The organism is Natronoglycomyces albus (genome assembly GCF_016925535.1).
Lineage (GTDB): Bacteria > Actinomycetota > Actinomycetes > Mycobacteriales > Micromonosporaceae > Natronoglycomyces > Natronoglycomyces albus.
The window spans coordinates 1,900,559-1,958,229 of record NZ_CP070496.1; the positions used below are offsets into that span (position 1 = coordinate 1,900,559).

50 protein-coding genes and 1 riboswitch (2 of these 51 running past the window's edge) are annotated in these 57,671 nt (G+C 61.5%); of the genes, 22 read left to right on the top strand and 28 right to left on the bottom strand.

All coding sequences use genetic code 11. The annotated features are described in order from the left end of the window. From JQS30_RS08085 to JQS30_RS08120, 8 genes are all read right to left on the bottom strand, one after another. Positions 1-1,021, bottom strand: the 5' portion of a protein-coding gene (locus JQS30_RS08085) for a substrate-binding and VWA domain-containing protein (protein WP_213172839.1). 767 nt of this gene lie to the left of the window's left edge; 1,021 of the gene's 1,788 nt are visible here — the first part of the coding sequence; the start codon lies at positions 1,019-1,021; its stop codon lies beyond the left edge, outside the window. Positions 1,022-1,098: 77 nt separating this feature from the next. After that, positions 1,099-3,936 (bottom strand): aminomethyl-transferring glycine dehydrogenase, encoded by a 2,838-nt coding sequence (gene gcvP, locus JQS30_RS08090; RefSeq protein ID WP_213172840.1) that lies wholly within the window; start codon positions 3,934-3,936, stop codon positions 1,099-1,101. Between the two features lie 78 nt (positions 3,937-4,014). Next, positions 4,015-4,105, bottom strand: a riboswitch (glycine riboswitch). Positions 4,106-4,205: 100 nt separating this feature from the next. Beyond that, positions 4,206-4,802, bottom strand: a complete 597-nt coding sequence (locus JQS30_RS17530; RefSeq protein WP_213173014.1) for a MerR family transcriptional regulator — start codon at positions 4,800-4,802, stop codon at positions 4,206-4,208. A 197-nt stretch (positions 4,803-4,999) separates the two neighbouring features. Then, positions 5,000-5,461: a bifunctional nuclease family protein gene (locus tag JQS30_RS08100; protein ID WP_213172841.1), complete on the bottom strand. Its 462-nt coding sequence runs from the start codon at positions 5,459-5,461 to the stop codon at positions 5,000-5,002. A 382-nt stretch (positions 5,462-5,843) separates the two neighbouring features. Next, entirely contained in the window at positions 5,844-6,284 is a 441-nt protein-coding gene (locus JQS30_RS08105) for an FHA domain-containing protein (protein ID WP_213172842.1), read from the bottom strand. 33 nt (positions 6,285-6,317) lie between these two features. After that, a complete protein-coding gene (gene gcvH, locus JQS30_RS08110; protein ID WP_343076155.1) occupies positions 6,318-6,695 on the bottom strand; it encodes a glycine cleavage system protein GcvH in 378 nt (125 codons plus the stop codon). 370 nt (positions 6,696-7,065) lie between these two features. After that, positions 7,066-7,689, bottom strand: a complete 624-nt coding sequence (locus tag JQS30_RS08115; protein ID WP_213172843.1) for a CDP-alcohol phosphatidyltransferase family protein — start codon at positions 7,687-7,689, stop codon at positions 7,066-7,068. A 591-nt stretch (positions 7,690-8,280) separates the two neighbouring features. After that, positions 8,281-8,916 carry a hypothetical protein gene (locus tag JQS30_RS08120; protein ID WP_213172844.1) on the bottom strand — a complete coding sequence of 212 codons (636 nt, stop codon included), beginning with the start codon at positions 8,914-8,916 and terminating at the stop codon, positions 8,281-8,283. Between the two features lie 321 nt (positions 8,917-9,237). Between JQS30_RS08120 and JQS30_RS08125 the strand changes: the two genes are divergently transcribed. Continuing rightward, positions 9,238-10,263 (top strand): pirin family protein, encoded by a 1,026-nt coding sequence (locus JQS30_RS08125; protein ID WP_213172845.1) that lies wholly within the window; start codon positions 9,238-9,240, stop codon positions 10,261-10,263. Positions 10,264-10,320: 57 nt separating this feature from the next. Here JQS30_RS08125 and JQS30_RS08130 read toward each other — a convergent pair whose 3' ends face one another. Next, a complete protein-coding gene (locus tag JQS30_RS08130; protein WP_213172846.1) occupies positions 10,321-11,334 on the bottom strand; it encodes a lactonase family protein in 1,014 nt (337 codons plus the stop codon). Positions 11,335-11,488: 154 nt separating this feature from the next. Here JQS30_RS08130 and msrB point away from each other — a divergent pair, with 154 nt between their 5' ends. From msrB to hrpB, 4 genes are all read left to right on the top strand, one after another. Continuing rightward, complete coding sequence (msrB, locus tag JQS30_RS08135; protein WP_213172847.1) at positions 11,489-11,878, top strand: peptide-methionine (R)-S-oxide reductase MsrB; 390 nt, start codon at positions 11,489-11,491, stop codon at positions 11,876-11,878. Positions 11,879-12,543: 665 nt separating this feature from the next. Continuing rightward, complete coding sequence (locus JQS30_RS08140; RefSeq protein WP_213172848.1) at positions 12,544-13,905, top strand: M14 family zinc carboxypeptidase; 1,362 nt, start codon at positions 12,544-12,546, stop codon at positions 13,903-13,905. Positions 13,906-14,179: 274 nt separating this feature from the next. After that, complete coding sequence (locus JQS30_RS08145) at positions 14,180-15,565, top strand: M14 family zinc carboxypeptidase (protein WP_213172849.1); 1,386 nt, start codon at positions 14,180-14,182, stop codon at positions 15,563-15,565. 101 nt (positions 15,566-15,666) lie between these two features. Continuing rightward, positions 15,667-18,132, top strand: a complete 2,466-nt coding sequence (gene hrpB / locus JQS30_RS08150; RefSeq protein WP_213172850.1) for an ATP-dependent helicase HrpB — start codon at positions 15,667-15,669, stop codon at positions 18,130-18,132. Here the strand turns inward: hrpB and JQS30_RS08155 are convergent. The 3 genes from JQS30_RS08155 to JQS30_RS08165 all read right to left on the bottom strand — a co-directional run bounded on the left by JQS30_RS08155 (position 18,107) and on the right by JQS30_RS08165 (position 21,520). Next, complete coding sequence (locus tag JQS30_RS08155) at positions 18,107-18,853, bottom strand: M50 family metallopeptidase (protein ID WP_213172851.1); 747 nt, start codon at positions 18,851-18,853, stop codon at positions 18,107-18,109. The two genes, hrpB and JQS30_RS08155, sit on opposite strands and share 26 nt — an antisense overlap. 133 nt (positions 18,854-18,986) lie before the next feature. Next, a complete protein-coding gene (locus JQS30_RS08160) occupies positions 18,987-19,574 on the bottom strand; it encodes an SWIM zinc finger family protein (protein ID WP_213172852.1) in 588 nt (195 codons plus the stop codon). Beyond that, complete coding sequence (locus JQS30_RS08165; protein WP_213172853.1) at positions 19,571-21,520, bottom strand: DEAD/DEAH box helicase; 1,950 nt, start codon at positions 21,518-21,520, stop codon at positions 19,571-19,573. Before JQS30_RS08165 ends, JQS30_RS08160 begins: the two co-directional genes overlap by 4 nt. Positions 21,521-21,776: 256 nt before the next feature. Between JQS30_RS08165 and JQS30_RS08170 the strand changes: the two genes are divergently transcribed. Continuing rightward, positions 21,777-23,525 carry a bifunctional metallophosphatase/5'-nucleotidase gene (locus JQS30_RS08170; RefSeq protein ID WP_213172854.1) on the top strand — a complete coding sequence of 583 codons (1,749 nt, stop codon included), beginning with the start codon at positions 21,777-21,779 and terminating at the stop codon, positions 23,523-23,525. Positions 23,526-23,630: 105 nt separating this feature from the next. Here JQS30_RS08170 and JQS30_RS08175 read toward each other — a convergent pair whose 3' ends face one another. The 4 genes from JQS30_RS08175 to JQS30_RS08190 form a co-directional block, all read right to left on the bottom strand. Beyond that, positions 23,631-24,365, bottom strand: coding sequence for an O-methyltransferase (locus JQS30_RS08175; protein ID WP_213172855.1), 735 nt, complete (start codon positions 24,363-24,365; stop codon positions 23,631-23,633). Positions 24,366-24,539: 174 nt separating this feature from the next. Further along, positions 24,540-26,171 carry an ABC-F family ATP-binding cassette domain-containing protein gene (locus JQS30_RS08180; RefSeq protein ID WP_213173016.1) on the bottom strand — a complete coding sequence of 544 codons (1,632 nt, stop codon included), beginning with the start codon at positions 26,169-26,171 and terminating at the stop codon, positions 24,540-24,542. Between the two features lie 336 nt (positions 26,172-26,507). Continuing rightward, positions 26,508-27,209, bottom strand: coding sequence for a response regulator (locus JQS30_RS08185; RefSeq protein ID WP_246498121.1), 702 nt, complete (start codon positions 27,207-27,209; stop codon positions 26,508-26,510). Next, positions 27,202-28,455, bottom strand: coding sequence for a histidine kinase (locus JQS30_RS08190; protein WP_213172856.1), 1,254 nt, complete (start codon positions 28,453-28,455; stop codon positions 27,202-27,204). The genes JQS30_RS08185 and JQS30_RS08190 overlap by 8 nt, the downstream gene beginning before the upstream one ends. A 129-nt stretch (positions 28,456-28,584) precedes the next feature. Here JQS30_RS08190 and JQS30_RS08195 point away from each other — a divergent pair, with 129 nt between their 5' ends. The 5 genes from JQS30_RS08195 to JQS30_RS08215 all read left to right on the top strand — a co-directional run bounded on the left by JQS30_RS08195 (position 28,585) and on the right by JQS30_RS08215 (position 34,427). Then, on the top strand, positions 28,585-29,373 hold the full coding sequence (locus JQS30_RS08195) for an ABC transporter ATP-binding protein (RefSeq protein WP_213172857.1): 789 nt from the start codon (positions 28,585-28,587) through the stop codon (positions 29,371-29,373). Beyond that, a complete protein-coding gene (locus tag JQS30_RS08200) occupies positions 29,364-31,001 on the top strand; it encodes a hypothetical protein (protein WP_213172858.1) in 1,638 nt (545 codons plus the stop codon). The genes JQS30_RS08195 and JQS30_RS08200 overlap by 10 nt, the downstream gene beginning before the upstream one ends. A gap of 513 nt (positions 31,002-31,514) precedes the next feature. After that, entirely contained in the window at positions 31,515-32,144 is a 630-nt protein-coding gene (locus tag JQS30_RS08205) for a GOLPH3/VPS74 family protein (protein ID WP_213172859.1), read from the top strand. 229 nt (positions 32,145-32,373) lie between these two features. Further along, the gene (locus JQS30_RS08210; protein WP_425498860.1) at positions 32,374-33,840 is read left to right on the top strand and encodes an APC family permease; all 1,467 of its coding nucleotides are present in this window, start codon (positions 32,374-32,376) and stop codon (positions 33,838-33,840) included. Next, entirely contained in the window at positions 33,840-34,427 is a 588-nt protein-coding gene (locus JQS30_RS08215) for a GNAT family N-acetyltransferase (protein ID WP_213172861.1), read from the top strand. Before JQS30_RS08210 ends, JQS30_RS08215 begins: the two co-directional genes overlap by 1 nt. Before the next feature lie 109 nt (positions 34,428-34,536). Here the strand turns inward: JQS30_RS08215 and JQS30_RS08220 are convergent, their stop codons facing one another. Beyond that, the gene (locus tag JQS30_RS08220) at positions 34,537-34,872 is read right to left on the bottom strand and encodes a hypothetical protein (protein WP_213172862.1); all 336 of its coding nucleotides are present in this window, start codon (positions 34,870-34,872) and stop codon (positions 34,537-34,539) included. A 257-nt stretch (positions 34,873-35,129) separates the two neighbouring features. On the opposite strand from JQS30_RS08220, the gene JQS30_RS08225 reads away from it, so the two are divergent. Beyond that, positions 35,130-36,143 carry a M23 family metallopeptidase gene (locus tag JQS30_RS08225; RefSeq protein ID WP_213172863.1) on the top strand — a complete coding sequence of 338 codons (1,014 nt, stop codon included), beginning with the start codon at positions 35,130-35,132 and terminating at the stop codon, positions 36,141-36,143. Positions 36,144-36,198: 55 nt separating this feature from the next. On the opposite strand, the gene JQS30_RS08230 is transcribed toward JQS30_RS08225, so the two are convergent. The 3 genes from JQS30_RS08230 to JQS30_RS08240 form a co-directional block, all read right to left on the bottom strand. Beyond that, positions 36,199-37,215 carry an aldo/keto reductase gene (locus JQS30_RS08230; protein ID WP_213172864.1) on the bottom strand — a complete coding sequence of 339 codons (1,017 nt, stop codon included), beginning with the start codon at positions 37,213-37,215 and terminating at the stop codon, positions 36,199-36,201. Next, positions 37,212-37,664 (bottom strand): MerR family transcriptional regulator, encoded by a 453-nt coding sequence (locus JQS30_RS08235; protein WP_213172865.1) that lies wholly within the window; start codon positions 37,662-37,664, stop codon positions 37,212-37,214. The genes JQS30_RS08230 and JQS30_RS08235 overlap by 4 nt, the downstream gene beginning before the upstream one ends. Before the next feature lie 142 nt (positions 37,665-37,806). Further along, positions 37,807-38,004 (bottom strand): hypothetical protein, encoded by a 198-nt coding sequence (locus JQS30_RS08240; RefSeq protein WP_213172866.1) that lies wholly within the window; start codon positions 38,002-38,004, stop codon positions 37,807-37,809. 59 nt (positions 38,005-38,063) lie between these two features. Between JQS30_RS08240 and JQS30_RS08245 the strand changes: the two genes are divergently transcribed. Next, complete coding sequence (locus tag JQS30_RS08245; RefSeq protein ID WP_213172867.1) at positions 38,064-38,951, top strand: GNAT family N-acetyltransferase; 888 nt, start codon at positions 38,064-38,066, stop codon at positions 38,949-38,951. A 196-nt stretch (positions 38,952-39,147) separates the two neighbouring features. Here JQS30_RS08245 and JQS30_RS08250 read toward each other — a convergent pair whose 3' ends face one another. Next, positions 39,148-39,897 (bottom strand): HAD family hydrolase, encoded by a 750-nt coding sequence (locus JQS30_RS08250; protein WP_213172868.1) that lies wholly within the window; start codon positions 39,895-39,897, stop codon positions 39,148-39,150. 290 nt (positions 39,898-40,187) lie between these two features. On the opposite strand from JQS30_RS08250, the gene JQS30_RS17535 reads away from it, so the two are divergent. The 9 genes from JQS30_RS17535 to JQS30_RS08290 all read left to right on the top strand — a co-directional run bounded on the left by JQS30_RS17535 (position 40,188) and on the right by JQS30_RS08290 (position 47,820). Next, positions 40,188-40,313 (top strand): hypothetical protein, encoded by a 126-nt coding sequence (locus JQS30_RS17535; protein ID WP_281398797.1) that lies wholly within the window; start codon positions 40,188-40,190, stop codon positions 40,311-40,313. A 307-nt stretch (positions 40,314-40,620) separates the two neighbouring features. Then, complete coding sequence (locus JQS30_RS08255; protein WP_213172869.1) at positions 40,621-41,562, top strand: SagB family peptide dehydrogenase; 942 nt, start codon at positions 40,621-40,623, stop codon at positions 41,560-41,562. A gap of 4 nt (positions 41,563-41,566) precedes the next feature. After that, on the top strand, positions 41,567-42,658 hold the full coding sequence (locus tag JQS30_RS08260) for a TOMM precursor leader peptide-binding protein (RefSeq protein WP_213172870.1): 1,092 nt from the start codon (positions 41,567-41,569) through the stop codon (positions 42,656-42,658). Positions 42,659-42,697: 39 nt separating this feature from the next. After that, positions 42,698-44,047: a YcaO-like family protein gene (locus JQS30_RS08265; protein WP_213172871.1), complete on the top strand. Its 1,350-nt coding sequence runs from the start codon at positions 42,698-42,700 to the stop codon at positions 44,045-44,047. Further along, positions 44,022-44,705: a CPBP family intramembrane glutamic endopeptidase gene (locus JQS30_RS08270; protein WP_213172872.1), complete on the top strand. Its 684-nt coding sequence runs from the start codon at positions 44,022-44,024 to the stop codon at positions 44,703-44,705. Before JQS30_RS08265 ends, JQS30_RS08270 begins: the two co-directional genes overlap by 26 nt. Beyond that, positions 44,705-45,469 (top strand): CPBP family intramembrane glutamic endopeptidase, encoded by a 765-nt coding sequence (locus JQS30_RS08275; RefSeq protein WP_213172873.1) that lies wholly within the window; start codon positions 44,705-44,707, stop codon positions 45,467-45,469. Before JQS30_RS08270 ends, JQS30_RS08275 begins: the two co-directional genes overlap by 1 nt. Positions 45,470-45,506: 37 nt before the next feature. Further along, the gene (locus JQS30_RS08280) at positions 45,507-46,295 is read left to right on the top strand and encodes an ABC transporter ATP-binding protein (protein ID WP_213172874.1); all 789 of its coding nucleotides are present in this window, start codon (positions 45,507-45,509) and stop codon (positions 46,293-46,295) included. Continuing rightward, a complete protein-coding gene (locus JQS30_RS08285; RefSeq protein ID WP_213172875.1) occupies positions 46,295-47,032 on the top strand; it encodes an ABC transporter permease in 738 nt (245 codons plus the stop codon). Before JQS30_RS08280 ends, JQS30_RS08285 begins: the two co-directional genes overlap by 1 nt. Beyond that, the gene (locus tag JQS30_RS08290) at positions 47,023-47,820 is read left to right on the top strand and encodes a class I SAM-dependent methyltransferase (RefSeq protein WP_213172876.1); all 798 of its coding nucleotides are present in this window, start codon (positions 47,023-47,025) and stop codon (positions 47,818-47,820) included. Before JQS30_RS08285 ends, JQS30_RS08290 begins: the two co-directional genes overlap by 10 nt. A gap of 356 nt (positions 47,821-48,176) precedes the next feature. Here JQS30_RS08290 and JQS30_RS08295 read toward each other — a convergent pair whose 3' ends face one another. From JQS30_RS08295 to JQS30_RS08325, 7 genes are all read right to left on the bottom strand, one after another. Next, positions 48,177-49,124 (bottom strand): DMT family transporter, encoded by a 948-nt coding sequence (locus JQS30_RS08295; protein ID WP_213172877.1) that lies wholly within the window; start codon positions 49,122-49,124, stop codon positions 48,177-48,179. Positions 49,125-49,252: 128 nt separating this feature from the next. Continuing rightward, positions 49,253-50,287 (bottom strand): C45 family autoproteolytic acyltransferase/hydrolase, encoded by a 1,035-nt coding sequence (locus JQS30_RS08300; protein WP_213172878.1) that lies wholly within the window; start codon positions 50,285-50,287, stop codon positions 49,253-49,255. After that, on the bottom strand, positions 50,260-50,838 hold the full coding sequence (locus JQS30_RS08305) for a GNAT family N-acetyltransferase (protein WP_213172879.1): 579 nt from the start codon (positions 50,836-50,838) through the stop codon (positions 50,260-50,262). Before JQS30_RS08305 ends, JQS30_RS08300 begins: the two co-directional genes overlap by 28 nt. Continuing rightward, the gene (locus tag JQS30_RS08310) at positions 50,835-51,116 is read right to left on the bottom strand and encodes a hypothetical protein (RefSeq protein ID WP_213172880.1); all 282 of its coding nucleotides are present in this window, start codon (positions 51,114-51,116) and stop codon (positions 50,835-50,837) included. Before JQS30_RS08310 ends, JQS30_RS08305 begins: the two co-directional genes overlap by 4 nt. Further along, a complete protein-coding gene (locus JQS30_RS08315; protein WP_425498861.1) occupies positions 51,106-52,653 on the bottom strand; it encodes an AMP-binding protein in 1,548 nt (515 codons plus the stop codon). The genes JQS30_RS08310 and JQS30_RS08315 overlap by 11 nt, the downstream gene beginning before the upstream one ends. Continuing rightward, on the bottom strand, positions 52,650-55,934 hold the full coding sequence (locus tag JQS30_RS08320; protein WP_213172882.1) for a non-ribosomal peptide synthetase: 3,285 nt from the start codon (positions 55,932-55,934) through the stop codon (positions 52,650-52,652). The genes JQS30_RS08315 and JQS30_RS08320 overlap by 4 nt, the downstream gene beginning before the upstream one ends. Then, on the bottom strand, positions 55,931-57,671 hold the 3' portion of the coding sequence (locus JQS30_RS08325; RefSeq protein WP_213172883.1) for a class I tRNA ligase family protein. The gene runs 512 nt beyond the window's last position; only the last 1,741 of its 2,253 coding nucleotides appear in the window; its start codon lies off the right edge, out of view; its stop codon occupies positions 55,931-55,933. The genes JQS30_RS08320 and JQS30_RS08325 overlap by 4 nt, the downstream gene beginning before the upstream one ends.

Below are 57,671 nucleotides of genomic sequence, written 5' to 3' on the forward strand. Positions count from 1 at the left end.
AGGAAGCAAGATACTCACCAAACATCTCCGCGATCGCAATATCCTGATCAGAGGTCCAACCAGCACCAGCGAGCAGCAAATACGGGAACTGAGCGTGCGCCCTTGTGCCCTCCAAAGGCACCGACTCCATCGTAAAATCGGCCGAATTCATGCGATTGAACGCCACAACCTCATGTTCCAAAGCCGTATAAACCGAAGCGTAGTCACGCGCTTGCTCCAACGACTCCAAGCTCCCCACTTCCCGCCACAGCGAATCCACATTCGCCTCCAGCCGGCCTTCTTGGGCCAACGCGTTGAAATTCTCCACCGCCTCGGGCTGGACCTCACCGTCGTCATCAACCGCCATGGTCAACAAGGCGTGCAGCCCGGCAGTCGAAGAACGTGGATTGGCAACTCCGACCCGAAAGTCGCCCCAGTCGTCCTGACCCAGTCCTGACCAGCCGTCCTCAGCCGCGGCAAACACCGCCTCCCACGACGGTTCGATCAACGGGTCATCAGCATTCCAACCGAGCGCGTCGACAACCACATCTGGAGCGGCGATAACGGCCGGTGAACCGGCCAACACCTGCGGATCATCAGAGACCATGTCAGTGACCGCCTGTGAACCGCCCGCCCACTGCAGCCACGCGACCGAATCGGGCACCCACACCACAGGGCGCTCACCCAAGGAGGTCTCATCCCACTCAGAACTCAACGCCTCAGCGGCCGTGGGAGCCGAAACCTGCTCCACATCCACACCGACACACCGGCCCTCATAATCCGGTTGCGAACTCTCCCATTGGCGCCCCAACTGCGTCAAAACCGTCGAAACGTTTCCCGACGCCGCGATACGCACATCATAGGTCGAACCCGAACAACCCGACCGCAGCAAAGTCGCATACACCGTGGTCAGCGTAGACAGGACCAACACCACCACGATCGTGATGATAATCCACGGGGCGACCGGAAGCTTCCACTCGGAACCTTTCCGCCGCCGCCCCAAACGGTGCGACTTTACTCCACGGCCGTGACCGAAAACCATGCAAACTCCTGGGCGAGAGACGACGTGGCCCAAGTTTAGGGCGCATGTCATCCCGCCTGTTAAGTGCCTACGTCAAGCTACTGCGAATACGCGTCCAAGCTCGGGCAGCTGCACGCCAGGTTACGATCGCCCCACGCATTGTCCACCCGCGACACCGGCGGCCAATACTTCGCCGGGGAAACCCCAGCCGGGTACGCACCCTTTTGCCGTGAATAGGACCGGTCCCACTGTGGATCTGTCACCACGGCCGCCGTGTGCGGAGCATGACGCAACGCTGAATCCTCGACCGCGACCTTCCCCTGGGTAACCTCGTCAATCTCGGCCCGAATCGCGATCATCGCCTCGCAGAAGCGATCCAGCTCATCCAAGTCCTCCGACTCAGTAGGCTCCATCATCAACGTTCCCGCCACCGGGAAAGACATCGTCGGCGCGTGGAAGCCAAAATCGATCAGTCGCTTCGCGACATCATCGACCGTCACACCCGAGTGTTTGGTCAATTCCCGCAAATCCAGAATGCACTCATGGGCTACCAAGCCTCCGCGACCCTTGTACAGGATCGGGAAGTGATCACGCAGGCGTGCCGCGACATAGTTCGCCGCCAACACCGCCGAGGCAGTCGCCTCCACCAAGCCCTCAGGGCCCATCATTCGCAAGTACATCCACGGAATCGGCAGAATCCCCGCCGAACCCCACCGGGCCTGGGAGACCGCACCCACTGGAGCGTCATTGGTCATCGGATCGCCAGGCACAAACGGGGCCAAATGCTCCCGCACCGCCACTGGCCCCACACCGGGACCTCCGCCACCGTGCGGGATGCAGAACGTCTTGTGCAAGTTCAAGTGGGACACATCGGCCCCAAAACGGCCCGGCTTCGACCACCCCAACAACGCGTTCAGATTTGCGCCATCGACATACACCTGACCGCCCGCGTCATGAATCTTCGAACACACATTCGCGATCGATTCCTCGTACACGCCGTGAGTCGACGGATAGGTCACCATGATGGCCGCCAGGTCACCACGGTGCTTCTCGATCTTCGCGTCTAGATCGACCAAGTCAATATTGCCATCGTCATCGCACTTCACGACGACGACCCGCATCCCAGCCAAAATTGCCGAAGCGGCGTTCGTCCCATGGGCGCTCGCCGGAATCAAACACACATCCCGGTGCCCCTCGCCCCGGTCCTTCTGCCAGGCCGCAATTGCCAGCAAACCCGCTAGCTCACCCTGCGAACCAGCATTGGGCTGCACACTAACTTTGGCGTAGCCGCAAACTTCCGCGAGCCACCCCTCCAGCTCCTCGATCAGGTGACGCCATCCCCGAGTCTGTTCCTCCGGAGCCAACGGGTGAATCGCGGCGAAATTGGGCCACGAGATGGGCTCCATCTCGGCGGCGGCATTCAGCTTCATCGTGCACGAACCCAGCGGAATCATGCCCCGATCCAGCGCAAAATCAAAATCAGACAGTCGGCGCAAATAGCGCATCATCGCCGTCTCGGAGTGATAGGCGTTGAACACCGGATGCGTCAAGTACTGAGAAGAGCGACGCAGCGAACTGGGCAAAGCCGGTTCCTGGAAAGCCTTGGGTGAAGCATCCAGCCCAAACGCTTCCAAGACCACACCGATTTCCTCATCGGTCGTAGCCTCATTGACCGCAATTCCCACCGTATCGACATCAACCAAACGCACATTGACGCCATTGGCAGCCGCCCGCTGCACAATGCCTTCAGCGCGACCGGGCACAGATACGGTCACCGTGTCAAAGAAAGACTCGCCAGCTAGTTCCAGACCCGCCGAGGAGAACGCCTCAGCCAACGTGCGGGCCTTCGCGTGAACATCACGCGCAATGGCCGCCAGGCCAGCCGGCCCGTGCCAGGCGGCATACGCCGAGGCGATCACGGCTAGCAAGACCTGCGCGGTACAGATATTGCTCGTCGCCTTCTCCCGGCGAATATGCTGTTCGCGAGTCTGAAGAGCCAGGCGCAAAGCAGGTGCCTGGCTCGCATCACGGCTCACACCGACCAACCGGCCGGGCAACTGGCGCTGCAGTCCTTCCTTGACCGCCATAAATCCAGCGTGCGGGCCCCCAAAGCCCAGCGGGACGCCGAATCGCTGAGCCGAACCCACAGCGATGTCCGCTCCCAATTCTCCGGGCGGGGTCAACATAGTCAAAGCAAGCGGATCAGTCGCCATGATGACCGCCGCGTTAAGTTCCTTGGCTCGAGCGATAGTCGCCGAAAAATCAGCCACCACCCCATTGGCACCGGGGTACTGCAGCAAAATGCCGAACGCGGCCTCAGGCAAATTAGCAGGATCAGAGGTATCGGTGACGTGCAACTCGATGCCCACGGGCTGGGCGCGCGTAGCCAGTACCGACAGAGTCTGCGGCAAAGCGTTCTCATCGACGATGAACACATCACTGGCCCCGCGCTTAGCGCTACGCCGCGCCAACAACATGGCCTCGGCCGCGGCCGTGGATTCATCCAGGAGGCTCGAACCAGAAATGTCCAGCCCCGTCAAATCCGAAATCACTGTCTGAAAGTTCAGCAAGGCTTCAAGGCGGCCCTGGCTGATCTCCGGTTGATACGGCGTATAGGCCGTATACCAAGCCGGATTCTCCAGGATATTGCGCCTAATCACAGCTGGCATCAACACATCGTGGTACCCCAGGCCGATGAGATTCCGCATGACCACATTCTGGGAGGCATAGCCCCAGATCATGTTCAAGGCATCGGACTCAGACAAGGCATCGGGCAACGCCAACCGCTCTGAGGAACGAATAACCTCAGGCATCGCCCCGTCCATCAACGCCTCAAGAGACGGCACTCCCACAGTCTTCAACATGACCTGCCGATCGGCAGGGCTCGTGCCAATGTGTCGATCAGCGAAACGAGAAAAGTGAACGGACTCAGTCATGGGCATCTCCAACCGGTGACGGGTTCTCTGCGTATTCCCCCTCTACTGTCACCAGAGCACAGCCCAGTTTCAGAGATGCCAGTCCGCCCGGTCCGGGTACCTGAGAGGTTCTGAGGAGGTCATTGCCCCTTCGGTGCCGCCAAACTGCGAGCTCTCCCGAGCGGAATTTCAGCCATCTATGTGATTGATGGGCCACAATCCCGAAAAGAACGGAATTGATCAGCCTCTATGCAGAATCATAGCTGGTCACAAAGGTAGGACGAATAACCTCACACCGCAGGCGAAGCACACCCCTCAGCCCCACTATCAGGCACATCAATCCCCGAACGCTCCTTGGGCACCGACACCTGCGGCACCGACAACGAACCCATGATCTCCTTCACAGTCGAGGCCACCGCGATCGCAAAAACACCCTGTCCGCCAGCCAGAAGGTCAATGATCTCGTCGGCAGACCGGCACTCATACACACCCACCCCATCGGACATCAACGTAATTTGGGCCAGATCATCGACCCCTCGCGAGCGCAAAACCGCAACCGCTTTACGAATGTTCTGCAACGAGATACCAGTATCAAGCAGGCGTTTCACTAGCTTCAGCACGACTATGTCACGAAAGGAATAGCGACGCTGGCTACCCGAACCAGACGCGGGAGTAATGCTGGGTTCGACCAGCTTGGTACGCGCCCAGTAATCCAGTTGGCGGTATGTGATGCCGACGATGCGGCAGGCACTGGTCCCGCGCCATCCCAGCTGCGCGCGTGCGGCTGAGGGGCCCAGCGGCTCAGGGTTGAACTCAGCAGGATCGGCATTTGGCAACCGCCGTTGAGAAGCGACCAACAAAGACTCCGCGGAAGGCTGCGCCCCCATCGTCCGAATGACCTCGTCCTCCGGGTAGGCACTCGTGTTCGGCTCAGCTTCCTGCGGCTGTTCCATGGAATCCCCCGCCTCATCCGCACTCCACGACGCGACAGGGCCATACACAACGGCGAAAAATCAACATCCGCCCCGCCCAACCAAGCGTCGTAGATGTGAAGGTATCTTCATGCGGCCGTCGACGGGGTCAGTTACGCAAAATCGTCCGGAGACACCTCGTCGAGGAACTCGCGGAACTTCTCCACTTCGTCCTCCTGTTTATCGGGCAGCGAAATTCCCGCTTCATCAAGAACCTCCTCGGCACACCACACTTTGGTCCCCGTCCGCAGCGCCAGCGCGATAGCGTCCGAAGGACGGGCCGACACACGCGTGTCATTGTCGAGAACCAAATCCGCATAGAAGGTCGTGTCGCGCAACTCCACCAGCTCCACGGCCGTCAACTCCACACCCAGTTCCACCAGGATGTCTCGCATCAAATCGTGGGTCAATGGCCGCGTAATCTGCACATTCTGTTGTTTGTAGTGGATTGCCGCCGCCTCCACGGTGCCAATCCAGATCGGGAGATAACGCTCTCCTTCGACTTCCTTCAACAACACCACCGGTTGATTCGTCGGAAGTTCTACTCGCACACCGACCATCTTCAGCTCACGCACGTTGCCTCCCACAAGGCCGACCGCTGGCACCAGCCCACAGAACCATAGTCAGGAACCCATCCACGACCCAAACACTGGCCCGCCTGGCCACGGTACATCCGTGAGCACGACGGCGAAAGTGCTCCTGACGACACCTCGAAGACAATGCCACAAAAGGAAAAAACCTGCCGCAGGTCTGCACACCTGCGGCAGGTCCTTCAAGGCTTAGCCTACCTGCGCGACCACCGGATTGCCTGCCTGGAGGCGATGTCCGCCCACCAAACGCCAGTAGCCTCAGCTGAATCGACCTAAAAGCCGACCGTCGATCTGTGAGGCTGCCACGCTAGGTTTCGAACCCGTGTCTCAGCACCTGGTGGCCGTACCTGCGGGTCGCCCAAAGTTATTACGCGGTCTTCGGCTTCGGACCGCCAATGAACACCAGACGGAACTTCCCGATCTGGACTTCGTCTCCGTGACCAAGGGTGGCCGTCTCCACTCGCTCCCAATTGACATAAGTGCCATTGAGACTTCCCACGTCACGCACCGTGAACCCAGAGGCATCACGGTGAAATTCGGCGTGACGACGAGACACCGTCACGTCGTCGAGGAAAATGTCGCTGTCAGGATGACGACCCGAGGTGGTCACTTCCATATCGAGCAAAAACCGGGCCCCGGCGTTAGGGCCTCGGCGCACCACCAGCAGGGCGGTGCCCGCCGGCAACGACTCGGCAAGCCGCGAGGAATTGAGATCGGCGTCGCTAGCGTCTCCCGATTCCTCCAACGCGCCGAGGTTCATCGTCGCCGTTACATCTGGCGGTGGGAACTCGTCGTTGGAACGCGTCATCTATTCCACCTTTTCAATCTCAGGACCGTGAGGTCACTCAGTGAGCTTCGCATACGCCGCAGCGTCAAGCAAAGCGTCGAGCTGGCCCTCGTCGTCGACTTCCATGTCGAACATCCAGCCCGCCGCATAGGGGTCGCTGTTGATCAGCTCGGGAGCGTCAGCCAGCTTGTCGTTGCCGGCCACGATTTTACCGGTCACCGGAGCGTAAATATCCGACACGCTCTTGGTGGATTCAACCTCGCCAATCGCGTCCCCGGCTTGCACGGTGGACCCGACTTCGGGCAGTTGCACGAACACCACATCACCCAGGGCATCCTGGGCATAGCTGGTGATTCCAATCCGCAGCACGTTGTTGTCACGAGATTCGATCCACTCGTGCTCAGCGGTGTAACGCAATTGTTCCGGTATCACGGACGTTGCTCCCTTTCCGGTCAGTAATACAGCCTGATGGGGTGCAATCCGCACGATCGTTCTCAAATGAGTCGACCTGTGGGACATCAGCACCGGATCAGTCTGGTTGACCGTACCGTCGCCGGCTTCCACAGCGTCAGGCACCCCGGAGAAATGTCAGCGCATACGCGCCCAGTGTCACTACCCCTCACCTTTTGACAATACGGCACGAGACCGCGCACTACCCACGTCTGAGCACACCAAACGCGGCGTAAAAGTGAATAAAAGCTGACATCCGTCGCAGGAGAAGCCTCCTGACTGGGAGCGGCTTTACCTTCCACATGGCGAGAGGGACTTTCCAACCCACGTGGCCAGGGCCCAGAAGAACCGACTACACGACCGTGGGGGTCGCCTGACCGTTGGTCCGCTTGAGGCGGACTGCCTTCACCAGCATGAAGGTTTGGCGGACATAGACGAACGCGGCCAACCAGTACAGCCCCAATCCCCACAGGGCCAATGCCCAGCCCAGCGGAGCCGCCCACACTTCCGCGCCGTTATCCAGCCCCGCGATCACGAGGACCGGGAATGACATGAAGACGACGAAGGTCGCGGTCTTACCCAAGAAGTGGACAGGCAGCGGGCCATAGCCGTGCCATCGCAGGATGGGCACGCACACCGCTAGCGCCGCTTCTCGAAGCAGTACAGCGATTGTGAAGACCCACGGGATGAGGTCGAGGAATGTGAGTGTCAGCAGCGCGGTGAGGATGTAGAGCCGGTCAACCATGGGGTCGAGGAGTCTTCCGAGCCGCGATTCCTGGTTGAGACGGCGGGCTAGTTGCCCGTCGACCCAGTCGGTTCCGCCGCCGACGGCCAGCACGGCTGCCGCGGTCCAGTAATGGTCGGTAAAGGCTAGGAGGTAGCAAAAGAGCGGAATACCAGCCAGGCGTATCACCGTGACCAAGTTCGGCCACGTCCATACGCCCCAACTGGAGTTGTGAGTTTCCGCTGTGTTCAAGACCGTCCTCAATTGTTGTTATCCCGCGATGGCAATCGACAAAAGTCTAGCCCTTTGGTGCCCGCTACGTTTGCCTCAAGGCGCGGTTTTGTTACGTGCACGCAGCTATGCGTACCCCCATGGCAACCGGACAAAATATGTGATTCGGATGAGTATCGGCCGAAGTGGGTGCTGGGTTGGTCCGAATTGTGGCGGTCGTGCACTGTGACGTAGATCCGCATCACGGTTCTGACACGGTTGGACGAACTGAGCTGTTAGTGGCGTGTCGGCGTTGCGGGTGGTGTAGTCCGCGGTGGGTTTTGGTTATTTCTGACTGTAGGGCCGCCTGAGCGTAGCCGTCAATCAAGTTTGGATTTGGTCGTGCCCGTTTGTGTTTTGGTGGGTGCGCAGCTGTGCTGCGCTCTTTTAGTCTTGCGAAGACTGACCAGAGTGAGTTGGAGGATCGGATTCTTTACCTTGTTCTCGATATATCTCTAATATAGATCTTTAACTGTTGTCATATAGAAAACGGGGCAGCCCCCTCATATGCGATAAGGAGACTGCCCCGCGAATATACGAGCGATTAACAGCTTCGTTGTCTCATCGACAACCTTAGAACTGCTGAGGAGCTCCGGGGATGTTCTGCTGCGGCGGCTCCTTGCGGAAGAACTGGTTCGAGGCCGGAAGCGCCAGCAAGATGATGACCAGCAGCGAACCCAGTGAAGCCAGGGTGAGGGCAATGTAGTTCAGCGGCAAGTAGATACCGGGCATCGCGTCAGTGTAGGCATTCAGGATGGCGCCACCGTCGACTCCGGTTCCCTCCACCATGGTCTCCATGACGGTTTCCATCGCCAAAGTCGCCACGAGCAGAAGCGCACCACAGATCATCACCAAAGGTTGAATGACCCAGCTGACGATACGAGCGGGGCGGGCACCACGCAGGTTCAGCAGGCCAAGAACGATCAGGCCAGCCGCCAGAATCAGCGGCACGATGAGGTCAGTCGCACCCATGTCGAACGACTGGTTGATCTCATCACGGTTGGCCTGGGTGTAGTTCGACCCCAGCTGACGCTCTAGCTCTGAGTGCAGGGCCGCCACCGCGTCCTGGGAGAACATCTGGGCGATGAGCTGGTTGATGATCAGCAGGACACCGGTCAGGATCTGAATAACCGAGGCGACCAGGACAGTTCCCGGGCGGGTCTTGGGCATGGCCATGCCCGGTTGTTGGGGTTGGGGCGGATAAGACATGTGTTCCTCCATTTGGGTGTTGTCGGATGCAAGCTTATGACATCACCACACATCAAGTCCCGCGAGTTCTTTTGCGTGATGATGGTTAACCGGTTTCTCCTCTGAAACACTGATATTAGGTCGCCTGCGTGCATGCCGTTGTACGTCGCGTAAGCCTGTTTGCCCGCGAGTTCACGCGGTGCCGTGTGTTCCCAGTCGCGCATCTTGAGCAAGAGGAAATATAATTCAAAATTGAACCGTTAGGTTTGAGTAAGAACAACCATCGCGCAGTAGGTCTCACGCAACGGGAGCACGCCGCGCATCTTCGAGGAGGACCGCTTCATGCCAGCTGTGACCACCAATGACATCTTGTCATTGCCACGAATCCCCCGGCCTGGGCTCGAGGACCGCCCACGGCAGGCCACTAAGATCGTCGATTCCCTGCGCACCTTCGAAGGCGCCGGCTTCCCAGTCCGCCGGCCCTTCCCCACTCCGGCGCTGACTGAGGACACCGACCCATTTTTGTTGCTTGACCACATGGTCGCCGCCTATGAGCCACACGAGGCCAAAGGCGCGCCCTGGCATCCGCACCGAGGGTTTGAAACTGTCACCTACCTCATGGACGGCACGTTCGTCCACACCGACTCACACGGCGGTGGCGGTGTCATCCGCGATGGAGACACCCAATGGATGACCGCGGGATCGGGCCTTTTGCACGACGAACTGCCCAGCGAGAAGCTGGTCATGAACGGCGGAGTCTTCGACGGTATCCAGCTGTGGGTAAACCTTCCCGCCAATGCCAAGATGAGTCAGCCCAACTACCAAGACATCCAAGGCCCTGGGCTTACGCTCGTCTCCTCAGACGACGGAGGCGCGCTCGTGCGCGTTATCGCCGGGACAGTCGGTGAGCACCATGGCCCCGGCCAGACTCACACGCCCATCTCCCTTGTGCACGCTTCGCTAGCTCCTGGGGCGCGGCTACAGGTGCCATGGAACCGCGACTACTCGGCCATGGCATTCCTACTACACGGCGAAGGCACCGTTGGAGACGACCGTCGAGCATTCACCGAATCGCAGCTGGCCCTCTTCGGCACCGGCGACTACCTCACCGTCGAGGCTGGCCCGGAGCAGACATTCCGATCCGGACACATGGAGGTGCTCCTCCTGGGGGGACAACCGATTCACGAGCCGGTCGCCCGGTACGGACCGTTCGTCATGAACACCCGCGCCGAGATCGTTCAAGCGGTAGAGGACTTCCAGGCTGGACGGATGGGTCAGATTCCACCCGGATACGAAGGACGGGAATACGCCCCGGACCCGGCCGACGAGCTACCACACTCCGGCCTCGAGGGCGACGAAAAGCTCTAGTCAATACGCGTCCTATGTTGTGAAGCGCGGCGTCCGCCGCGCTTCACAACACCACCATCAAAAGGGGTGAATGTCCGATACTCCCGGGCACTGCCACAACATTTGTGGTTCTCTGTGACCGGTCAGATCAACTGCGCTGACATAGCCGGAACGTTCACACGTCACAAGCAAGAGATTGTCATCCTCTCGTGACAGGCACGCCGCTCTAGGCCACGCGCCTCCGCTGGGAAGCCGTCGTCTCACCTCGTGGGTATCCACATCGATAACCCATACCTGGTCACTTCCCCGACTGGTCACATAAACCGTCCTGCCATCAGGCGCGGGCACCACCGCGCTCGGATAGTCCGTCCCGTCGATCTCCATATCGATCGACACCGTGCTCCGCAGCGCCACAGCCCCGTCTGTCGCCTCAACGTCGCAAATGAACACCTCCCGTGACAGCTCCCCCACCACGACCACCGTGTCGCTGCTGACGACGGCCAAATGCCGCGGGCCACTCCCCGCGGGGAAAGCTGCGGAACCCCGCACCTGAAGCTGGCCCGATTCCGCGTCGAGTTCCAATGTCTTAACCGAGTCGCTGCCCAGATCGCACACCCACAACCAGCGGCCACTCGGATCAACCACGACCTGGTGCGCATGGGGTGCCAGCTGCCGTTCTTGGTTCGGACCCGAACCGTCCCACCGCACTATCGAGGATGCGGGGCCAAGGCTCTCATCTGCGGCGATGGGAAGCGCCGCCACCTCCCCCGACCCATAATTAGCCACCACCAGCCAGCGGCGGCCCGAGCCTGAGGTATAGACGACCGCATGGCACGGAGCACTGCCGCCAGAAGACTGGGACTGCCCCACCGGGACCCATGAGTCGCCGGCGAACCTCCAGGCACTCACTGTGCCGTCGTCGACTTCCGACACCGTATAGACGACATCGGAACTTCCCAGGGCTACCCAGGATGGATTGACCGGGCCGGGGTCGGCCACGGTTACGGACAGAGGCTGAGTAGGGGTGTCCCCAGTGGCAAGTGCCAACCCGGGGCCACCGGCAGTGGTGTAGCTGCCGATCACATAACGCATGTGTTGACCTTATATCGCCCTCGAAAGCATTTTTGGGCTTGTTTGGGAGCTGGCACCTGGTGATACGAGGCATGGCCCTAAACCTCGATGCCGATATATATCTTATTGTTCCTGGGTTGGTAGACGTCCCCCATCGCCACGTAAGCTATGTGGCATGGCTACCGATCCTTGGCTCAACAAACTCACCGCCGCCGAATACCGCGTCCTCCGCCAAGGCGGGACCGAAGCCCCCGGCGTCGGCGAGTACGTCCACACGAAAACCGCGGGCACCTATCATTGTCGGGCCTGCGGGGCTGAGTTGTTCAGTAGCGATACGAAATTCGACTCCGGCTGCGGCTGGCCCTCCTTCTGGGACCCAGCCAATGCCGACAATGTCACCCTTATCGAAGACAACAGTCTTGGCATGGATCGAATCGAAGTGCGCTGCGCTTCTTGCGACTCCCACTTGGGCCATGTTTTCAGTGGCGAGGGATTCCCCACTCCCACCGATCAACGCTACTGCATCAATTCCATTAGCCTCCGCCTGACAGAGTCAGGCGAGTAACTCCACGGATCACTATTCCCAGTACTCCATTGTCGTTCCAAAATTGACACACTCAGTAATTTTATAGCGAGCAGACAGTTCTTCTCTGAGAGTCATTTATGCCAATTAGGACGCATGGAACGAGTGCTTTCGAAGAGATCCGCTGTGACAATCAACCCCTGATCCCAGGATTCATCCTGGCGAACTGACAAGCTCCGTCCCACGGCGAAACTTGGGCTCCCAGACGTTAAGTGGCGGCATTTGCGCAGTTAAGCGAGCACATGAGAGAAGGTCGGTGTGCCCTTCTGGTGGTTCGCGCGGCCCACCAGAAGGGTGACATAATCACGCCACGACTGTCATTGCCACCTGATCAAAGCCTCCAGCTCCATTGAGGCGCTAGGGCCATGTGCATTCACTGAATTGTCGATACCAGCGCATCAGTTGCCTGCTCTAGACAGCTTGGGTAAATTCATAGTGAATACGGACATCTGCACATGTCTATGTTCAAGGAATTCTGGACACTCAGGTGTATGCGAAAGCGCGGGCCTAAAGACACAGTAGACAAATCTAGGCTGGTAGAGGAGCCGACAAGAACACCCACAGCGCCTTTTGCATAAGCCTCGACTCTTAGCTCTCACACCCCGAACGACCTACGTATCTTCGCAGGAAGGATTCAGGTCCACCCCATGAGACGATCAAAAAAACACCTCGCCGTGGCCAGCGCCGCGGCGCTGCTCATCGTGGTCCCAGCCGGAGTATCGGCCAACGCTTGGGCTCAGTCCAACTCCAATTCTGAGGTGGCCTCTGACGGCCTCGCCCTCGCTTCGGGTGAACCTGGAATGTGGGTCATCGACGGCATCTCGGCCGACCAGGCCCAAGCACTGCTCGTGGACGGCGTCGACGTGGTCGACGTCGATACCGACACCGCCATGATCATCGCCGATGCCGACGAGGCCGAGGAGCTTCGCGCCGAAGGCTGGGACATCGGCTTCCACGACACGGTTTACAAGGACGTGCCTCCTACAGCCGCGCAAGATCAGTACTACGGTGGCTACCGCACCGCGGCAGCTCACGAAGCCAACCTGCACAATGTCGCCAACGCGAACCCTGACTTGGCGCAGGTATTCGATATCGGGGATTCATGGTTGAAGACGCAAGGTCAGGGTGGCCACGATATTTGGGCGATATGCCTGACCAACATCCAGCCGGGAGATTGCGAGCGTAATCCGGATTCGGACAAGCCTCGTATCTCGATTATCTCGCAGCTGCACGCGCGTGAGATATCCACCGGAGAGATCAGCTGGCGCTTCATCGATCATTTGGTCGCTGGCTATGGGTCCGACCCTCGGGTAACGGACTTGCTGGACTCCACTGAGATCTGGATCGTTCCGATCGCCAACCCCGATGGGGTCGATATCGTGGCCTCGGGCGGAAATCAGCCTTTGTTGCAGCGTAAGAACGCCAATACCTCGTACGGGAATTGTACGGGCACCCGCATCGGGGTCGACCTCAACCGCAACCACAATTTCAAGTGGGGCGGTGCGGGCACGAACCCCTGTGGCGAGACTTATCAGGGCCCAAGCGCGGGTTCAGAGCCGGAGACTCAGGCCCTGGAATCGCTCTTCGCGAGTATCCACCCGGCGCAGAAGGGCCCGGGCGACAACGACCCGGCTCCGGCAGACGCGCGTGATGTGATGATTTCGATACACAGCTTCGGCGAGTACATCATTCACCCGTGGGCGTGGACGACCGCCTCGGCTCCCAACCGCACCGAACTGCGGAATCTGGGTTTGCAGATGGCGCAGTCGAACGGGTATTTGGTGGGTACGGCCGCTGAGACCGTTGGCTACCTCGCTCCTGGTGGCACCGATGACTTCGCGTATGGAACGCTCGGCGTGGCCAGTTACACCTTTGAGGTCGGGCCGCGTTGGGGTCAGTGTGGTGGGTTCCTGCCTGCTTACAGTTGCATGGATTCTCAATTGTGGGAGCCCAACCGGGATGCGTTGTTGACCGCTGCCGAAGCCGCGGCGGTTCCCTATCAAAGTTAGAGGACTACCAGGGCCAGTGGATTCTTTGTCGCCAGTGGCTGGCTCTTGACTATTGAGGTTGTGGCTCCGCTTGAAGACTCGGGTGGGGCCACACCTGTGCGCGGCTGGAGCCCATCGCCATCGCGAGGCTATTGCCTGTTTTGAGGGTCTTGGGTAAATTTAGGGTGAATATGGCATCGATGTATGCCCATATTTGCGGGAGGCGTTCGAACACTCCCCCGCTCATACACCCCCGATGACCTATCTTTACAGAAAGGATTCAGGTCTACCCCTCATGATCACAACCAAAAAGCATATCGTCGCGGCCTGCGCTGCCGCATTGCTCATTGTCGTTCCGGCCGGAATCTCGGCTAATGCCTGGGCTCAACCACAGACGGACAGCTTCACCCCTGAGGCCACCACCCTCGCCGACGGCGAACCCGGTATGTGGATCGTCGACGACATAACCCCTGAAGACGCCCAGCGCCTGGCCAGTGACGGCATCGACATCGCCAAGTTCGAACATGACTGGGCGATGATTGTCGCCGACACCGCGCTAGCCGCAAAGCTCAGCGCTGAGGGCTGGGACATCGCGTTCCTCGACCATCTCCACAAGGAAGTGCCGCCGTCGGCGAAGGTGCAGCAGGGCACGTACTACGGCGGATATCTCACCGCCGCGGCTCATAGTGCCAATCTGCACAATGTCGCCGAGGCCAACCCCGACCTGGCCAAGCTCTTCGATATCGGAGACTCCTGGTTGAAGACGCAAGGTCAGGGCGGACACGACATTCTGGCCATCTGTCTGACCAAGATTCAGCCCGGCGACTGCGAGCTCAACCCGAACTCCGACAAGCCGCGCATCTCCATCGTGTCGCAGGTTCACGCCCGGGAGATTTCCACCGGCGAGATCAGCAAACGTCTCATCGATCACCTAGTCGACGGCTACGGGTCGGACTCGCGCGTGACGGCACTTTTGGACTCCACGGAGTTCTGGATCGTGCCCATTGCCAACCCGGACGGGGTCGACATCGTCGCCTCCGGTGGCAACCAACCCGTCTCGCAGCGCAAGAACGCCAATAATTCCAACGGCAGCTGCACGGGAACGGCTATCGGGGTTGATTTGAACCGTAACCATAGTTTCAAGTGGGCGGGAACCAACATCAACCCCTGTATCCAAACGTACGCGGGGCCGTCGGTGGCCTCGGAACCCGAGACGCGGGCATTGGAGGAGTTGTTCGAAAGTATCCACCCCGCGCAGAAGGGCCCGGGCGACAACGACCCGGTCCCCACCGACGCGCGTGATGTGATGATCTCGCTGCACAGCTTTGGCGAGTACATCATTCACCCATGGGCGTGGACGCGGACATACTCGCCCAACCACCAGGAGCTGCGAAATCTGGGATTGATGATGTCAGTCTCGAACAATTACCTCGTCGGTACGGCATTCGACACCATCAACTACCTGGCTCCAGGAGCGACGGACGACTTCACCTACGGCACGCTAGGCGTGGCCAGTTACACCTTCGAGGTCGGCCCCTCTAGCGGGCAGTGTGGCTTCTTCTTCCCCGCGTACAGCTGCATGGATTCTCAGCTGTGGGAGCCCAACCGAGATGCGCTGCTGACTGCCGCGGAAGCGGCGGCGGCACCGTACGACACAATGGCCTCCATCCAGTCCGATTAAACGCTCTCGTGCCACTGCGGCACCCACGATCGTGGCCCCATTTCGCTTCAGCGGATGGGGCCACTACTGTCCTGCTGGCTCGATGTCGGAGACTAAAGGGCATGCCACATACCCTCACGTTGCCTGACCTGCCGATGCGCGAAGTCCTCCCCCAGGTAGTCTCCGCCGTGGAATCCGCCGGTAGTGCGCTGTTGGTGGCCCCTCCTGGCACGGGTAAGACGACGTTGGCTCCGTTGGCGTTGGCGGGGCTGGTCGAGCCAGGATCAGTTCGGCGGAGGGTGTTGGTCGTCGAGCCGCGGCGGTTGGCGGCGCGGGCGGCCGCCCGTCGGATGGCCTCTTTGCTGGGAGAACGGGTCGGTAGGCGGGTCGGCTATCAGATTCGGGGTGATTCTCAGACTTCTTCGGAGACCGTCATCACGGTAGTCACCGGAGGTGTGCTGCTGGCGCGCCTGTTGAGCGACCAGGAGTTGGCGGATGTGGATGTGGTCATGTTGGATGAGTGCCACGAGCGGCACCTAGACACAGACACCGCGTTGGCGTTCCTGTTGGAGACGCGGTCGGTGTTGCGACCAGAACTGGCCATTGTGGCCGCCTCGGCGACGGCCGATATCAGGCTGTGGCGGCAGCGGCTGGAGAGCGCCCCAGTGATCGACTGTCAGCCACAGTCGTGGCCGGTGACGGTGCATTGGGAGCCGCCGCGAATGAGCATCGCCCCTCCGCAGGGATTGCGGGTCGATCGGAACTTGTTGGCACACGTGGCGCACCTGGTGCGGCGGGCCTTGGACGAGGATGAGGGCGACGTGTTGTGTTTTCTGCCGGGAGCCGCAGAGATTAAACAAGTGGCGCAGTTGTTGGCAGACGTGGACGCGCGGGTATGCGCCTTGCACGGGACCGCTCCGCAGTCGCAACAGGACGCCGCGCTGACCAGTGGCCAGCGGAGGGTCGTCTTGTCGACCGATATCGCGGAGTCCTCCTTGACGGTGCCAGGTATTTCGATCGTGGTGGACGCGGGTTTGGCGCGCAGGCCGGTCGTCGACCACGCGCGTGGGCTTCCCGGATTGACCACGGTGTTGGCCTCCCGGGCGGCGACGGCTCAGCGAGCTGGACGCGCGGGTCGCACCGGGCCGGGTGTGGTGTGGCGGGCGTGGAGCGAGGCGGAACACGCTCGGCGCAATGCCCAGCCACAACCAGACATCGCCACATCGGATCTGTCAGGTTTGGTGCTGCAATCGGCGGTATGGGGTACGCCGGTGCCGGAGTTGGCGTTGCCCGAGCAACCTGAGCCGGGCCCCTTGCGGGCCGCCACGCAGCAGCTACAAGCGTTGCGGATTCTCGACGGCGAAGGACGCGTCACCGAGATGGGGAGGCGTCTGGCCAAAATTGGCGTGCATCCGCGGCTGGGTCGGGCGCTCATGGAAGGCGCTTCCTTGGTTGGCTCCGATAAGGCCGCACAGGTAGTGGCGCTGCTGAGCCTTGAGCAGCGTTCACACACCGACGACCTGGTGGCACTGTGGCGTTCGAAGCGTTCGCAGCCGGATAGGGCATGGCGGCAGGAAGTGGACCGTCTGCGCCGACAACTACCCTCGCACCTGGCCCAGCCATCGTTGCCCGATGAAGAGGCGGCCGCCACGATTGTCGCTTTCGCCTATCCGGAACGTATTGCGATGAAACAGGGCCAGCAGTGGCTGACCGTCTCCGGTTCCGGGGCCGTGCTTGACTCTCATAGTTCCTTGGCGGGGTCACCATGGCTGGCGATCGCCGCCGCCGACAGGTCGGCCGGACAGTCGGCGGCGCGCATCCGACTAGCCGTGTCGCTCGATGGTTCCTTGGCTCGCCAGCTTGGACGTGAGGAGACCTACGAAGAGATTCGCTGGGATGCGAGGGCCGCTGAGGTCGTGGCTCGCTCGGTGAGGCGTATGGGTGCCATTACCGTCGCCTCCGCGCCACTGGTGAGCCCCAATGCCGCGCAGGTGGCAGCCGCGGTCGAAGAGGGGTTGCGATCACAGGGGCTGTCTCTACTGCGGTGGACCGACGGTGCCACAGCGCTACGCCAGAGACTACGTTTCTGTCACCGGTATCTGGGCCAGCCATGGCCCGAGGTGTCCGATGAGGCCTTGTTGGCCGACCTAAGTTGGCTACAACCGCACTTGGGACGGGCGCGCAAACGCGCCCACGTGGAGAAAATCGATGTGGCATCGTGTTTGCGCAATCTGGTGCCGTGGCAGGTGAGGCTCGACGAAGTCGCGCCCGAAACGCTCACGGTCCCCTCGGGCAGGGCAGTGCGGCTGGACTATTCGGCGGAACGGCCCGTACTGGCGGTGAAATTGCAGGAGATGTTCGGATGCGAGCAGACACCGAGTGTGGGCGGAGTCAAGGTGACAGTGCATCTGTTGTCCCCGGCAGGGCGGCCACTGGCCGTGACCGGGGATCTAGCCTCGTTTTGGGCGGGGCCATACCAGCAAGTGCGGTCGCAAATGCGCGGGCGCTATCCGAAACACCCGTGGCCAGCCGACCCGCTGACCGAAGAGCCGACCCGAGGCACTAATCGGCGACGACTCCAACGATAGTGTCCGTGACCGCCTCAGGCAGTAGCAGCCACGTGCCCGCCGCTCCCGCTCCAATGGTGACGAGCATGAAAAAGAAGATCCATCCAGCGGCGGGAATCGCCGTCATGGAGGCGAGCTGGTCGGCGTCGGACTGTACTCCCGCTTTGCCCCGTCGCCGATGCCGAAGTTCGAATACGGGCCGAATCGATCCGAGGATCAATATCCACGTACCGAGGTAGGCGATGGTGGTCTGGACTTCGGCGGTGGCGTACCACGAAGCGCTGAAAACGACGGCACCCACCACTACTAGGGCCACGAACCCATACAGGTTGCGTATGAAAATCACCATGGCTACCAGCAGCGCGAATGTGATCCACAGGAGGATGACGGTACGCCCTCCCGCGAGCAGGAACGCCGCGCCGAGTCCCAACAGAGCCGGGGCCGTATAGCCAGCGGCCAGGGTGAGGATCGCACCGGGTCCCGTCGGTCGTCCACGAGTGATGGTCAGACCAGAAGTGTCCGAGTGGAGACGAATACCCGACAACCGGCGACCAGTGAGAACTCCCACCAGCGCATGCCCACCTTCGTGGGCGATCGTGATGAGGTTGCGTACCTGGCGCCATAGCGTCGACTGCCCCACGGCCACCAGGGCGACCACCGCGCTACCGAGAATGGCCCACCAGGTTGGCTCGGGGTGACTCTGCACGATCCACTGCCAGACATCGGCAAGGGTGGTGTCCATAGTGATCTCTTCCGTGGGGATGGCTGAAACCTCGGGCCGCAGTCAACCTGAGCCCGTCTTGGCAGGACTTCCTGCGGATTCCTAGGATTCCACGCACGAGGCCGCCTTCACACATGGGGTGGCCTCAGTCCTCTTACGCCGCCGGGTGGAAATACGAGGTGTGGCTCATTCGGCGGGCATCACGAAGCCGCAACGGTAGGTTGTCCGTCGGGCCACCCCGCAACAGGAGCACCAAAAACGGATCGCGATCCAACCGCGCCGCGGACACCAGTTGCACCGCGATGACGTGACGGCACACCGCGTCAGGGTCCGAACAAGGGCAGCTAGTCCTCAGCTGCGGCAGGTTGCTGCCGTCCTCGCCTAGCCGGGGCTTGCGAGGCAACAAGATCATGCCCAAGTGGCCAAGCACATCATCGATGTTCTTTGGCAAAGCTCCCGCCAACAACGCACCCACGCATGAGGGGCTGTTACCCATCGCCGCCAGCGCCTCATCCCATTGATCTTTGGCGTAGGGGTCGATTTCGATGGAGACGGGGTAGTCACGTTCGTCGTTGACAATGGCGTGGACGCCACCGGGGGTGATTTCTAGGTGCTCGACGCCGTCACGTCCGGCGATGGCGCGGCCTTTGACGATGCGGTGGTCGGGGTAGGACAGGCCGATGGTTTCCAGGCCGCGGTGCCACTTGCGTCCCCACCAGGTGGTTCCGTAGTTGTCGCTCATTGAGCTACCTCGTCTTCGTCAAGTTCGATGAGTTTGCGCAATTGGGTGTCGTCGAGTTCGGTGAGCCATTCCTCGGATTCTCCGACGATGGCGTCCGCTAGGGCTCGTTTGCGCATGAGAAGCTCGTCGATGCGTTCTTCGAGGGTGCCGGCGGTGACCAGTTTGTGGACGTGGACGGTGCGGGTTTGGCCGATGCGGTGTGCTCGGTCGGTGGCTTGGTCTTCGACGGCGGGGTTCCACCAGCGGTCGTAGTGGAAGACGTGGCTGGCTGCGGTGAGGTTGAGGCCGGTACCTCCGGCTTTGAGGCTGACCAGTAGCACGCCGGGACCTTCTTCGGTTTGGAAGTGCTGGACCATCCGGTCGCGCCCCATTTGGTCGACGCCGCCGTGGAGGAAGGGGGCGTTGATGTTGAGTTGTTCGCGGATGTGGGTGGCCAGCAGTTCGCCCATGGTGCGGTATTGGGTGAAGATGAGGGCTCGGTCGCCTGAGTCGATGACTTCGGCCAGCATGGCGGCGATGCGGTCGAGTTTGCCGGAGCGGTCGGCCAGTCCCAGGTTGTCCTCGGGTTCGTGGTCGTAGTCGAAGTCGTGGGAGTTGTCTTTGGCGGGCCCGGCTTGAACTGGGTGGTTGCAGATCTGTTTGAGACGGGTGAGTAGTTTGAGGATGTTTCCGCGGCGGGCGATGCCGTCTCCCAGTCCTGAGTCGAACGCGTCGGCAACCGCCTCTTTGTAGAGTTTTCCCTGCTCGGCGGTCATGGTGCAGACGACGACCGATTCGAGCTTCTTGGGTAGGTCGGCGGCGACGTCTTCTTTGAGACGGCGCAGGACTACCGGGCCGATGAGTTCACGCAGTTCGCGTGCGGCATTGGGGTCTCGGCCGATTTCGATGGGGTCGGTGAAGCGGCGCTTGAAGTCGGCTTGGGTGCCCAGCAGGCCGGGGTTGACGAATTCCATGATTGCCCATAGTTCGGCGAGTCGGTTTTCGACGGGGGTGCCGGTGAGGGCGATGTGTTGGCGGGAGGTGAGTCCACGGACGGCTTTGGAGGTTTGGGAGCGGTGGTTCTTCACTGTTTGGGCTTCGTCGAGAATCACCGTGTCCCAGCAGACGCGGCCCAGCAGCTTTCGGTCACGTAGCGCCAGTGAGTAGGAGGTGATGATGACGTCGGCGTCGAGTAGTTCGTCGGCGCGTTTGCGTCGTTTCGGTCCGTGGTGCAGGTGGGTGGTGAGTTGGGGGGCGAAGCGGGCCAGTTCACGTTGCCAGTTGCCGACCACGGAGGTGGGGCACACCACTAGGTGGGTCTGTTCTCCGGTGGAGCGGGCGGCTAGGAGCCCTATGGATTGGAGGGTTTTTCCGAGACCCATGTCGTCGGCGAGGACGACTCCCGCGCCGTTGTCGGTGGCGGTTTGTAGCCAGGCGATGCCGTTGGCTTGGTATGGGCGCAGGGTGGCTTGGACGCGGGGGGTCTCGGGCAGGGCGTGTTGGGCGGTGGTGAGGGCGAGGCTGAGGCCGGAGTCGGGTTGCCCGAGTTCGGCGTGGGATTCCACGAAGGCGGCCACGGCGGCGCGGGCGGTCCATACGTGGCCTTCGGGGTCAGCTGCGGAGTGCCCTTCGATGGGAAGTTCCTCGGCGATTTTGTCGAGGATGTCGAAGTGGCGGTCGCGTACGGCGCTCGCGACCCGGCCCCAGGCGGCCAGGGAGGGGGCGATGTCGATGCGGTCGGCTAGGTGGATCATGCCTGCGGCGGCGGGGCGGGCGGGTAGGGCTAGGACGTCGGTTTCGACTAGTTCGTCGCCTTGGAGGATGTGGGCGGTGGCGGGGTCGCCGGGTGGAAGTCCGAGGGTGGCCGCGTCGGTGGCGGGGTCGTCTCCGCCCCACAACAGCATGCGACCGTGGCTGGGGTGGTGAGGGTCGGGTTCAAAGGTGGCATGCAGTGAGGCTGGCAGCACCAGGACTCCCTTCAGGGCAGAAACAGAACGGCCAATTTTCGCACATGTTGGGCCGAAACGCTAACCAGTCGTGTTGTTCTTCACTGTGTGTGGTCGGCGACTGGTGTGGCGGATGAGGTGGCAATGGTGGGTGTTATCCAATCGTTGTAGGTGCGCAATCGTCCCATCATTGGTCGTTGACCTGTTGGGTACGGTCATTGTCTATCGTTACTGACACGTAGATCAATTCACGACATCCCCTGAATAATGGAGTGCCATGTCTGCACAAAGACGATTCCGCACGACGGCCCTAGCCGTCGGTGCTTCGGCGACCCTCGTCGCCGCGAGTGGATGCTCGCTCTTCGGTACCGAAGATCCCGAGGGCACCACCGAGATCCAACTACTGGCTCTCAACGACTTCCACGGCAACTTGGAAGCCAATGAGGGTATGGGCGTCACCGTTCACGACGAGCACGGTGAAGAGGAGTTCATCGAGGCTGGTGGAGCCGAGTACCTTGCCACGCACCTCGACGAGGCTCGGGAAGGCTTTGACAACACTCTGACCGTGGCCGCTGGTGACCTCATCGGTGCCAGCCCGTTCTTGTCGGCGGCGTTCGACGACCAGCCCACGCTCGACTCGCTGTACGGCATGGGGCTAGACGTGTCCTCGGTCGGTAACCACGAGTTCGACCAGGGCATCGACGAGCTGCAACGCCTAATTCACGGTGGATGCCCCGATGAGGGCTGTGCCGACGGCCAAGAGTGGGAAGGCATGGGCTTTCCCTACCTGGGTGCCAATGTCGTTGACGCCGAGACTGGCGAGGCCATCCTCGATGCCACCTACGTGCATGAGTTCGACGACGGCGCCACCGTCGGTTTCATCGGCATGACGCTGGAGGGAACCGCCGACATTGTCGCCAAGTCCGGTATCGAAGGCATCGAGTTCCGCAATGAGGTCGAGACGGCCAACGAGCACGCCCAGGCTCTGCTCGATGACGGTGTCAACGCCATCGTGGTCCTCCTCCACGAGGGCGGGTACCCCGCTGCCGAGGACGCTGACAACCAAGAATGCGAAACGTTCGGTGATGAACCGTCCATCTCCGGTCCGATTGTCGATATGGCCGAAAACATGGACTCCTCCATTGACTTGATCGTCACCGGCCACACCCACCGCGCCTATGTGTGCACCTTCGAGGACCCAAACGGTGAACCTCGCATGGTGACCTCCGCCGGGCAGTACGGCACCATCTTCAGCGACATCCGGATGGAATACGACTTCGAGACCTCCGACATCATTCGGACCTCCGTCGAAGGCACGAACATCATCGTGGAGCGCAATGTCGAGGCCGACCCGGTGCAAACTGGTCTGATCGATGGTTACAACGAGGCCCTGGCCCCGATTGCCCAAGAAGTCGTCGGTCATCTCCAGGAGCCCATCATGCTGGGCGCCACTCGCGCCGAAGAGTTCGCGCTAGGTAACCTCATCGCCGACGTGCAGTTGGCTCGCACCGCTGAGGAAGAACTCGGTGGGGCCCAGATCGCGTTCATGAACCCAGGTGGGGTGCGGGCCGACCTGATTCCCAACGACGAGGGTGAAGTCACCTACGAGCAAGTCTTCACTGTGCAGCCCTTTGGCAACTATTTGGTGACCATGGACTTGACCGGGGACCAGATCGTGACGTTGTTGCAGCAGCAGTACACCGACCGCCCCAACGAGCCGTTGATCCTGTTGCCCTCTGAGGGCTTCACCTACACACTCGATGAGTCGCAGGAGGGTGAGGACAAGGTCCTCACCGATTCCTTGCAGCTCAACGGAGAAGACATCGAGGCTGACCAGACCTACCGAGTTACCGTGAACTCGTTCTTGGCCGACGGCGGAGACTCCTTCACCGTCCTCACCGAAGGGCAGAACGTCCTTTACGGTGAGGTCGACGTTGACGCGTTCAAGGAGTGGCTGCAGGAGAACACCTCGGCGGATGACCTGCTCGCGGCTCCGGCGCTGGACCGCATCACCATTGTCGATTAGTTCTCATCCTCGGCTAGCCGCCAGCGGCGAGTCTGACTAGGACACACTGCGGGGCCGGTACCTCAGTGGTACCGGCCCCGCCTCGCGTTTGGGGTGGCGGGCGCGTTACTCGGTCACCAGCGCGAAAAGCAGGCCGTCGTGGCCCTTGTGGCCCACCGTCTGCACAGCCGTGGCATCCAGGCTGGGGTGATTGGCAATCACCTCATACACCTTCCAAATGGCCCGCGAGGCCGGATCATCGGTGTCGGGCTCAGTGTCGACCAATCGCGACACCGCGTTGTCCACCACGACTAGAGCACCGGGGCGCGCCAACTTCGCGGCCCATTCCACATACTCGACGATATCGTCCTTGTTGGCGTCGATGAAGACGAAATCGAATGGGTCCCCGCCCTCCTCATCTAGCTTCGGGAGCGTCTCCAAGGCGGGCCCAACCCGGATCTCCACCCGGTCGTTAACGCCACATCGTTCCAAGTTCGCCCGCGCCACCTCGGCGTGTTTCGGGCTGAACTCCAGCGACACCAGCTCACCGTTCGACGGCAGACCTTTGGCCATCCAGCTGGTGCTGTATCCGCCCAGTGTGCCCAACTCCAGGACCCGGGTGGCCCCCATGATCTCGATGAGAAGTTGCAACAACTTTCCTTGATTTGGGGCGACTTGGATATGCGGCAATCCCGCAGCGTCGGCATCGGCGACCGCCTGTCGCTGCTGGGGGTCCTCCTGGGTGACGGTGGCATTGATGAAGTCGTCGATCTCGTCGTACTTGTCCGACGTCGGCGTGGTCGAGGCCATGGCGCTCTCTTTCCTCGGTCGACTCATCTGCCGCTGGTGGGCAGATGACATCGTGTCAAATGTTGTGGCTACCGCGATCCTAACCCGGGGCGTTTGCGAACCGACCGTCCTAACGGGTCGGCCAGCAACGCCGACGCGGCCGCAGGAGGGTGCGAAAGCTCCACCGACTAAGCCAGGCAGCCGGGGACTAAAAGCCGATGACAGCACCCCGACCGGGCAGATGCCTCACTCCCCCGCTGTCTCCAGCGGGTCTTCGCCCACTGTCACCGGTTCCCCCTTCGCCGCCTTCCACCAGCGGGTGATTCCCAGTTCGGCAAGAAATGCCGCATCGTGGCTGGCCACGATCACCGCGCCTCGGTAGGAGTCCAATGCCGCCTTCAATTGCGCCACCGACGGCAAATCCAGGTTGTTCGTCGGTTCGTCCAGCATCAGCAGCTGCGGAGCCGGGCTCGCGGACAACACCACTGCCAATGCCGCCCGCAGCCGTTCCCCTCCCGAGAGCGTCCCGGCCATAGCGAAGGCAGCGTCCTTTCGGAACTGAAAGCGGGCCAAGCGGTTGCGAATCTGTGCATCGGTCATGTGTGGCGCGGCGGCTCGGACATTGTCCAACACAGTCGCCTCCTCGTGCAAAATGTCTATTTTCTGCGGAACGTACCGCAACGGCACGTACGTGTTGACCTCTCCGGTATCAGGCATAACCAGGCCAGCGATCGCTCGCAATAGCGTGGTCTTACCGCTACCGTTGTCGCCAATGAGAGCGATACGTTCAGGCCCCTGAATTCCCAGGCTGACTCCCGCGGCTCCGAACACGTCCCCCACGGTGAGGGCACGGACGTCCAACAAGACCCGCCCGGAGGGAACTCGCGTCTCGGGTAGGTCCACCGCGATGAGGTCCTCGCCGCGCAGTTTGCGCTGCGCCGCATCGAGCTTCTCGCGCGCCTGAGCGAGTTCCTCGGTGTGTCGTTCGGTCAGCTTCGCGGCCGATACCTCGGCGCTTCGTTTCTTCGCGTTCATGACTATCAACGGCTGGCGTTTATTGGCATGGAATCGTTTTGCCTGTTGGCGACGATGGGCCAGTTTGGTCTGGTTCTCCATGGCATCACGACGTTGCCGTTCGACGTCGGCCGCGGCCTGGCGCACGTGGCGCGCGGCGGCATGCTGCTCGGTCGCTATGGCCCTCTCATAGGCGTCGAAATTTCCGGTGAAGGTTCGGATTCGCCCCGCCCGCAACTCGGCGATAGCATCGACCCGGTCGAGCAGGGCCCGATCGTGGCTAACCACGACCAAGGCCCCATCGAACTGGTCGATGGCCGTGTACAGGCGGGATCGGGCTCTCGCGTCGAGGTTGTTGGTCGGCTCATCGAGGATCAGCAAATCTGGCTGAGCCAGCAAGAGGCCGGTAAGCCCACAGAGCATGGCCTCACCGCCAGAGAGCGTCGCCACGGTGCGGCCCAACTCGATATCGGCCAAGCCCAGGGCATCCAGGTGGGCCCGAGTACGTTCGGCTATATCCCACTGCTCCCCGAGCATCTCAAAGTGGCTTTCGTCGGCACTGCCCGATTCGATAGCGTCCAAGGCTTGCAGTCGGCCACTGATGCCGAGCAAGTCCGCGACACTGCGGTGACCGGACAGCGGGAGCTCTTGAGGCAAATAGCCCAGGGTTCCATGACGTTCGATGTGTCCTTGCGCAGGCGTGGCATGCCCGGCGATCAGACGCAGCAGGGTGGACTTGCCGCAGCCGTTATGTCCGATCAAGCCGGTCTTTCCAGGGCCAAAGGCCGCGTCGAGGTTGGTAAAGACGTACTCGCCATCTGGCCAGGCGAAGCTGAGGTTCTGAATGACGATGGCATTGGACATAGACATGAGGTCTCCTCAATCGTCGGTGGGACGGGGCTGTGTCGGACTCGCATCGGTCGGACACAAAGCTGGGAGAAGACACCACGGCGCGTCGAACGAGGCGCTCATAGGCACAAAAAAGTCCCCGGTGATGGGAAGCGGCCCACACAGATCGCTGCGTCGCTGGGCTGAAAGCCGGTGGCGACGTGGTGTCAGCGATCTGACTACTTCAAGGGCTTTCCTCACCTCGGGGACAAAGACCACTCCATCATAGGTGACGCGGCCGCCAGGGGCAACGGATTTTCCCACCGGTTGCGTCGCACATGGTCGAGCCACGGTGGACCCGAGCAACTGAAATCAGACTTTGTTCGCGTCGTGGGCGAGGATGGCCAGCTGAATGCGGCTGGTGTAGTCCAGCTTGGTCAGGGCACTGGAAATGTGGGCTTTCACGGTGCCCACTGACATGTACAACTCGGCCGCGATCTCAGCGTTCGACATTCCTTGGGCAACGGCGCGGGCGACGTCTTGTTCCCTGGAACTCAATTGAGCGAACGTGTCTGCGGCCGGGTTAGGCTCGGCCGCAACCGGCCCGGTTTCGGTGACATGGCCGATCAAAGTGCGAGTGACTTCGGGCGACAGGACTGGTTCCCCAGCAGCAGCACGGCGGATGGCGTCGATGATGCGTTCGGGCGGGGTGTGTTTGAGGAGGAATCCGGCCGCTCCAGCACGCAGGGCCGCCACAACCGTGTCGTCGGCATCGAAGGTGGTCATAACGATGACCTGAGGGTGGGGCGGTTGTATCGGGTCGGTACCAGGGGCGGCGGAGGTGGCCTTACACAGCTGAGCCGTGGCGCTAATGCCATCGAGCAAGGGCATGCGAACATCCATCAAGATCACGTCGGGTTCATGTTCACCGACAGCCTCTACCGCCTGGGCTCCATCGGATACCTCGGCGACTACGGCGATATCCTCGGCTCCGCCGAGCATGATCTGCAATCCCGACCGCACCAACGGGTCATCGTCAACTAGCAGCACACGAATCGGGCGGGAATCAGTCACGGTTCAACGGTAGCGCAACGGCCAACCGGTACCGGCCATCGGAGATCCCAAAGTTAAGTTGACCGCCCTCCAGCTCGACCCGTTCGGCCAGCCCCGTTAGCCCCGTATTGGCTCCCGGTATCTCCGAGGCCGTGACGCCGGGGGTCAGCGGATTGGCCACCGTGGCCACCACGGAAGTCGAGTCGGCCGACACGCTGACAGTGACCGTGGAACCCGGAGCGTGCTTGCGGGCGTTCGTCAAGCCCTCCTGCACTGTGCGATACAAGGTGCGTTGCAGTTGCGGCCGCAAAGACTCAGCCTCGGACAGGGTCATATAGAAGCGAACGTCCTGCCCAGACTCCTTTGCTTCCTCTATCAACGCCGGTAGCTCAGCCAGTTTCGCCTGAGCGCCCGAGGCGTTGAAGCTGTCGCCGTTGTTGTCATCACGCAACACATGCAAAATGTCAGCTAGTTCCGACAGTGCCTGGCGGGCGTTGTCCCCGATCAACGTCACCGTCTCGACTAGCTCATCCTCGGTCAACGGTTTGCCGCCTTCGCTGGCCCGCTTTGATCGGTAGGCCAGACCCCCCGCATGCACCGACAGCATCGACAGACGGTGCGCTAGGACGTCGTGCATTTCCCGCGCGATCGTCTGCCGCTCATTCGTACGCACGTTCGCTAGACGTTGTTCCTGTTCAATACGATCCCGTCGGGCTTGCTCACGCATCCCCACCACCACCTGCCGGTGCGAGCGAGCCAACATGCCCGACAGCATGAACACAAGGTAGAACATGACGATGACCAGCACAGTCACCCAAGGCAATTGGCCTTCAGGCTGCGGGACGACGAAAGGAAAACTTATCCCAACCAGGATATGAACCAGCACCGCAACCGCCACCGGCTTAGCTGGGCGGTGAATCGCCGCCGAAAAGACAAGCACCGCGATGGCCACCGAGCCCGACCCGGAAAAGTACAGCAGCGGCACCGAGCCCCACAACAAGATCAACGGAAAGCGGCGACGCCACCACATGGCAACAATGAGCCCAATGCCCGCGAGCAAGTCGGCCCACAACATCCATTCCAGAACTTGCAGGTCCTCGCCCAACAGCGACATCAAGGCAAATAGCATCCACACGAGGGTCGCCAGACTCATCAAAGTGAGGTCGATGATCCAGTCTCGGGGTGTGCGGCGAAAGGGCTCGTCGGGGTGAGCCAGCTCAGCAGGCAGCATCCAGGTTGGGCGCGTACCAGAGGGCGTCATAGGCATGCGACCAGCCTACGGCCCAGCGCGCAACCGTGAGACCAACAAGTGGCGAGAAACGCATAGCCACCCGGCCAAACCCTCTGGCCACTCGACAGATGCGATGTCCACCCAGTATGGACCACCATGGAAACCATGAACGCTATCGAGAACTCCACTGACCCCGGTAAACCAGTTCTGGAGCTGGACGGGCTGTCCAAGATGTTCAAAGACAACATCGCCGTAGACAACGTGTCGCTGACAATTCCAGCCGGGTCCATGACCGGCCTCGTCGGCCCCAATGGCGCGGGAAAAACCACCTCATTGTCGATGGCTGTGGGGATGCTGCGGCCCGATGCGGGTACGGCCCGAGTATGTGGCGTTGATGTATGGGACAACCCAACCGAGGCCAAGAAACACCTCGGCGTGCTGCCTGACGGCCTCGCCCTGCCGGAACGATTGACCGGATCGGAACTACTGACCTACTGGGGCCTTTTGCGAGGAATGGATCGAGCCACCGTGGACAGCCGTGCCAAGGAACTCATGCGAGTGTTGGAACTGGAGGAAGCCGACGAGTCGGGCACCCTTGTCATCGAGTACTCCACTGGTATGCGCAAGAAGATCGGCCTTGCCACAGCTTTGCTCCATCGCCCACCGGTCTTGGTCCTCGACGAACCCTATGAGGCGGTCGACCCAGTATCGGCTCGAGTCCTGACGAAGATCCTCCGCCGATTCACCGCAGGCGGCGGCTCCGTGGTGATCTCCAGCCACGTCATGGCCCTCGTCGAGCAATTGTGCGATCGAGTGGGAATCATTTCCAACGGGGTGGTCCTGGCCGATGGCACCTTGGATGAAGTGCGAGGCGAACACGACTGCCTAGAAGACACGTTTATCTCCCTCGTCGGCGGCCGTGACATGGACGAGGAGGCCCTGGCATGGTTGTAACGCTGGCCCGCATGAAGTGGTCAATGATGCGCCACAACAGCAACACCCGTCGGGTAGTTGGCGCCCTAGCCGGTCTGGGCGGAATTCTGCTCTTCATTAGCGGCCACCTCGCCGCCGACTCCGACGCCGCCCGTTCCGACCTGATGGTCCTCGGCCTGGCTAGCCTCCTCGCTGGCTGGGTACTGGGCCCCATTCTCTCGCCAAAGGCCGGAATACTCCGCCCCCACGACTTCGCCCTACTCCCTTTGAGCCGCTGGCGGCTAGGGGCCGGCCTGATGGCCGTGTGTTTTATCGGCATCGGCCCCCTGGTCACCGCCGCCGCCATGGGCACCGTTATCTGGTGGGCCGCGGGTCTGGCGCCCCAAGCCATCCTCGTGGCCATCCCCGGAGCCATCCTGACTCTGATCTTGATCGTCGTAGTCTCCCGACTCGCCTACGCGCTCTTGGGCACTGCCATGCTCAACCGACTTGGGGTCGAAATAGCAGCGATTCAATACGGCCTCCTCTTGTCAACCATGTTCGTCGGTTGGATGATCTTCCAAATCGCCGGCAACACCATCGGCTCCCTCTTGGAATCGGGGCTTCCCGGCACCATGACCCGATCCATTCTCGAATGGGTACCTTCGACCTGGACTGTCCATTCCATCGAAGCCGCGGCAGCCGGACAGTGGACCACCGCAGTGGCGTGGCTGTGCGGCCTAGCTGCCCTGACAGCTCTCCTGGCAGCCATAACAGTCCTGCACCTAGTGCCCAAGACTCACAGCCGAAACACTTCCTTTGGAGCCCGTCGCCGTGGACGCCTGTCCACACTGTTGCCCTCTACCCCGCTCGGGGCGGTCATCGGCAAAGAGACCCGCCAGTGGGCGCGCGACCCGTGGCGAGTGCTGGAAATGCACACTGGCTGGTGGACAGGTCTCATCGCCGGGGGCCTGGCCTGGGTGGCCGGCTATGTCGTGGTCGCCCCCTTCGCCGCGCTCATCACCGCCTTCATGGCCGCTCTCGTGGCCTCAAACCTCTACGGACATGACGGAACCGCGCTATGGCAGCTGGCCAGTTGCCCCGGCAAGCAGGCCGTACGCGCCGATGTCAGAGGCCGTCAGATCGCCCTTCTTCTCTGGAACGCTCCAGCGGTAGCGGTGATTCTGATCGTTTTCACAGCTGGCACCGGGCAACACTGGGCCTGGCCCTATATGGTCGCCGGATCGACAGTTCTGCTCCTAGCTGGGCTGGGCGTATCAATTTTCCTGGCCGTCATTGCCGCCACCCCTGGAGTCGACCCACAAAAGCGCGTGGGCCCCAACGACACCGGAGACCTCCAGTTCCAAGTCTGGATGGCCATGTGGATGATGCCGGTCTCATGCCTGCCGACCGTATTCGCAGGAGTCATTTTCGGCATCGCGGGAGCCCCGTGGCTCATCACGATCGTGGCGCTGGTCAACGGGATCGCGGTGGCATGGATAGGCGGACGCCTGGCGCATCAACGCCTGCGCGCACGGCTACCCGAAACCTTCGCGCGGCTGCGCTATGGCAAGGAGATCGCCAAAGCCAGCGCCCCGAACACTTCTTTGCTCGACAAGCTCGAGTCATCCGCGATCAACAGCAATAAACAGCTGCAAGTCGGTTCATGAGACACGCGCCGCCCACAGAATGAGATATATGACCGAACTCTCCTTACCACTCAATGAGAAGAGACCCTGGGGTGTTTTTCCTTGAATTATCAAGGAAAAACACCCCAGGGTCTCCCCACGTTCACTTCAAGCAGCTCAGCACGGTCGATTAGCGCATTCCACAATCGAGTACGACCCAAATCCGGATATACCGGCATCCAAGAGAACAAATGCACAGCCAGCAGCGATCATAACGGCATTTGCGCTGACCACAGGCTCGGTGCTGATCGTTTGCAAACGAATGCCCACCATTTTGCCGCGCAACAGAATGTTTGCGCACCCTTACTAAACGGGTTACCCGACAACAGTGCCTTTTCAGACAATGGGTAAGATCTGGCGCATCAGAAGTCGAGCTGACGTCACCGTGCAACTCGCGACCTCATGTGTAACACCACGACGTCACGGAAGTACCTCCTCCGAATCACCTCTGAGAACAAATAGCACCCATCCATTCGCGGTAAGGAGACCACCCCTTTGCGACTTGCCGATGAGCTGTTTTTCGTGTCGCTCAACAGCGTCACCGGCCAGCCTGTAATCCCCGTCAGCATCGCTTCAATGGGGATGGCAGCTGGCCTGCTGGCCGAGCTGGTCATGGAACGACACATCACCGTGGACAAAAAAGGCCAACCGATCGTCCTCGACTCCTCCCCTCCCTCTGATTCCCTGGCACACAACATCCTCGACCGCCTCAAAGCCGAAAGCGCGACCCACACCCTCGACATCTGGGTCGCCTATCTAGGCATTGAGGCCTACCGACAAGTCGGATCTCGCATGGAAATCGCCGGAGTCGTCGAGCACTCCACCCAGCGCAAGCTCCTCAAACGCATCCATGTCTATACCCCCCGCGATACCAACTTCGCCTCTTGGCCCAGCGTCCGACTCCGCCGCCACCTGCAACAAGCCTCCCGAGTTCCCATCACCGACGCCTTCCTACTGGGCGTGTGCAAACACATTGGACTCGAAGGACACCTTCTACAAACGGCCCCACCCACCGCACGAACCCGTCTCGCGGCCATCGCAGGCTCCCTGCCCGACGAACTGGCCGCCATCGTCAAACACACCGAAGTCGCCGTCGGCTCAGCAGTGCTCACGCACCGCACCTAGATCCCCCACCTCCGCGAGAGGAACTACGGCGGACTCACCCGATCCCCCCAAAATCGTGAGGCTCCCCGCTGGGCCGCTAGAACCAGCGCCACAGCCTCAGTGCCCACCCCATCCCCCACCGAATTCAACACTCTCTCCTTACCTTTGTCCTGATAGGAGCATTTTCGTGCCATCCACTCCCGGAGGCGAATCGCTAGTGCAACAAGCGCTAGCCAAAAACCGCCTCGGTATCCCGTCCGTCATCTTCTTCGTCCTCACCGCAGCCACCCCCTTCACCGTCATCGCTGGTGTCGTGACCACTGGTTTCGCCATGACCGGGCTCATTGGCATTCCCACTGCGTTTCTGGTCATTGGCGCGCTATTGATCCTGTTCGCAGTGGGCTATGTGACCATGGCTCGCCATGTCAACAACGCTGGCGCCTTCTACGCCTTCATCGCGCGAGGTATCGGCCGTCCTCTGGGTGTCGGCGCATCGTGGATTGCGCTGTTGTCCTATAACGCGCTGCAGATTGGCCTATACGGGCTCCTGGGATACACCGCCCAGGGTCTCCTACTTGACTGGTTCGCCATCGACATCGCCTGGTGGGTACTCGCCCTTGGCTCGTGGGCCATCGTCGCTTTCTTGGGAATCCAGCAAGTTGACCTCAACGGCAAGGTGCTCGCCGTCCTGTTGGTACTCGAGATCGCCATCATCGCCGTGTACTCATTCTCATCGGTGGCCAACCCGGCCGGTGGCAGCATTAGCTTTGCCACCCTAGCGCCCAATGAGCTTTTCGGTCCCGGTCTCGGCGCGATGCTCATCCTGGGCATCCTCGGCTTCATCGGGTTCGAAGCCGCCACCGTGTTCAGCGAAGAGAGCAAAGACCCCGCCCGCACCGTCCCACGTGCGACCTACCTGTCCGTGTTGATTCTGGCGGTGCTCTACACATTCGCTTCTTGGGCCATGACCGTCGGAACTGGAGCTGACAACATCGTAGAGCGCTCCCGCGACGAGGAAATCACCGTGCTGTTCAACCTCGCAGGGGAGCAGTTGGGCGTGGCCATGGTCAACATCGGCTGGGCACTGCTACTGACCAGCGTGCTGGCCGCGATGATCAGCTTCCACAACACCACTGCCCGCTACATGTTCTCCTTGGGACGTGAACGGGTCTTGCCCGCCGCGCTGGGACGAACCTCGCAGCGGTCCTCCTCCCCTGTTGTCGCTTCGCTGACGCAAAGCGCGATCGGATTCATCGTCATTCTTATCTACGGTCTCGGTGGGCTCGACCCGCTGGTGGAACTGTTCTTCTTCGCCGGAACTGCCGGGGGCCTGGGCATCCTCATGCTCATCACCACCACCTCGGTCTCGGTCGTGTGGTACTTCTGGAAGGACAAGCGCGGCGAAAGCTCTCTGCGGACTCGCGTTGCCCCCATCGCGGCCTCACTGGTGCTCTTCGTCGTCATGTACCTGGCCGTGTCGCACTTTGGCGAACTCCTAGGGGCAGAAGAGGGCTCGCCGCTGCCATGGCTCATCCCGACCATCTTTGTCGCCGCCGCGCTCGGGGGCATAGTGTGGGGACTGGTTCTCCGCGCGACTAGGCCCGACGTCTACGCCACCATCGGTATGGGCGCAAAGGCCGTCCTCTCCGAAGCCACACCCGACGATGAGGGAACCGAAGACAAGGTGGCCGAACCGGCCGGGATGGGAGGACGCTGATGAAGGACTCTGTCACCCGCGCGACCATCTCGGAGTGTTCGCAGGTGGCCCAGCTTATCGCCGAGGCATTCCATGCTCTCGATGTCGCCAAGTGGCTGGTCCCCGATGCCGACGAGCGTGCCCGCGTCCTGCCGCGGAACTTCGCGATCGTCGCCGAGCACGCACTACGCCACGGCAGTGTCTACTGGAGCGCCGAACGCGATGCGGTGGCGGTGTGGTTTCCTCACGACGGGGAACCGCTGCCGGAGATTGAGGACTACGACCAGCGCCTTCTCGCCGCCTGTGGAGAGGCGACCCCACGTTTCCAGGTCCTCGATGGCCACTTTGACAAGGCACATCCTCACGAGCCACATCACTACGCGGCGATGCTGGCCGTCTCACCGTCGAGACAAGGGCGCGGACTGGGAGGCTCACTGTTGAGCCATCATCTCGACCAGCTCGATCGGACCGGGACGCCCGCGTACCTGGAGGCCGCGTGTGCACGCAGCCGTGAACTGTATTTGCGGCTGGGCTTTAAGGATTTGGAGCCGTTCACGCTCCCCGATGGCCCCACCATGTATCCCATGTGGAGGCCCGCTCAGGGTTGATGGCAATAGCCACGTTGACAATGGTCGCGGAAAGAACCCTGATCGGGACTTAGGTAAACGTTCCGATCAGGGTTCTTTCCGCATGTGGTCGGTGGAGCCGGAGTTTTCCCTACAGAATCGCGACAAAGTACCGGGTGAACTCATAGGAGATTGTCTCCTCCAATATCCAGTTGCCTCCTTCGATCTGATCGCTGGGGATCTCACTGCACCAATAACCACTGATCACGCCATCGGAGGGTGTGTCGGTTGAGGCCATGATGTGGTCTTGTGACACGGCGTCACACCCGGACACGAACGTGTCTGTGCCAGTACCTTGAGCGGCTATGTTGATGTCCAGCCAGAACGTACCCACATCCTCGCCCCGGTAAGTGGCGGCGGAGTCAGAACGAACTGGTGGCCCACTTATGACCGCCGTGCCGAGGCTATTCGTCGCATGGTTTTTCACAGTCTTGCTGCTAGTCTCCGAACGCCTCATTGGTCGCTGGCCGATGCCACACACGCTTATGCCCTGCGGCTTTTGCTAACACTGAGCTTAAGCTCTGTCTGCCAATGGACTAGGTTCCCAACGGAGAACCGGCGTCTCCGCCCTCATGTGACTCACCCGATCGGCTGCCAGTGCCGCATACCGGCTTTACGGTCGCCTTGTCGCAAAATCCGCGAAATTGCCTCTGGTTGTGAGGGGTCTGGGTATAACAAGTGGCTATGAAGACACGCACCGAGCCCATGCCCACCAAGGACCATCCGCCCAAGCGCGTTCGGATCGCCAAACCGCTGATCGCGACCGCTGTCCTAGTGTCCACCACTTTCAGCGCCCCCTATGCCAAAGCTGAGGACAACTCAGGGCCGGATTTGACCGAAGCGGTGACCGCGCAGATGCACCGGCAACATGGAAACGATGCTGCCGAAAGCTACGGATTGGGAGGCGCGGCGCAGCTGCCGGCGCCTTTGGTGGAACCGTACCGAGTGTCCGCCGATGGACAATGGACCTTCGGTGGCTCGGTGTACCTGTTGCCCGAATGGGTCCACGCCACGCCAGTGACGGCGCTGTTCGTAGCGCGTGAGGTCGCAGGTGAGTGGGAGGTCGCCTTGCAGTCCGGTGGTGAGTTCGCCCAGCTGATGGAGGAGGCTCCCGTCGATTTGTTCCCCGACGCTCGGGAGAAGAGTGCTCTCACCTCAAGCAACTTGCGTGGATTGGCCCGGCCCGGATTGGCCTTGCCGTGGGCAGAGGACCAAGGTGGATGGCGGCATTGGGGCGTTCATGGAAATGGCGGCAACACACGACCGTTCAACGCGATTGACTTCTACGGTGGAGACGGGAAGACTCGGGCCTCGGCCGATGGCTTCCTCTATCGATTTTGCGGCACGGTGAATCCCTATATAGAGATTCATCATGTGAATGGGTGGCGGACTGGTTATTACCATTTGCGCAATCAAACCGACGTACCCTCGGGGTCGTTTGTGAAGCGCTATGACTTTCTAGGGGAGATCGGTGAGGAGCTTCCGTGTGGCGGACGAGCCAACGGCGATCACGTTCACTGGACGTTGTGGCATGAAAGTGAGGGCCAGGTAGTCCAGGATCGGGTGATTGGCGGCTGGACCTGGCACGAGGAGCGGGCCTACCGAGGTTGGGCTCAGCGTGGAAATGAGCGCATCGGGCATTCGGATTGCTGTCTGGTCAACTACGGCCCCTTCGATGGCTATATTTTCAACCGGTAGGGGCGGCCCGATGGCATGGGCCCGCTGAATGCCAACAGCGGGCCCACAAAAGCGACTATTCCCGGTCTTGGGAGGAAAACCCACTGCCAGCTGGGTAGCGTAGCCCCGCGACGTGATCGGCGATTCCCTCAAGTTTGGCTAGATCGGAATCGCTCAAGGTCAGATCGGTCGCGGCGAGGTTTTGGTGGAGGCGTTCCACCGAACGGGTGCCGGGAATCGGCACGACGGGTAGTTGGTGTGCTGCGGCACGGGAGTGAACCCAGGCGAGGGCGACTTCTGCGAGGGAGACCTCGTGAGCCTGCGCGACTTCGCGAATCGGTGCGACGAGAGCCGCGTTGGCCTGGGCGTTGTCGCCGACGAAGCGGGCCATGCGGCGACGCACGTCGTTGTCGGCAAGCTCCTTTGTGGCGTCACTAAAGGCCCCGGTGAGGAATCCGCGCCCCAGCGGCGAATACGGGACCAACGCTATTCCCAGTCCAGCTGCGGTGGGGACGACATTGGTCTCGATATCCCGCGAGAAGAGCGACCATTCGGATTGCACGGCCGCGATGGGGTGGATCGCGTGGGCCTGTTCGATTTCCGCCGCCGTTACCTCCGATAGCCCAAGGTGGGAAACTTTGCCTTCCTTCACCAGCTCGGCCATGGCTTCGATGGTCTCCTCCAGTGGGGTGTTCACATCGCGCCGGTGCATGTAGTACAAGTCGATGTGATCGGTGCCCAGTCGGCGCAGGCTTTCCTCAGCGGCGTGGCGAACATAGTTTCGATCGCCCTTGATTTCACGGTCCATCACGTCGGTGCTGCGCTGCCGTATACCGAATTTAGTGGCAAGGAAGACCCTGTCGCGGTGGGCGCGAAAGAACGGTGAGAGAAACTCCTCGTTTGCCCCGTTGCCGTACATGTCCGCGGTGTCGAACATGGTCACCCCCCGTTCCAGGGCCGCCTCCAGTGTGGCCCGCGAAGCGCGATCGTCGCTGGGGCCGTAGAAGGCGCTCATGCCCATGCAGCCAAGCCCCTGCATGCCTACGGTCGGGCCGTTCGTTCCGAGTGTGGTGGTGGCGATGGTGGTGTTCATATCCGGTCCTTTGCTGCGAACTGCTGCTGACACAGCTCGATCTTGTAGGTGACAATGGCGAGAGTGGATTGAAGTCGCTCCACTGACGCGATGAGGTTTTGTCGGTGGGCTTCGAGGAGATTTTGGCGCTGCGGGATGGTCGTGTCCCCCTGGCGCAAGAGATTCGCGTACTCGACCATGTCGGTGATCGGCATGCCGGTCAGCCGCATACGGTTGATGAAGTGCAGCCACTCCACGTCACTGTTGCGAAACCGACGCTGCCCACGTTCATCGCGGGCAATGTCGCCGAGCAGCCCAATGCGCTCATACCAACGCAAGGTGTGCACCGAAAGGTTCAGATGTTTGGCGACAATTCCAATGCCGTAATAGTCTTGGCCATCCGGTTTCAGATGCGGCGGAGAAGCCATAAGCTCCCGAAGCCTTTCCGGAGTGCGCTCGTCAACCTCCATAGTTCCTCCTCTTCCTCATTGCAGCCTATGGACCTAGAGTGTGCTCTAGCCAAACGATTTCCTCAATTACTTTTGATTGGGCCACACAGCGCCGAAAAGGTGGTAGGAGCTCGGTCTTCCTTCCACCTTTTCGGCTCTTGGTTTAGCCAGACTGCCCCAAACCGCGCTCGGCAACGGCGGCGAATCCCCACTCTTCGAGGATGTATATCGCGTGCATCGTGGTGGCCCAGTTGCCGCAAACGTCGTTTCGGTCGTCGATCAGGCCCGCTGACTGCTCCACTGTGGCTTTTTTGGCACCTGGGTCTCGGTCCATCTTGGTCGGTGTTCTCGCCTCGGCCATACCGGTATCCGCCTCACAGATTCGAGCTACACTGACGGGTCATCACCGAAGGAGAAATCGTGTCTGAAGACGTCTTGACCCAACACAATTCCCGCCTGAGGGCCCTAGACGACTTGCTCGGTGCGTCCACCGAACTGCCCTTGGCGACCGACAATGACACGCTCCTGTCCACCGACGGAGGTGAGGCCCTGGCCCGGGTCAACCGCGTTGACACCGATAGTTTCCTTGCCGCCTTCTCCGCGGCCGAGAATCACCAGCTCATCGCTCGCGTCGCTGGAAGCGAGGCGATGTCTGATCTGTTGGACCAATGGGTCGCTCAATTGCCAACCCGGCTTGGGCCCGACGCCGAGGCCTCCTTGACGTGGCCTAGTCGCGATGTGGCCATGGCCCACCTGTTCAAGGTGCACGGCCTCGCCCCCAATGTCATTGTCGCGGCCCGCCGCAGTGGGACACCGATCCCGTTGGGAACCGACACGGTCACGGTACGGCCGTTGACCGAAGCCGATCTCACCGTGGCCACTCAGTTGTGGATGGAGGTCGTCGCCTGGGACAACCACTTCCTCAATCACCCCAACCGCCCCGCTACCGAGAAGAACATCCACGACATGCTCGTTGCTGATCTCGACGACGACCCGTGGACGTGGGTCGCGCAGCAAGGTAGCGACATCATTGGGCTGCTGAGCCTCTCCAAGCCCGAGCGATCCGCTTGGGTGCAGCCAATGGTCGCCATCGAACCGGTCAGCTATCTCATGTGCCTTGGGGTCTCGGCTCGGGCCCGTAGCGGCGGGGTGGGGGCTGCCCTAGTCAACCGCGCTCACTCCACTCTGGAAAAAGCTGGAATTCCGGTAACGCTCTTGCACTACAATGCCTGGAATCCACTTTCGGGTCCCTTTTGGCACCGCCTCGGGTATCGGCCGTTGTGGACTAGCTGGGTTCGACGGCGTTAAGGTTTCACGCCCCGCCGCCTGGGGTCGGATGCTTACATAGAACGTCTCGTTGTGCGCGATCAAACAAGAATGGTCCGCCATGGGGCGTGCTCTGTAGGCATCATGCACCTTCGTGGCTTCGTTGAGCGTTCAGGGTCAGGCTTGAAGGTCCGTATCGATCTGGCCTGTCCCTGAGACAAACCAGCCAGGACCGGTGTCACCCGCTAGGGAAATCTCCTCCCCTCCGGATCAGGCTAGGAACGTCTGACAATGTCCCAATGCGTGGCTTCGGCAACGGGTAGTCCCCCACTGCGATACGCGAATCCGCACGATGGAGCCACACTCCCCGCAGGCCGGCCGCTTGGGCTGCTAGCGCATCGTGGTCGGGTCGGTCACCGATGTACATCACTTGATCCGGTGGCAGATCGAGGTTCTCGCACGCCAGGCGAAAAATCGCTGGGTCGGGCTTCGCGGCACCTACTTCGCTGGAGATCGTGACGTGGCGAAATATCATGTCCAGGTCGAAACGGGCGAGCTTGCTGCGTTGCTGCGCCGAGTCCCCGTTCGTCACCGTCCCCAAGCACAGTTGCGGTCGCTCGCCGCGGAGTTGGTTGAGGGTGGGCCACACGTCCGAATAGAGCCGCCAGTGGCGCTCGTAGGTTTCCAAGTAGTGCTCGCACCAGCGATCGATCCGATCTTGGTTCCACTCCCCTAGCCCTAGTTCTTGCACGATCGCCCGTACGCGAGCACGGCGCTGTTCATGAAAGGTCATCTCCCCGTTGAAATAGCGGCGAATGTACGTCTCTTGCAATTGTTCCCAGCGCTTGATTAGGTGTGGTTCATCCAGCAGCGTGATCGAGGGCTCGGCTCGGAAGGAGGTCACGACGGCGGTGGCGGAGGCCGTGTCATGATCGAGCAGGGTGCCGTCGAGGTCGAAGAGTACAGCGGCAATATTTGACTTACTCACGTATTCAATCTATGCCGATTCGGTAACGATCGCAGCCATCTCTTCCGGTTACCCAAAGTAGCCATATGAGCGACGCCCCGTCGATGCCGAGCCCACATCGGCATTGACGCGCATCACATCAGAAACTTATGACACTTCCATCTATTGATGAGATTCCATATCTCGGTGGCGCGATTTTTGTTCGGCGAACCAACTAAAAACAGGTGTTGACCTGCATCTTGAGCGTCCGTAGTATCCAGATTTAAGACCGCAAAGGTCGGATGACCCCATTTAGCAAGATTGGATAGATCATGCTTAGTTTCTCTGGACACATTGGAGCCACCGCTACCGGTGGTCTCACCGTCACCGTCGCCCCCGGCGCTTCCACCACCTGTGGCGGCGGCAACTGCTGCTGCACCAGCTGCTGCTCCTGGTAACGCCTAAACAGCGAGTTTCGCTCCGGTGAGTACCTGGTGCCCCAACGGCCACAGGTGATCACTCGAAACAAGCTATAGCCGTAGAAGGGGCCAGCTTGGTGGCTCCTTCTACGACCGGCACTGCCTTTGCGCACCGCCCCTTTCGCCTCGGCAGGATCGACACCTTTGCGCGGCCACACCCCACCTCGGTGTCCAACGGCCGACCAGAGTCCCCTCAACACGCCTGTCGACCGCCCCTCCACTGTCCTCAATGCTCACCCTGGCCTTCCCTTGGTGGCAACACCATGGGCTGTAGTGATTGGATTCCATGCCCTACAAGAAAACTAAAGAAGAGGTCGCCTCATCGCTGGCTGAGCACGACTATCTCCAAGCCGTCGGCCGCTTCTCCATGCAGCACACCATGGTCTCGGTGTACTCCTCCTCCACTGTGCTGAGACCCCCCGACTCAGTCATCCGCGGACGATGGTTTCCCAATAGCGACGACTTCGCGGGCGAATCCGCACTCCTGAACTACCGCACCGACAACACCAACATTGGTTTCCAAGCCGGGGTCGGCCGATTCTTCGAGCCAGACGCCGTCCTGTCCTCGTGCCACGCGGATTTGGAAGAAGACCTCAGCCAAACCATCGACCTCCCCAAACCCAAAAAGCTCAAGACCGGACTCACCGCCACCATCACCTCCCGGCGCTCCAGCCGAGCATTCAACGGCGACGAGGTGACGATGGAAGAACTGGCCACGCTGCTCCACCACGCCCAAGGCAACTCAGGCGAACTGCCATATGGAGACCCCACCAACCCACACGGCACCGTCGAACTACGCAACGCCCCCTCAGGAGGGGGTCTGTACCCCATCAAGCTGTTCGTTACCGCCTTCAACGTCAAGGGCCTTCAACGCGGCACGTACGAGTACCTGCCCTATGCGCACAAACTCTCTCCGACGCCGACAACGGGCCCCGATCAAGAACTGCTGTGGAAGTCCCCCGACTTCGACATAGAAGACACTGGATTCGCGCTGACATTCGTCTACAACCTCTACGACAACTCCCGCAAATATGGCGACGGCGGGGCCGTCTTTGGCCTCATCGAAGTGGGCGCCATCCTGCAAAACCTTCACCTGACGCGCACCTCACTGGCACTGGCCGGTTGCGACCAAGGTAGCTACGACAAACAACTCCTCGAGCGCGCGCTGCGGCTCGATGGACATACCCACCACGTAGTGCACGTGACCGTTATCGGCCAGGAGGACTAACCCCGTGACTGACCTAGACCCCAACGAAGCGACAATCGCCCTAGCTAGCACCGCCCGAATCATGGAAGACAGCAACGGCCTGTTCCGCATCCGCACCGGTATCTGGAACTTCGAAGAAGCGGTCATCGACGTCAGCGGTGAATCTCCGGCCGTCGCCGCCACCGTGTCCGCCCTACTTCGCGCTCTCGCCACAGGGCCCACCCAACTGGAGGAGCACGCAGACGCCGCCCTCCTTCCCATCGAAAAGGCCAACCTCAGCAAACTGGTCCTTGACCTGGCCGAGGCCGGGGTCCTCATATCGACCGACCAGCGCGACACTCAGGACGCCATCACCGCAGCGCTCCTAGGACGGCTCACCTCCCCCTACCCGACAGAAGAGGGCATCGAACAGCGCGAAATCGTCTTCATCTCCGACTGCGAAGCCTCTCGCACACAGGCGGCGCAACAAGCCGAAACCCTGGGAATCACCCTCACCTCGCTACCGGAGGAACAACTCGAGGCGCTACACACCGCCGACCTCACTTCGCGCATCAACGGCTACGACACCGAAATCGGCATCGAACGACTACGTGAGACCGTGGCCGGTAAGGCCGCGATCGTCACATGTTTCCAACGCCCGTCCATCCCTATGCTGCGCAACCTCAACCGCGTAGTCGAAGACCAAGACCTACCCTGGGTCTCCTCATTCATCGACGGGCCATTCGTCTCCATCGTCGGCATCAAATCGCCACACACCGGCTGCTTCGAATGCTTCGAACAGCGGGCGCTGGCGCGCCTAGAGGACCACGTCACCTATCACGAATTCGCCAAGAGCCCGGTCGGCCGCACCTCCGCGCAAGACTCCGACGCCCCCATGATGGGCTTCGTAACCGTGCTGGCGCTCACCGAGGGCTACCTGTACGCCGCAGTCGGAGCCTCCCGCATCGCCGGACGGATGCTGGGCATCCACCTGCCCACCATGGAAATCCAGACCCAAGATCTGTTGCGGATGCCAAACTGTCCAGCTTGTGGCCGCGTCTCCCGCCAGCGTCTGCGCGAGATCAATTTCAACAGTCGCGCTGTGGTCGACCGGGTCGTCTCGGAGGTGCTCCAGTGACGCACGCGTTCGTTTGTCTAAGGCGAGTCGGGGGTCGGTATGAGGATTAAGCACTACCCGCCCATGTCGCGGCTCCTCAATCAATATCGACACATCGGCGGGAACCAGACCGGCATCATGCCCGGATACTTCGTATCAGTGGCCGATGTGCCCGGTGAGCCGTTGATGAGAGCGATGACGGCGACGATGCCGCACTATCACCGCAACATCATGAACGACCCGCATATGGAGGTGCAGTATCACCTCTCCGGCTACGGGATGTACCACGAAGAGGCCATGATCAAGCTCATGGGCGAGTCGGTGGAACGCTATGCGGCGATGGTGGCGATTCGCCTGTGCGACGATGAGTTCCGTTATGCCTCCTATAACGAGATCAGCCAGGAGGGTCCGGCGATGCCGCTGGAGTACTTGGGGATTCTCGATGCGCGACAACAGGCGTTCTTGGCGAGTAAATTGCACCGTTATACCGACCGTCTGCCCGATGAGGACGATGTGATCGGTTGGGTGAAGTGTCCATCGTTGGTCAATCCCGGAGAGGATTTCTGGGTTCCGGCGCAGTTGTTCTTCTTGGGGTTCACCACCAGCGCCATGCACAATGACCTGTTGTTCACTCCGTCGTTTTCGACCGGCACGGCCGCACATGTGAGCTTGGAGAACGCTCTGCGCAATGCCTTGATCGAGGCGGTACAGATCGACTCGTTCATTCTCAACTGGTATACCGACACCCCGGCTCCGGCCGTTGAAATGGACGATCCGGATCTGGAGCGCATTCTCACCGACATGAAACTGGTGGGCGATGAGGCCTCTTACGACCTGAAGTCCATCTATTTGACGCGTCCGGAGTTGCCGCTGCCGACCATCGGCGTGTACATGGACCGCAAGGATGACAAGCTGCCGCTGATTAGCTTCGGAGTGCAGGGCGACGCCGACCCGAAGTACGCGTTCCTTCGCGGAACGATGGAGAGCGCGGCGATCCTGGGGCTGGGTATGTACTCGGCCATCTACGATACGCCCACGGTGCACGCGGCGGTGAATTCCTCGCCGTACATGGATTTGGACACGAACGTGCTGTTCTTCGCCAGTCCCGACGAACCGGAGCGTAAAAGGCAGATCGTGGCCGAGCAGTTCAAGGGTTCGATCAAGCTCTCCGAGATCACGGCGCTGGAGAGCGAGCTGCCCGACCTGATCAAGATGGTCGGCGGTGTGTCGGAGTGGGCGACGTATTTGGACATCACGCCGCCGGAGCTGGCGGACACGCCGTGGAAGGTGGTGCGGGTGCTGATTCCGGAGCTGCTGAGCATGTGTCTGCCGGGTCTGCCTCCGAAGAACCACCCGCGGATGAAGGAATACGGCGGAGTCACTAATGAGCACCCCCATCCTCTCCCTTAGCGTGCTGGTGCTGCTGTGCGCGGCGTTTCCCTCGCAGCTGTTCCGTTTCTCCGGGCAAGCCGGCTCGCGTCAGCAAGCTGCTGGCGGGGGCCGGTCTTCGGCCGTCTCGGTCGTGGGTTGGCAACTGGTGTTGCCCATCGGGATGCTGCTGATCGCGGGGTGGGCGTGGTATCTCGCCCCGCTAAGTGGCGACCTCTGGATGCCCTCGGCTGGGTACTGGTTCGCCCTTGCCGTCGCCCTGGGCTGCGTGGTGATCGCGGTGGAGATCGGCGTGGGTGCCCTGTGGGCGAAGGCCCAACGACGCCCGGTCAAGGCGGTGGCTTTGCATGGTCGCTTCGCCGACCGTTCGGCGGTCGCGGTGGTGGCCGTGGCACTGGTAGCGGTGGCTGAGGAGATCATTTTCCGGGGCATCGCCATCTGGCTGCTGGCCGAGCGGCTGGGCTGGCTGGTACCGGCGGCAATCGTGCTGACTGCGGTGGTCTACGGACTCAATCACACCTATTACGGCTGGTTGACGGTGACCCAAAAGATTGTCACCGGAGTGTTCTACGGGGTGTTGTATGTGCTCAGCGGCTATGCGCTGCTAGTAGTCGTCCTCGCCCACGTGGTGCAAAATGTCGCCGTGTTGACGATTCTGCCGCGTCTGGGGGTGCGCTAATGAACGCTGAGGTGTGGACTCACTTGGTGATCGTGACGGCCGCGGCCACGGCCTGGTTGGCCGTGTATCGCCTGCCGTTTCATTCCCATCGCACGCGCAAGCGGGTAAAACTGGCCGTCTCGACACACACCGGCCTCGAGGCGCGCTACGTGTTTCCCATCTTGGGGACCCTGATCTACCTAGCCGCCGGGATCGCGGCGATTGCGGTCGTGGTCGCGACGTCGGGTCCGGGCTGGCTGGACATGCTCGCGTGGAACATGACGCTTCACAGTGTGGCTCTGACCGGTTTTGCCATGGTGGGTGCCGCCTGTCTGACCGGATTCCTCATGTCAATGGTCTACGCGATCCGTCCCCAGGTTGACATTCCCGGCGCGGTCAATAACGTGGTGTGGATCAGGGAGGTCATGGCGCTGCCTGTGCAGTGGCGCTGGGCGGTCCCGATGTCGAGCGCGGCCGTGGAGGAGCTGTTCTTCCGGGGAGTGGTGCTGGTCGGGCTCCTGGCAGCCGATGCCCCCATCTGGTTCGCTGTCCTCGCCTCGGGCCTTATTTTTACCGCTGGGCAGGTCATTCTCACCGAGAACCCACTTCAGGCACTCGTACTGACTCTGGCCAGCGTGGTGCTGTCGGTGGTCGGGGGGCTGCTAGTGATCATCACCGGCAGCGTGCTCCCGGCGATCCTCGTTCACGCGGCGTTCGCCGGTTTCTACACCAACAACAGCCCCCAGCAAGCACGGCAAAGCCAGTACTCCCCTGTCCAGAGATGACGTCCCTTTCGAAAACACAAGCAAGCGAGGTGAACAGGTGGCAGACACCGACGCACTAGTCAAGGCTCATGGAGTCACGGTGCGCTATGGACCAAAGGTCGCCGTCGACGACGTCGACTTCGAGGTCTACCCCGGAGAAGTCATGGGCCTCATCGGCCCCAACGGCGCGGGCAAAACCTCTTTGGTCGAATGCATCGAAGGGCTGCGTAGGGCCTCTGCGGGCTCGATCACCGTCGCCGGGCTAGATCCGGTCGCCGACCGCGCCAAGCTCGCGCGAGTCCTGGGCGTGCAACTACAGGATTCGGTGTATCCCACTCGCATCAAGGTCTTTGAAATCTGCGACCTGTTCGCCTCCTTCTATCCTGACGCTGAGGACCCCGAGGTTCTGCTGGAGGAGTTCCAGCTATCCGACAAACGCAAGGCGACCATCACGAAGCTCTCCGGTGGCCAGCGCCAGCGCCTCTCCCTGGTACTGGCGCTGTTGGGCAAGCCCGAGGTCGTTTTTCTCGACGAGCTGACCAACGGGCTAGATCCGCAGTCGCGCCGCTCGGTGTGGAAGGGTCTCAAAAAGCGCAACAAGGCCGGCCTCACCATCGTGCTGACCTCGCACTACATGGACGAGGTGACGAACTTGTGCGATCGAGTGAGCGTCCTCATTGACGGAAAGGTGGTCGTGGTGGACACGGTGCCGGGGCTACTGGCCACCTATGGGTCCCAGGCGGTGGCCAACGTCGAGGACGCCTCGGGTGAGGCATCACTGGAAGACGTCTACCTGTATCTGGCCGGGGCCGATGCCGTGCCCGCCGACCAGACCGAGGGGGCCTGATGCTCAACCACGTTGTTATCTTCGAGTCCAAACGCATGGCACGTAACTTTCCAGCCATGTTCTTCGCGCTTGCTTTCCCGGTCATGGTGTTGGCGATCTTCGGCGGCATTTACGGCAACGACCCGGCTGAGGAGCTGGGAGGGTTCGGCGCGGTCGACATCTCGGTGGCGGGCTATACGGGGCTGATCCTCGCGGTGGCGGGTTTGATGAGCTTCCCACTGGGCATGGTCGAGTACCGGTCGCGGGCTTTTTTGCGCAGGCTGCGCGCGACCCCGGCCCGTCCCACGGCATTCCTGACCGCGCAGGTGATCGTCAATGGCCTGCTGTGTTTGGTGGGTCTGGGCATTTTGCTCATCGTCGCGTTCACCGTCTACGGGCTCAACACGCCCCAGCGGCCGTTCGCGTTCGCCGGGCTGGTTCTCCTAGCGGCCGCCGCGATGTTCGGTCTCGGCATGATGATCGCCTCGTTTGCCAAGAGCGAGTCGACGGCGCTGGTGCTGGCGAACCTGATCTATTTTCCGATGATCTTCCTCACCGGCGCTACCGTTCCGTTGGAGATCATGCCTGAGGGGATGCGGCGCATCAGCGATCTGTTGCCGATGACGCACGCGGTTGAGGCGCTGAAGTGGGCGTGGATGGACATCGAGACCGACCGCTTGGTCATCGCCATCATCGTCCTGTGCGGCACGATCATCGTCTCTTCGGTCGTGGCGGCAAAGTGGTTCCGATGGGAGTAGATGTCGCGGAGTCGATTCAGGCCACCGCCTACCTGGCGGCGGCCTGCCGCGCCGTGGAGACATCCGCTAGGAAGCCGCGTCTGAGCGACCCCTACGCCGAACGGATCATCGCCAGCCACCCTGACGGGGCCCGCATTCGCAAAGGACTGCTCGGCGCGGGTACCGATGAGGTCGTGCACCGTACGATCCTGCTTGACAGGCTGCTGGCCAGGGCCGCACTGACGGCGGGGACCACGGTCGTCAATCTGGGGGCCGGGTTCTGTACCCGGCCCTACCGGCTCGACCTATCGGAGTGCGCGGAGGTGATAGAAGCCGACGCGCCCGCGCTCATCAAGGCTAAGGAGACGCTCCTGGCCGATGCCGATCCATCCTGTCCGGTGCGCCGCGTGCCGTTGGATGTGCGAGATGTCAACCAGCTTGCGGCGCTTCTGAACCCCATCGAGGGGCCACTCGTGGTGGTCACCGAAGGGCTGCTGGTGTATCTGCCGCGCACGGACCTCGCTGCGATCGCGGCGACCATCAACGCTTCGGCCGCTCAGCGGTGGCTGACCGACATAGTCGGACTCTCCTCGGCAGCGGCAATGGAGCAGCTGGCGCAGAAGTCCGGCGCTGGACTTAACCTATATGGCCTGGGCGACCTGCGTCCTTTCGAGGACAATGGCTGGACGGTCACCGACTACCGGCCGCTTCCGGTACCAGCACGGCCCGGTTCCCGCACCAAGACGGGCGCCAGCAGCACCGACGTCGTGGACGGGGTCCTGGAGCTGACGGCCTACAAGACAGAGTGAACACGCTACTCAATGAGTATGCGACCCATAACCAGTCGGCCGCGAGGAGAACCCGCAGGGCCACAGCGCTGGGGGCTCGACGCACTGACGACCATCGGGTTCACCCGTGAGGCGGTCAGCAGCGCCGACTCCGAACGCAACCGAGATGCCTTTGTGACCGTGCAAGTCAGAGAACGTCTTCCACCACCTGGTCGATGCGAATCGCCTCCCCCATCGCCAAAGGGCATCACGAATGGAGGGTGTGTTTCGACGAGGCTGCCGTGGCTCGAGTATCCCAGGAGTGGACGGCACCGATGTGGTGACCGTGCCGGTTGCGGCTTGGCTCCCCTCTCATCCGCGCCCACAGGCGCTTCCAGTTACGACCGGCGTTTGGGCTCGTAACGGGCGATGACGACGCCCAGAAGACACAACGCGCTTCCCAGCAGGGCCAGGACGGTGGGAAGCTCACCGAGGAACAGCCAGCCCATCACGATCGCCGCTGGCGGTATCAGGTAGCTAAAGCTCGACACGACGCTCGCCTTTAGCTGGTTCATCGCATACGCCCAGGCGAAGAAGCCCAGTGCGGTCGAGACGACCCCCAGATAGACCAGCATCCACCAGCCGAAGGCACTCGCCTGTGAGAAGTCGCCTACAGCCACGACAAACGGGATAGCGGTGATCGAACCGATCACCGCTGTCCACACCGTCACGCGCAGCGCGGATGTGCGTTTCAACAGTGGTTTTTGCGTGATCGCGCCTAGCGCGTACAGACAGGCTCCCGCGATGCACAGCACGACCCCGAGCCAGCTGATCTGGGCGTCGGCATCCGAGGAGGTCCCGATGAGCATCACGCCGGCGAAGGCGATGGCCACGCCCACGTACAGGTTCGGGCGAGGGCTCTCACCGAGGAAGAAGACGGCCAGCGCGATGATGAGGATCGGCCCGATGTTGATGAGGATGGCGGCGGTGCCCGCGTCGATGTAGTGCACCGCGTAATTCAGCGCCACATGGTAGAGAAAGAACCAGCCGATGCCGCATGCGAGAGCGAAGCCCCATTCGCGGCCCTGCGGCAAGATCGGCTCAGCTGGTGCGTCCACTGGGCGCGTTCTCTTCGCCAGTGCCACAGCGATGGCGAACAGGACCACCGCGGCGATGAGGTTGCGTCCCAGCGCGATGGAGAATGGGTCAATCTCGTCGCGCAAGTACCTCAACGCGACGAATGCCGAGGACCAGCTGATGATGACCACGGCGATGGCCACGTAGGCGAGCACGGTGTTGCGTTGCGCCAGTCGCGGCAGGGTTTGGGTGCTATCGGGTTGGCTCACTAGGTGACTCTCTCATGGGTCAGGTCGCGAGGATGGGTCTACTCACGGGGATGAAGGGTGATTCAGCACATGTTCGGGCGGCACAGGGCAGGTTGTCTCCGCCGCATCGATGCGGCGGAGACAACCTGTCACAGTTGCAGCAGATGCGCCGGTGCGTTGGCCGGGTTACCTGGCCATACTGTCAGCTGGCCACGGGTGGGATAGGCGGCGATGGCGGCCACTGTGCGTTCGCGGCGAATGTCCCCATTGTCGGCCACACACACTGGAGGGGATGCCAACAGCTTCCGGTGCGCCTCGGGGTCATCCGTTTGTGGAATGCCCCAGCCGCGCACCGCTTCCCATCTTCGTTTGGAGGAGGTGAGCGCAAAGGGATTGATTTCGTCTTCGAGCGCGAACGGTGGATGTAGGTAATGGTTGGTGTGGATCAGTTCGGAGTCCTCCAGGATTCCTCTGCGTTCCTCCAACGCCTCCACGCACACGATGCGGTCGCCATCGCAAATCGTGAAGGCCCGGGAGCTGGACAACGGTAGGGTCTGCAGCGTCGCGATGGCCTCCTCGACGCATGTGGCGGTATCCAGCACGTGGCGTACCGCCAGGTATGGGGGTACACCGGGCTGCCACCGGCCGCCCAGAACCAGGTTGATGCCCACGGCAACTCCCGCGTCGTTGACGCCCAGATACCCCAGCAGGCCCGCGAAGCTCAAAATGAGCGACCGGCGGCCCGCCTGCACCTCTAGCACCGCTACCTGGTCGTCTAGGTTTCCGTTCAGGTCGACCGTCTGGGCCAGGATCGGGACTGTTCCTTGAGTACTGCTGTAGGTGGTGCAGTCCCCGGTGGTGAAACGGTGGTAACCCAGAATTTCGCGCCGCAGTTGCAACAGCCACGCCTCATCACGGGACAACCCGGCGCCGGTTGCGACGCCGTCGATCTCCGCGGCCAGATCGGGGATCACCGAGGTCACGATCTGCCGATGTGCCTCGATCCTCTCGCGTAGGTCCTCTAGGCGGTAGCGCTGGTCGCTAAGGTGGTGCAAGCGTGCCAATCCATCATCGAGGAAGGTTCGTAGCCGGTGGGCGATCGCCGCTCCGTGGGCGGCTCCCCGCTGATGGGGGGAGCCGCTGATGCGCAACGTCTTCACAGCGCGTCCTTGACTGTTGGCCATTCTTGGGCCAGTACCGAATAGTAGATCGCGTCGCGTCGCCGTCCGCTGGGCATGTAGTTGTAGCTTCTGAGCACTCCTTCTTCGGTCGCGCCGATCTTTCGCAGTGCGGCGCGGGCGCGTTGGTTGAGCACATCGGTCTTGAACTCAACGCGTTGACAGCCCAGCTCCTCGAACGCCCGTCGCAACAGCAGGCGTTTGGCGTGTCGGTTGATTCCGCTGCCTTGGAAGGCGATCCCCAGCCAGGACCAACCGATCTCCAATCGATCGTTGGCCGCGTCCAGGTTGCCAAAGGCCGAGCTGCCACAGACGGTGCCTGTCTCTTTTTCGACGATGGCGTAGACGGCGCAGCGTCCAGTTCGCTGATCCTCCATCAGATTGTCGAAGAAGGTGGTGAATTCCGCCTCGTCGGTGACGCGGGAGACGAAGAATTCCCAGATTCGTTCGTCGATGGCGATGTCGCGCAGGGGCTTGCGATGGTCTTGGGTCAACGGTTCGAGGCGGATGCGTTCATCCTCCATGCCGGTGGAGAGAATGGGTGCCCAGTGGCTCATTGCGCGCTTCCTTTCCAGTACGGGGCCAAGGTGGCAACGACGTCGGCGAGAGTCCGCATCGCCGCGAAGTCCTCTTCGGCGAAGTGGCCCAGATCGATGTTGGCCACTTTGCACAACGAGGTCAGGAACAACACCTTGTTGAGCGAGGTGAGCCCATAGCTCTCGGCCATGTTCTGATTGAGGTCCAGTGAGGCCGGGTCGGGTTTGTCGCGCAGCGAGCGTGAGAACTGCTCACGCGCCATCGTTTCCAGATCGGACGTGGTCACTTCATGTGGCATGGATTCCCGCCTTCGGATCGAAAATGGACTTCTCGTACTTGTCGACAATCGCGCGGCGCACCGGTTTGAACTGTGAGGTCAAAGTCCCCGCCGCGATGCTGAAAGGCTCCTGGGCGAGGATGACGCGCCGTATCTGTTCATCTGGTTCGGCCTCGGCGTTGGCCTTCTTGAGGGCCTGGGCCACCGCGTTTGGGTCGGCAACCCCATCACTGGAGGCAATCGCGACCAGTTCGGTCTGATCGCGGCAATAGACGATGCACTCGGCGATGGCCTCCGAGGCCCGCAACCGGGCTTCGATAGGCCGCACCACGATCTTCTTCCCGTTGTCCAGCACCACCACATCGTCGGCGCGGCCGTGAATGTACAGGTAGCCGTCGGCGTCGATATGGCCCAGGTCGCCAGTTCGAACGACGCCACCGGGACGGAACATCTTCTCGCTTTCGCCATCAGCGGCAAAGGCATAGGAGTGGTTAACCGGGTGGTCGCTACGCACGCACACCACGCCCTCGTCGATGAAGACCTCTTTGCCTGGCAACACCTTTCCGACACTGCCGGTGCGGTTGGCGCCCGGATAGTTCTTTGACACGATGCAGGTTTCGTTGAGCCCGTAGCCTTCGTAGATGGGCAGCCCCACGTCGGTGAAGAATCCCAGAACCCGCATGTCAGCCGGAGCAGACCCGGTCCACAAGTAGCGGATGTTCGGCCCGAACAACTCCACTGCCGCGCTCCGGCGCTGTTTAAAGGAAGCGTCCTCGGGAAGCTGGCCTTCGATGTGGCGCATGGCCGCACCGAAGAACCCCGGCACACCCATGACGACCGTTGGCGCGTGAGAACCCAGCACGGCGAATGCCGACTCATACGTCGTGACGGTGACATCGTGACCCCACCGCAGTGCCGAGTAGACCCAGTAGCGCTGCTGAAGCAGCGACAGGGGCAAGAACACAAACAGGTTGTCTCCCACCTGGTGCCGCATGATGCCTTGCACCGCATGCAGAGACGAGTCAATGCTGCCGACTGTCGCGGCTAGCCCTTTGGGAACACCAGTGGAGCCAGAGGTGAACTTTACCGAGGTCGTGTCAGTGGGGCCATACTCGATCAGTTCCCTGCCACTGACCGAGTCACTCGCCTCAGCGGACATCGCATGAGCGCGCCGCACCACCTCTGCCAGCGAACGCACCGGCCCACCCGGTCGAGCCGCCACCAGCGCCGAAGCGTCATCGGTGTAGACCGCACGCAGACCGTAGCGCTGTGCGAGTTGGGCATCGGCGGTGAACTTACCTGGCTCGAAGCCGGCCGTTTCGACACCAGTGAACAGGCACGCTAGATCCAGCAGGACCCAATCGAGTCCATTGGAGGCGACAATGCCGACGCGGTCGCCCCTGTCGATGCCCTCAGCCCGCAGCTGTACGCCCAAGGCATGGGCGCGGTCCCAGACCTCCGAAAGCGGCACGGTGTTTTGCGACCCCAGACGGGCCACGGTCATAGTGCCGCCCGTGGGGCGCTGCGCGACGATGTGGTTAAGGACTGATTCCATCAGCTGTCCTCCTTCGCGAGGTGATGGGCCATGTGCCGTACCGTCCGCAAGGCGTACATGGCGTCGAGGGGCAGCGTGACCCCGAATTGGGTTCTCACGGCCGCGAGTATGCGAACAGCGGTGATCGAGTCTCCACCGATTTCGGTGAAGTCAGCGGTGACGTCGAGATCCTCGCGGCCCATCGCTTCGGCCCACAGAGAGGCGAGTCGCTTCTCGACCTGCGCGTCCGCCGGATTCGTCTCGGTGGCCGGGGAGTCGGTGGATCGCTGGCCGCCTCGGCTCAACGCGGTCCGGTCTACCTTTCCGTTGCGGTTAACCGGGAAGTGGTCGTGCCACACCAGCTGGGCGGGAAGCATGTAGTCAGGCACGGATCGACCTAGCTGGTCGCGGATGGACCGCAACGAAGGCCTGTGTGATCCATTTCCGACCACATGCGCGGTGAGTACTGCTCCTCCGCCGGGGGTCGCCTCGGCGGTCACGGCTGCCTGGGCGACGCCTTCACATGCGCTCAGGTGTGTCTCGACATCCCCGGCCTCGATACGGTAACCATTGAGCTTGATCTGGAAGTCCATTCGCCCCAGAATCTCGATGGTTCCGTCAGGCCGGTAGCGGCCCAGGTCACCGGTGTGGAACAGGCGTTCCCCACTGTCCTCGTCGAAGGTGTACTTGCGCGCGGTGGCCTCGGGAGCTCCCCAGTAGCCAGGTGTGACCCCAGTGCCAGCAGCCAGGATTTCGCCCGGTACCCAGTCGGGACAGTCCCGCCCGAACCGGTCGCGGATATGGGCCCGGTTGTTGGAGTTGGGCCGACCGTATGGAATCGGCTCATCGGTCGGGTGATCGACGGGGATGGGATGCGTGATGTTCCAAATCGTCGTCTCCGTCGGGCCACCTAGCGAGGACACGGTTAGGTCCGGCCGTTGCGCGTACAGGGTCGATGGCAGGTTTGAGGGGATACGGTCGCCACTCATCATGATCAACCGCAACGATTCGGGAAGGGCCGTCCTCTCCTCTGCGGGCAAGGCCATATCGGGTTCGGCCAGCAGCCGCACGATCGCCGGGACCGAGTTCCACACGGTCGCTCCGTGGCGAGAAGCCAGCTGGCGCCAATGAGTGGGGTCGGCGGCCCGGTCCGCGTCAGGAACGACCAGCGCGGCACCCGCGCTCAACGCCCCGAACACATCCCACACCGACAAGTCGAACGTGAAAGCGCTCACGGCGAAGAAGCGGTCATGGTGGGTAATCCGGAATCGTTCAGCGCAGTCAGCCACGACGTTGGCCACATTGCCGTGGTTGACCATGACGCCCTTGGGTTCCCCGGTCGTCCCGGAGGTATACAACAGGTAGGACAGGTCGTCTTCAGATATGTCCGGTCGCGGAACATCACTACTGGTATGAGCATCGCGCAGGTCCCATGACGGGCCGACGTTATTGGCCTCGACATTGGTCAATACCGCCCGCGCACCGGCATCACGCAGCAGAAACTCGCGACGGCGCGCCGGTAGGTCCGCGTCGATCGGGACATATACGGCCCCGGCCAGCAGCGTGGCTATAATGCCCACGTACTGCTCGGCGCCTCGCCGCATCAGCAGCGCTACCCGGTCACCGCGAGATATTCCCTGGTCTATCAACCAGTTGGCCGCCGCTGCTGCTCGCTCCAAAAGCTCCCGGTAGGTAAGGCCGCCCGTGGAGCTCAGAATTGCGGGCCGGTCGCCATCGGTGTCAGCGTGGCGAATGAACGCCTCCGGCAACGGAGTGAAGACACGAGTGACTTGGGTGTCGTTGGCTTCCTTTCGAGCACGACGCTGGCTGGCCGGAAGGAGGTCAAAGCGTCGCTGGTGCCACGCATTCGGATCGGTTAGCGTTACCAGCAGCCGTTGGAGAGCCTCGGTGATGGCCTCCAGCATTCCGGCGCTGAAGAGCTGTTCCACCGCGTCGAGCCGAATCTGCAAACCATCGTCGCTTTCCAGCACGAACACGTCCAGGTACACCTGAGGGGTTTGCGAAAGCGTGAAACACTCGGGCCCGAAAGCCTCCAGTGCTCCCCCGTCGACACCGACCGCTCCCAAGGTGCAGTTGAACGTGTAAGGCGCGCTGCCCCGGCGAGCGCTTCCATGGTGGCGTGCTAGATCGCGCATGACCTCCACCCCTGAATAGTGCCGGTGATCCAGGTCGGACCGCCACTGTTGATGCAGGCGCAACGCACGCTCGCCGAAGGTCCGCTCCGGTTCCCAATTGACCGCTAGCAGCATCGGATCGGAAAACTGGCCGATGGCTTGCATAGCCTTCGGGTGCGAGGGCACCCGCTGGGAGACCGTGGTGTTGATTGTGAAATCGGTACCCGCTCCCCAGGCAGAGAGCACCTCCGACCAAGCCGCCAGCGTTGCGGCCGCGTCACTGATTCCATGTGCCTGCGCATTGGCTCGCAGCACCTTCCACTGGTCGCAATCCAGCTCTACTCGCCGCTGCGTCGTGCGAGTTTGCTCCACAGCGGATGGGTCGATCGCCAAGGGAAGATCGGGGGCCGCAGGTATCTCATCGAGCCGATCGCGCCAATAGCGCCGGGCGCGTTCATAGCGGTCGGTCTCGCCCTCTTTTTCCAGACGGCTTATATGGTCCAGAAAATCCATCTGGCCGGGTTCGGGCGGTGTTCCCGTCTCATAACAACGATGCCATTGATCGAAGAAAAGGAACATGCTGATGCCGTCGATGACCAACCCGTCATGGTTGATGTGCAGGACGTGCCGATCGTGATCGAGCACTGTCACCTCCACGTCCACCAGTGGCCCCCGCAGTCCCAACACCAGGTGAGAACGGCGCTCTCGCGTGGCCATACGCAATTGACGTTGGGTCACCGGATCGACGCCAGTCAGGTCGGTCACGGTGAAGGGAGGTTCCCGGTCGGTGACGAACTGCCGTTGGGCATCGACCACCGACAGCCGCAATGCGCTGTGGGCGGTGAACATCCAGGCCAACGATTCACGGAGGCGGTCAATATCGAATGACCCCTCGATCTCGTGATAGGTCTGATTGGCGATGTCGCTGACGGCGAACATGCCCGATCTCCCGTGTACGTAGGCTCGCTGCAACGGTGTCAAAGAGCCAGCGGCAGCCTCCTCCTCCAAGTAGGCGACGACGTCGGCCTTGTGTTCCTTGAGCCGGGCCAGCAAGGCCGCGGGCATAGCGGTGCGGGGCCCTTCGAGCTTCAGGTTTCCATCCACAACCGACACCTCAACCCGGGAGTGGCGCAAACGGTCCAGCAAGTCGCTGACATGGTCGGTGTTCATCGGTCCTCCTTGAGCGCGGCCAGGCGGGCGGGGTCGGCCAGTTTCTCGACCGTCTGCGCGATCTGACGCGTGGTCTGATCGCCCAACAACAGCTCCAACGCCACATCGGCCCCCAGCTCGTCCAACAACTGGTATTGCACAGCGGTCGCCCCCAGCGAAGTGAGGCCAACTGAGACGGGTGAGCGCCCAGCCAGGTCAATGCTGTCGTCAAGCTGCGCCACCGCTCTCAGGCGCGCCCTCAGCCACGACTCAACCGGACTAGGTTCGGTTGCGGTGGAATCTGAGGCGGCAAAAAACCGCGTAGCCTCCAGTGAGCAGACGGTCCCTGGCGGTACCAAGGAGACCGTCTCGGGCCACACCTGGGTGTCCTCCAACCCGAGGGCGTCGAACAAAGCCCCGGAAAAGCGCGGCATCACCGGCGCGGCGGTAGCCGCCAACAAGCGGGCCGCCGCCAGCTCCAAGGCGATGGCGGTGCGTGACTCCGACTCCCAGGCGGCAAGCCCGGCCAGACGGCTTTGCGCAGCCGAGAAGTCCCGAACCGCCCCCACTAGTTCGCTGAGCAAACGAGCGGATTGGCGCAATGAAAACGCCTCCGGGTTGAGGCTGGCGGTGATCGCGTCCAGATGCTGACTGAGCCGGGCCAGGAACGCGACGTGCTCAGTGGTCCATGTGCCTGCGTCCGGAACGCTCCCATATCCCTGGCGTACTCGTGTGCCCAGGTCATTGAGCCACGTTGCCCACTGCCCACGCAATTCCTCGTCAACCACTCGCTCGAAGTCGGCCCGACGGAAGTCGGTACGTTCCAGCTCCGGCCGAGTCAGCGATAGGTAGTAACGCACCGCGTCGACAGTGTCGGGGTTGAGAATGTCCCGGCCCCAAATGACATGGCGTCGACTAGTGGAGAACTTCTCGCCATCGAGTAGATAGAACTCGTTGAGGTGGTAGTCGATATCAGGGTTCCATTCGGGAAACGCCAGTCGATACAGCACCGGATACAGCAGCGAATGGTAAAAGCTGTTGTCGTAGCCGAAGAAGTGGACGATCTTCCACTCACGCTCCGGTGTAGACGCCTTCCACTGGTGGCCCAGTCGTTCACCTAGTCGCTCGATTCCGTACAGGAAGCCGTAGCTCATTTCGGGCCACACCCACACGACATTGCCCGGTGCCTGCGAACGCCGCGGCTCAACACCCCACTGGGAAGGATGACTGACCGGCAGTTCATACTCCCTTCGCGCAAATACTCGCGCCGCGAGTTCCCGCAAGCGGGCGGGGACGCGGCCCAAGCGGTGATGCCCTTCGACAGTGTCGGCGAAACGGTGCAACGGCAGCAGGTAGCGTTTGACAGCTTCCCGACGCGGTTGGGCCGCGCCGCCGCGCGCCGTTGGCTCCACCAGATCGGTGACCACGTTCGGCTCGCCGCATTCCTCGCAAATGTTGCCGCTGGTGCCCGTATCGCAACCGGGGCAGCGTCCAGACACGTCAACTTCGTAAAGGTAGGCGCCGTTCTCATCCACGAGGGCAGGAGCCTCCCCCACTCGCACCGAGCCCGAGGCGGTCAGCCGATCGAAGAAGTCACGCAAGCCCTCCTGGTAGCGCTCGTCAGGGCTGGTCACGGTGTAATGGTCTACGTTGATGTCCATCAACGCCAAGGTCTGGGCTATCTGTTCCGAATAGTGCGCGGCCACCTCCTCAGGGGTCTTTCCCTCCCGCTGGGCCAGCGCCGCGACATAACTTTGA

What these genes read in the sequence shown, in the direction of transcription:
- gcvP (WP_213172840.1), bottom strand. Translation starts at nt 3,936, where the DNA reads ATGACTGAGTCCGTTCACTTTTCTCGTTTCGCTGATCGACACATTGGC.
- JQS30_RS17530 (WP_213173014.1), bottom strand. Translation starts at nt 4,802, where the DNA reads ATGGGGGCGCAGCCTTCCGCGGAGTCTTTGTTGGTCGCTTCTCAACGG.
- JQS30_RS08105 (WP_213172842.1), bottom strand. Translation starts at nt 6,284, where the DNA reads ATGACGCGTTCCAACGACGAGTTCCCACCGCCAGATGTAACGGCGACG.
- JQS30_RS08120 (WP_213172844.1), bottom strand. Translation starts at nt 8,916, where the DNA reads ATGTCTTATCCGCCCCAACCCCAACAACCGGGCATGGCCATGCCCAAG.
- JQS30_RS08125 (WP_213172845.1), top strand. Translation starts at nt 9,238, where the DNA reads ATGCCAGCTGTGACCACCAATGACATCTTGTCATTGCCACGAATCCCC.
- JQS30_RS08130 (WP_213172846.1), bottom strand. Translation starts at nt 11,334, where the DNA reads ATGCGTTATGTGATCGGCAGCTACACCACTGCCGGTGGCCCCGGGTTG.
- msrB (WP_213172847.1), top strand. Translation starts at nt 11,489, where the DNA reads ATGGCTACCGATCCTTGGCTCAACAAACTCACCGCCGCCGAATACCGC.
- JQS30_RS08140 (WP_213172848.1), top strand. Translation starts at nt 12,544, where the DNA reads ATGAGACGATCAAAAAAACACCTCGCCGTGGCCAGCGCCGCGGCGCTG.
- JQS30_RS08145 (WP_213172849.1), top strand. Translation starts at nt 14,180, where the DNA reads ATGATCACAACCAAAAAGCATATCGTCGCGGCCTGCGCTGCCGCATTG.
- hrpB (WP_213172850.1), top strand. Translation starts at nt 15,667, where the DNA reads ATGCCACATACCCTCACGTTGCCTGACCTGCCGATGCGCGAAGTCCTC.
- JQS30_RS08155 (WP_213172851.1), bottom strand. Translation starts at nt 18,853, where the DNA reads ATGGACACCACCCTTGCCGATGTCTGGCAGTGGATCGTGCAGAGTCAC.
- JQS30_RS08160 (WP_213172852.1), bottom strand. Translation starts at nt 19,574, where the DNA reads ATGAGCGACAACTACGGAACCACCTGGTGGGGACGCAAGTGGCACCGC.
- JQS30_RS08170 (WP_213172854.1), top strand. Translation starts at nt 21,777, where the DNA reads ATGTCTGCACAAAGACGATTCCGCACGACGGCCCTAGCCGTCGGTGCT.
- JQS30_RS08175 (WP_213172855.1), bottom strand. Translation starts at nt 24,365, where the DNA reads ATGTCATCTGCCCACCAGCGGCAGATGAGTCGACCGAGGAAAGAGAGC.
- JQS30_RS08180 (WP_213173016.1), bottom strand. Translation starts at nt 26,171, where the DNA reads ATGTCCAATGCCATCGTCATTCAGAACCTCAGCTTCGCCTGGCCAGAT.
- JQS30_RS08190 (WP_213172856.1), bottom strand. Translation starts at nt 28,455, where the DNA reads ATGCCTATGACGCCCTCTGGTACGCGCCCAACCTGGATGCTGCCTGCT.
- JQS30_RS08195 (WP_213172857.1), top strand. Translation starts at nt 28,585, where the DNA reads ATGAACGCTATCGAGAACTCCACTGACCCCGGTAAACCAGTTCTGGAG.
- JQS30_RS08200 (WP_213172858.1), top strand. Translation starts at nt 29,364, where the DNA reads ATGGTTGTAACGCTGGCCCGCATGAAGTGGTCAATGATGCGCCACAAC.
- JQS30_RS08215 (WP_213172861.1), top strand. Translation starts at nt 33,840, where the DNA reads ATGAAGGACTCTGTCACCCGCGCGACCATCTCGGAGTGTTCGCAGGTG.
- JQS30_RS08225 (WP_213172863.1), top strand. Translation starts at nt 35,130, where the DNA reads ATGAAGACACGCACCGAGCCCATGCCCACCAAGGACCATCCGCCCAAG.
- JQS30_RS08230 (WP_213172864.1), bottom strand. Translation starts at nt 37,215, where the DNA reads ATGAACACCACCATCGCCACCACCACACTCGGAACGAACGGCCCGACC.
- JQS30_RS08235 (WP_213172865.1), bottom strand. Translation starts at nt 37,664, where the DNA reads ATGGAGGTTGACGAGCGCACTCCGGAAAGGCTTCGGGAGCTTATGGCT.
- JQS30_RS08240 (WP_213172866.1), bottom strand. Translation starts at nt 38,004, where the DNA reads ATGGCCGAGGCGAGAACACCGACCAAGATGGACCGAGACCCAGGTGCC.
- JQS30_RS17535 (WP_281398797.1), top strand. Translation starts at nt 40,188, where the DNA reads ATGCTTAGTTTCTCTGGACACATTGGAGCCACCGCTACCGGTGGTCTC.
- JQS30_RS08255 (WP_213172869.1), top strand. Translation starts at nt 40,621, where the DNA reads ATGCCCTACAAGAAAACTAAAGAAGAGGTCGCCTCATCGCTGGCTGAG.
- JQS30_RS08265 (WP_213172871.1), top strand. Translation starts at nt 42,698, where the DNA reads ATGAGGATTAAGCACTACCCGCCCATGTCGCGGCTCCTCAATCAATAT.
- JQS30_RS08270 (WP_213172872.1), top strand. Translation starts at nt 44,022, where the DNA reads ATGAGCACCCCCATCCTCTCCCTTAGCGTGCTGGTGCTGCTGTGCGCG.
- JQS30_RS08275 (WP_213172873.1), top strand. Translation starts at nt 44,705, where the DNA reads ATGAACGCTGAGGTGTGGACTCACTTGGTGATCGTGACGGCCGCGGCC.
- JQS30_RS08285 (WP_213172875.1), top strand. Translation starts at nt 46,295, where the DNA reads ATGCTCAACCACGTTGTTATCTTCGAGTCCAAACGCATGGCACGTAAC.
- JQS30_RS08290 (WP_213172876.1), top strand. Translation starts at nt 47,023, where the DNA reads ATGGGAGTAGATGTCGCGGAGTCGATTCAGGCCACCGCCTACCTGGCG.
- JQS30_RS08300 (WP_213172878.1), bottom strand. Translation starts at nt 50,287, where the DNA reads ATGGCCAACAGTCAAGGACGCGCTGTGAAGACGTTGCGCATCAGCGGC.
- JQS30_RS08305 (WP_213172879.1), bottom strand. Translation starts at nt 50,838, where the DNA reads ATGAGCCACTGGGCACCCATTCTCTCCACCGGCATGGAGGATGAACGC.
- JQS30_RS08310 (WP_213172880.1), bottom strand. Translation starts at nt 51,116, where the DNA reads ATGCCACATGAAGTGACCACGTCCGATCTGGAAACGATGGCGCGTGAG.
- JQS30_RS08320 (WP_213172882.1), bottom strand. Translation starts at nt 55,934, where the DNA reads ATGAACACCGACCATGTCAGCGACTTGCTGGACCGTTTGCGCCACTCC.